General features: G+C 32.4%; 75 protein-coding genes and 1 tRNA gene. 36 read left to right on the forward strand and 40 right to left on the reverse strand.

Annotated elements, in window-relative coordinates; all coding sequences use genetic code 11:
* The 3 genes from ACW9XA_RS07840 to ACW9XA_RS07850 all read left to right on the forward strand — a co-directional run.
* A partial coding sequence (locus tag ACW9XA_RS07840; RefSeq protein WP_457763800.1) for a thrombospondin type 3 repeat-containing protein occupies positions 1 to 1,230 on the forward strand: 1,230 nt, incomplete at its 5' end.
* A gap of 128 nt (positions 1,231 to 1,358) precedes the next feature.
* Entirely contained in the window at positions 1,359 to 2,726 is a 1,368-nt protein-coding gene (locus ACW9XA_RS07845) for a thrombospondin type 3 repeat-containing protein (protein ID WP_457763801.1), read from the forward strand.
* 142 nt (positions 2,727 to 2,868) lie between these two features.
* On the forward strand, positions 2,869 to 3,039 hold the full coding sequence (locus ACW9XA_RS07850; protein ID WP_300323331.1) for a hypothetical protein: 171 nt from the start codon (positions 2,869 to 2,871) through the stop codon (positions 3,037 to 3,039).
* On the opposite strand, the gene ACW9XA_RS07855 is transcribed toward ACW9XA_RS07850, so the two are convergent.
* Together ACW9XA_RS07855 and ACW9XA_RS07860 are read right to left on the reverse strand one after the other, a co-directional pair.
* Positions 3,036 to 3,854, reverse strand: a complete 819-nt coding sequence (locus ACW9XA_RS07855; RefSeq protein ID WP_457763802.1) for a SirB1 family protein — start codon at positions 3,852 to 3,854, stop codon at positions 3,036 to 3,038. The two genes, ACW9XA_RS07850 and ACW9XA_RS07855, sit on opposite strands and share 4 nt — an antisense overlap.
* Positions 3,855 to 3,857: 3 nt before the next feature.
* On the reverse strand, positions 3,858 to 5,054 hold the full coding sequence (locus tag ACW9XA_RS07860; RefSeq protein WP_457763803.1) for a hypothetical protein: 1,197 nt from the start codon (positions 5,052 to 5,054) through the stop codon (positions 3,858 to 3,860).
* Positions 5,055 to 5,150: 96 nt separating this feature from the next.
* Here ACW9XA_RS07860 and ACW9XA_RS07865 point away from each other — a divergent pair, with 96 nt between their 5' ends.
* Positions 5,151 to 6,023: a methyltransferase domain-containing protein gene (locus ACW9XA_RS07865; RefSeq protein ID WP_457763804.1), complete on the forward strand. Its 873-nt coding sequence runs from the start codon at positions 5,151 to 5,153 to the stop codon at positions 6,021 to 6,023.
* A gap of 7 nt (positions 6,024 to 6,030) precedes the next feature.
* Here the strand turns inward: ACW9XA_RS07865 and ACW9XA_RS07870 are convergent, their stop codons facing one another.
* Positions 6,031 to 6,507 (reverse strand): hypothetical protein, encoded by a 477-nt coding sequence (locus tag ACW9XA_RS07870; RefSeq protein WP_457763805.1) that lies wholly within the window; start codon positions 6,505 to 6,507, stop codon positions 6,031 to 6,033.
* A gap of 166 nt (positions 6,508 to 6,673) precedes the next feature.
* Here ACW9XA_RS07870 and ACW9XA_RS07875 point away from each other — a divergent pair, with 166 nt between their 5' ends.
* The gene (locus ACW9XA_RS07875; protein ID WP_457763806.1) at positions 6,674 to 6,973 is read left to right on the forward strand and encodes a hypothetical protein; all 300 of its coding nucleotides are present in this window, start codon (positions 6,674 to 6,676) and stop codon (positions 6,971 to 6,973) included.
* A 15-nt stretch (positions 6,974 to 6,988) separates the two neighbouring features.
* On the opposite strand, the gene ACW9XA_RS07880 is transcribed toward ACW9XA_RS07875, so the two are convergent.
* Positions 6,989 to 7,852 (reverse strand): prohibitin family protein, encoded by an 864-nt coding sequence (locus ACW9XA_RS07880; protein ID WP_457763878.1) that lies wholly within the window; start codon positions 7,850 to 7,852, stop codon positions 6,989 to 6,991.
* Between the two features lie 103 nt (positions 7,853 to 7,955).
* Between ACW9XA_RS07880 and ACW9XA_RS07885 the strand changes: the two genes are divergently transcribed.
* Both ACW9XA_RS07885 and ACW9XA_RS07890 read left to right on the forward strand, forming a co-directional pair.
* Positions 7,956 to 8,375: a hypothetical protein gene (locus tag ACW9XA_RS07885; RefSeq protein WP_457763807.1), complete on the forward strand. Its 420-nt coding sequence runs from the start codon at positions 7,956 to 7,958 to the stop codon at positions 8,373 to 8,375.
* A gap of 81 nt (positions 8,376 to 8,456) precedes the next feature.
* Entirely contained in the window at positions 8,457 to 10,067 is a 1,611-nt protein-coding gene (locus ACW9XA_RS07890) for a cation:proton antiporter domain-containing protein (RefSeq protein WP_457763808.1), read from the forward strand.
* A gap of 127 nt (positions 10,068 to 10,194) precedes the next feature.
* Here ACW9XA_RS07890 and ACW9XA_RS07895 read toward each other — a convergent pair whose 3' ends face one another.
* Positions 10,195 to 10,371: a hypothetical protein gene (locus tag ACW9XA_RS07895; protein WP_457763809.1), complete on the reverse strand. Its 177-nt coding sequence runs from the start codon at positions 10,369 to 10,371 to the stop codon at positions 10,195 to 10,197.
* Positions 10,346 to 10,519 (reverse strand): hypothetical protein, encoded by a 174-nt coding sequence (locus ACW9XA_RS07900; protein ID WP_457763810.1) that lies wholly within the window; start codon positions 10,517 to 10,519, stop codon positions 10,346 to 10,348. Before ACW9XA_RS07900 ends, ACW9XA_RS07895 begins: the two co-directional genes overlap by 26 nt.
* Positions 10,520 to 10,559: 40 nt before the next feature.
* Between ACW9XA_RS07900 and ACW9XA_RS07905 the strand changes: the two genes are divergently transcribed.
* A complete protein-coding gene (locus ACW9XA_RS07905) occupies positions 10,560 to 11,969 on the forward strand; it encodes a winged helix-turn-helix domain-containing protein (protein ID WP_457763811.1) in 1,410 nt (469 codons plus the stop codon).
* A 57-nt stretch (positions 11,970 to 12,026) separates the two neighbouring features.
* Complete coding sequence (locus tag ACW9XA_RS07910; protein ID WP_457763812.1) at positions 12,027 to 13,340, forward strand: hypothetical protein; 1,314 nt, start codon at positions 12,027 to 12,029, stop codon at positions 13,338 to 13,340.
* A gap of 96 nt (positions 13,341 to 13,436) precedes the next feature.
* Here ACW9XA_RS07910 and ACW9XA_RS07915 read toward each other — a convergent pair whose 3' ends face one another.
* The 5 genes from ACW9XA_RS07915 to ACW9XA_RS07935 all read right to left on the reverse strand — a co-directional run bounded on the left by ACW9XA_RS07915 (position 13,437) and on the right by ACW9XA_RS07935 (position 18,682).
* Positions 13,437 to 13,829, reverse strand: a complete 393-nt coding sequence (locus ACW9XA_RS07915) for a DUF6659 family protein (RefSeq protein ID WP_457763813.1) — start codon at positions 13,827 to 13,829, stop codon at positions 13,437 to 13,439.
* Between the two features lie 46 nt (positions 13,830 to 13,875).
* Positions 13,876 to 15,846, reverse strand: a complete 1,971-nt coding sequence (locus ACW9XA_RS07920; RefSeq protein ID WP_457763814.1) for an ATP-binding protein — start codon at positions 15,844 to 15,846, stop codon at positions 13,876 to 13,878.
* A gap of 125 nt (positions 15,847 to 15,971) precedes the next feature.
* Positions 15,972 to 17,087: a matrixin family metalloprotease gene (locus tag ACW9XA_RS07925; protein WP_457763815.1), complete on the reverse strand. Its 1,116-nt coding sequence runs from the start codon at positions 17,085 to 17,087 to the stop codon at positions 15,972 to 15,974.
* A gap of 1 nt (position 17,088) precedes the next feature.
* Positions 17,089 to 17,478: a response regulator gene (locus ACW9XA_RS07930; protein ID WP_457763816.1), complete on the reverse strand. Its 390-nt coding sequence runs from the start codon at positions 17,476 to 17,478 to the stop codon at positions 17,089 to 17,091.
* Between the two features lie 343 nt (positions 17,479 to 17,821).
* A complete protein-coding gene (locus ACW9XA_RS07935; protein WP_457763817.1) occupies positions 17,822 to 18,682 on the reverse strand; it encodes a PEFG-CTERM sorting domain-containing protein in 861 nt (286 codons plus the stop codon).
* Positions 18,683 to 18,842: 160 nt separating this feature from the next.
* Between ACW9XA_RS07935 and ACW9XA_RS07940 the strand changes: the two genes are divergently transcribed.
* On the forward strand, positions 18,843 to 19,301 hold the full coding sequence (locus tag ACW9XA_RS07940; RefSeq protein WP_300323411.1) for an Hsp20/alpha crystallin family protein: 459 nt from the start codon (positions 18,843 to 18,845) through the stop codon (positions 19,299 to 19,301).
* On the opposite strand, the gene ACW9XA_RS07945 is transcribed toward ACW9XA_RS07940, so the two are convergent.
* The 7 genes from ACW9XA_RS07945 to ACW9XA_RS07975 all read right to left on the reverse strand — a co-directional run bounded on the left by ACW9XA_RS07945 (position 19,302) and on the right by ACW9XA_RS07975 (position 24,621).
* Positions 19,302 to 20,420, reverse strand: coding sequence for a DNA topoisomerase IV subunit A (locus tag ACW9XA_RS07945; RefSeq protein ID WP_457763818.1), 1,119 nt, complete (start codon positions 20,418 to 20,420; stop codon positions 19,302 to 19,304).
* A complete protein-coding gene (locus tag ACW9XA_RS07950) occupies positions 20,407 to 22,275 on the reverse strand; it encodes a DNA topoisomerase VI subunit B (RefSeq protein ID WP_457763819.1) in 1,869 nt (622 codons plus the stop codon). Before ACW9XA_RS07950 ends, ACW9XA_RS07945 begins: the two co-directional genes overlap by 14 nt.
* Positions 22,262 to 22,834, reverse strand: coding sequence for a KH domain-containing protein (locus ACW9XA_RS07955; RefSeq protein WP_300323420.1), 573 nt, complete (start codon positions 22,832 to 22,834; stop codon positions 22,262 to 22,264). The genes ACW9XA_RS07950 and ACW9XA_RS07955 overlap by 14 nt, the downstream gene beginning before the upstream one ends.
* Entirely contained in the window at positions 22,831 to 23,610 is a 780-nt protein-coding gene (locus tag ACW9XA_RS07960; RefSeq protein ID WP_457763820.1) for a serine protein kinase RIO, read from the reverse strand. Before ACW9XA_RS07960 ends, ACW9XA_RS07955 begins: the two co-directional genes overlap by 4 nt.
* A gap of 76 nt (positions 23,611 to 23,686) precedes the next feature.
* Positions 23,687 to 23,983: a DUF424 domain-containing protein gene (locus ACW9XA_RS07965; protein ID WP_300323426.1), complete on the reverse strand. Its 297-nt coding sequence runs from the start codon at positions 23,981 to 23,983 to the stop codon at positions 23,687 to 23,689.
* A complete protein-coding gene (locus ACW9XA_RS07970) occupies positions 23,983 to 24,405 on the reverse strand; it encodes a translation initiation factor IF-2 subunit beta (RefSeq protein WP_016940216.1) in 423 nt (140 codons plus the stop codon). The genes ACW9XA_RS07965 and ACW9XA_RS07970 overlap by 1 nt, the downstream gene beginning before the upstream one ends.
* A gap of 69 nt (positions 24,406 to 24,474) precedes the next feature.
* Entirely contained in the window at positions 24,475 to 24,621 is a 147-nt protein-coding gene (locus ACW9XA_RS07975; protein ID WP_300323430.1) for a DUF5679 domain-containing protein, read from the reverse strand.
* Positions 24,622 to 24,871: 250 nt separating this feature from the next.
* On the opposite strand from ACW9XA_RS07975, the gene ACW9XA_RS07980 reads away from it, so the two are divergent.
* The 4 genes from ACW9XA_RS07980 (at position 24,872) to ACW9XA_RS07995 (ending at position 27,879) form a co-directional block, all read left to right on the forward strand.
* The gene (locus ACW9XA_RS07980) at positions 24,872 to 25,372 is read left to right on the forward strand and encodes a hypothetical protein (RefSeq protein WP_300323433.1); all 501 of its coding nucleotides are present in this window, start codon (positions 24,872 to 24,874) and stop codon (positions 25,370 to 25,372) included.
* A gap of 71 nt (positions 25,373 to 25,443) precedes the next feature.
* A complete protein-coding gene (locus ACW9XA_RS07985) occupies positions 25,444 to 26,589 on the forward strand; it encodes a DUF373 family protein (protein ID WP_300323436.1) in 1,146 nt (381 codons plus the stop codon).
* A 172-nt stretch (positions 26,590 to 26,761) separates the two neighbouring features.
* Complete coding sequence (uppS, locus tag ACW9XA_RS07990) at positions 26,762 to 27,463, forward strand: polyprenyl diphosphate synthase (protein WP_457763879.1); 702 nt, start codon at positions 26,762 to 26,764, stop codon at positions 27,461 to 27,463.
* A complete protein-coding gene (locus tag ACW9XA_RS07995; RefSeq protein WP_300323439.1) occupies positions 27,460 to 27,879 on the forward strand; it encodes a bis(5'-nucleosyl)-tetraphosphatase in 420 nt (139 codons plus the stop codon). Before uppS ends, ACW9XA_RS07995 begins: the two co-directional genes overlap by 4 nt.
* Here ACW9XA_RS07995 and ACW9XA_RS08000 read toward each other — a convergent pair.
* The 3 genes from ACW9XA_RS08000 to ACW9XA_RS08010 are packed head-to-tail and all read right to left on the reverse strand — an operon-like array spanning position 27,859 to position 30,311.
* A complete protein-coding gene (locus ACW9XA_RS08000; protein ID WP_457763821.1) occupies positions 27,859 to 28,599 on the reverse strand; it encodes an orotidine 5'-phosphate decarboxylase in 741 nt (246 codons plus the stop codon). The two genes, ACW9XA_RS07995 and ACW9XA_RS08000, sit on opposite strands and share 21 nt — an antisense overlap.
* Complete coding sequence (locus tag ACW9XA_RS08005; protein WP_457763822.1) at positions 28,580 to 29,260, reverse strand: hypothetical protein; 681 nt, start codon at positions 29,258 to 29,260, stop codon at positions 28,580 to 28,582. Before ACW9XA_RS08005 ends, ACW9XA_RS08000 begins: the two co-directional genes overlap by 20 nt.
* A 49-nt stretch (positions 29,261 to 29,309) precedes the next feature.
* Entirely contained in the window at positions 29,310 to 30,311 is a 1,002-nt protein-coding gene (locus ACW9XA_RS08010) for an adenylosuccinate synthetase (protein ID WP_457763823.1), read from the reverse strand.
* A gap of 80 nt (positions 30,312 to 30,391) precedes the next feature.
* Between ACW9XA_RS08010 and ACW9XA_RS08015 the strand changes: the two genes are divergently transcribed.
* Positions 30,392 to 30,853 carry a hypothetical protein gene (locus ACW9XA_RS08015; protein WP_457763824.1) on the forward strand — a complete coding sequence of 154 codons (462 nt, stop codon included), beginning with the start codon at positions 30,392 to 30,394 and terminating at the stop codon, positions 30,851 to 30,853.
* Here ACW9XA_RS08015 and ACW9XA_RS08020 read toward each other — a convergent pair.
* Complete coding sequence (locus ACW9XA_RS08020; RefSeq protein WP_457763825.1) at positions 30,850 to 31,131, reverse strand: Fe(2+)-trafficking protein; 282 nt, start codon at positions 31,129 to 31,131, stop codon at positions 30,850 to 30,852. The two genes, ACW9XA_RS08015 and ACW9XA_RS08020, sit on opposite strands and share 4 nt — an antisense overlap.
* 107 nt (positions 31,132 to 31,238) lie before the next feature.
* Between ACW9XA_RS08020 and ACW9XA_RS08025 the strand changes: the two genes are divergently transcribed.
* The gene (locus ACW9XA_RS08025) at positions 31,239 to 31,844 is read left to right on the forward strand and encodes a hypothetical protein (RefSeq protein WP_457763826.1); all 606 of its coding nucleotides are present in this window, start codon (positions 31,239 to 31,241) and stop codon (positions 31,842 to 31,844) included.
* Here the strand turns inward: ACW9XA_RS08025 and ACW9XA_RS08030 are convergent.
* Together ACW9XA_RS08030 and ACW9XA_RS08035 are read right to left on the reverse strand one after the other, a co-directional pair.
* On the reverse strand, positions 31,812 to 32,042 hold the full coding sequence (locus tag ACW9XA_RS08030) for a hypothetical protein (protein WP_457763827.1): 231 nt from the start codon (positions 32,040 to 32,042) through the stop codon (positions 31,812 to 31,814). The genes ACW9XA_RS08025 and ACW9XA_RS08030 overlap by 33 nt on opposite strands.
* A 6-nt stretch (positions 32,043 to 32,048) precedes the next feature.
* Positions 32,049 to 32,186 (reverse strand): hypothetical protein, encoded by a 138-nt coding sequence (locus ACW9XA_RS08035; protein WP_457763828.1) that lies wholly within the window; start codon positions 32,184 to 32,186, stop codon positions 32,049 to 32,051.
* A gap of 150 nt (positions 32,187 to 32,336) precedes the next feature.
* Between ACW9XA_RS08035 and ACW9XA_RS08040 the strand changes: the two genes are divergently transcribed.
* From ACW9XA_RS08040 to ACW9XA_RS08050, 3 genes are all read left to right on the forward strand, one after another.
* Complete coding sequence (locus ACW9XA_RS08040; protein WP_457763829.1) at positions 32,337 to 32,699, forward strand: hypothetical protein; 363 nt, start codon at positions 32,337 to 32,339, stop codon at positions 32,697 to 32,699.
* Positions 32,696 to 33,148, forward strand: coding sequence for a hypothetical protein (locus tag ACW9XA_RS08045; RefSeq protein ID WP_457763830.1), 453 nt, complete (start codon positions 32,696 to 32,698; stop codon positions 33,146 to 33,148). The genes ACW9XA_RS08040 and ACW9XA_RS08045 overlap by 4 nt, the downstream gene beginning before the upstream one ends.
* Positions 33,149 to 33,258: 110 nt before the next feature.
* A complete protein-coding gene (locus tag ACW9XA_RS08050) occupies positions 33,259 to 33,513 on the forward strand; it encodes a hypothetical protein (RefSeq protein WP_457763831.1) in 255 nt (84 codons plus the stop codon).
* Here the strand turns inward: ACW9XA_RS08050 and ACW9XA_RS08055 are convergent.
* Complete coding sequence (locus tag ACW9XA_RS08055; RefSeq protein ID WP_457763832.1) at positions 33,498 to 34,460, reverse strand: DUF523 and DUF1722 domain-containing protein; 963 nt, start codon at positions 34,458 to 34,460, stop codon at positions 33,498 to 33,500. The two genes, ACW9XA_RS08050 and ACW9XA_RS08055, sit on opposite strands and share 16 nt — an antisense overlap.
* Before the next feature lie 123 nt (positions 34,461 to 34,583).
* Between ACW9XA_RS08055 and wrbA the strand changes: the two genes are divergently transcribed.
* On the forward strand, positions 34,584 to 35,204 hold the full coding sequence (gene wrbA / locus ACW9XA_RS08060; protein ID WP_457763833.1) for an NAD(P)H:quinone oxidoreductase: 621 nt from the start codon (positions 34,584 to 34,586) through the stop codon (positions 35,202 to 35,204).
* 1 nt (position 35,205) lies between these two features.
* Positions 35,206 to 36,075, forward strand: a complete 870-nt coding sequence (gene uvsE / locus ACW9XA_RS08065) for a UV DNA damage repair endonuclease UvsE (RefSeq protein ID WP_457763834.1) — start codon at positions 35,206 to 35,208, stop codon at positions 36,073 to 36,075.
* A 140-nt stretch (positions 36,076 to 36,215) separates the two neighbouring features.
* Here the strand turns inward: uvsE and ACW9XA_RS08070 are convergent, their stop codons facing one another.
* Both ACW9XA_RS08070 and ACW9XA_RS08075 read right to left on the reverse strand, forming a co-directional pair.
* On the reverse strand, positions 36,216 to 36,800 hold the full coding sequence (locus ACW9XA_RS08070; RefSeq protein ID WP_457763835.1) for an HAD family hydrolase: 585 nt from the start codon (positions 36,798 to 36,800) through the stop codon (positions 36,216 to 36,218).
* A gap of 275 nt (positions 36,801 to 37,075) precedes the next feature.
* A complete protein-coding gene (locus ACW9XA_RS08075; RefSeq protein WP_457763836.1) occupies positions 37,076 to 37,354 on the reverse strand; it encodes a hypothetical protein in 279 nt (92 codons plus the stop codon).
* A gap of 72 nt (positions 37,355 to 37,426) precedes the next feature.
* Between ACW9XA_RS08075 and ACW9XA_RS08080 the strand changes: the two genes are divergently transcribed.
* On the forward strand, positions 37,427 to 38,029 hold the full coding sequence (locus ACW9XA_RS08080; protein WP_457763837.1) for a DNA-3-methyladenine glycosylase family protein: 603 nt from the start codon (positions 37,427 to 37,429) through the stop codon (positions 38,027 to 38,029).
* Here ACW9XA_RS08080 and ACW9XA_RS08085 read toward each other — a convergent pair.
* On the reverse strand, positions 38,007 to 38,342 hold the full coding sequence (locus tag ACW9XA_RS08085) for a hypothetical protein (protein ID WP_457763838.1): 336 nt from the start codon (positions 38,340 to 38,342) through the stop codon (positions 38,007 to 38,009). The two genes, ACW9XA_RS08080 and ACW9XA_RS08085, sit on opposite strands and share 23 nt — an antisense overlap.
* A gap of 372 nt (positions 38,343 to 38,714) precedes the next feature.
* Between ACW9XA_RS08085 and ACW9XA_RS08090 the strand changes: the two genes are divergently transcribed.
* The 5 genes from ACW9XA_RS08090 (at position 38,715) to ACW9XA_RS08110 (ending at position 41,316) form a co-directional block, all read left to right on the forward strand.
* Complete coding sequence (locus ACW9XA_RS08090; RefSeq protein WP_457763839.1) at positions 38,715 to 38,924, forward strand: hypothetical protein; 210 nt, start codon at positions 38,715 to 38,717, stop codon at positions 38,922 to 38,924.
* A 60-nt stretch (positions 38,925 to 38,984) separates the two neighbouring features.
* The gene (locus tag ACW9XA_RS08095) at positions 38,985 to 39,632 is read left to right on the forward strand and encodes a hypothetical protein (RefSeq protein ID WP_457763840.1); all 648 of its coding nucleotides are present in this window, start codon (positions 38,985 to 38,987) and stop codon (positions 39,630 to 39,632) included.
* 112 nt (positions 39,633 to 39,744) lie between these two features.
* Positions 39,745 to 40,032, forward strand: coding sequence for a winged helix-turn-helix domain-containing protein (locus ACW9XA_RS08100; RefSeq protein WP_457763841.1), 288 nt, complete (start codon positions 39,745 to 39,747; stop codon positions 40,030 to 40,032).
* 169 nt (positions 40,033 to 40,201) lie between these two features.
* Positions 40,202 to 40,798: an L-threonylcarbamoyladenylate synthase gene (locus tag ACW9XA_RS08105; protein ID WP_457763842.1), complete on the forward strand. Its 597-nt coding sequence runs from the start codon at positions 40,202 to 40,204 to the stop codon at positions 40,796 to 40,798.
* Positions 40,795 to 41,316, forward strand: a complete 522-nt coding sequence (locus ACW9XA_RS08110) for a THUMP domain-containing protein (protein WP_457763843.1) — start codon at positions 40,795 to 40,797, stop codon at positions 41,314 to 41,316. The genes ACW9XA_RS08105 and ACW9XA_RS08110 overlap by 4 nt, the downstream gene beginning before the upstream one ends.
* Here ACW9XA_RS08110 and cgi121 read toward each other — a convergent pair.
* Genes cgi121 through ACW9XA_RS08125 form a run of 3 tightly spaced genes read right to left on the reverse strand, consistent with a single transcriptional unit; the run spans position 41,308 to position 43,325 of the window.
* Entirely contained in the window at positions 41,308 to 42,081 is a 774-nt protein-coding gene (cgi121, locus tag ACW9XA_RS08115) for a KEOPS complex subunit Cgi121 (protein ID WP_457763844.1), read from the reverse strand. The genes ACW9XA_RS08110 and cgi121 overlap by 9 nt on opposite strands.
* 39 nt (positions 42,082 to 42,120) lie before the next feature.
* Complete coding sequence (locus ACW9XA_RS08120) at positions 42,121 to 42,474, reverse strand: hypothetical protein (RefSeq protein WP_457763845.1); 354 nt, start codon at positions 42,472 to 42,474, stop codon at positions 42,121 to 42,123.
* Positions 42,475 to 42,506: 32 nt separating this feature from the next.
* Positions 42,507 to 43,325 carry a TatD family hydrolase gene (locus ACW9XA_RS08125; protein ID WP_457763846.1) on the reverse strand — a complete coding sequence of 273 codons (819 nt, stop codon included), beginning with the start codon at positions 43,323 to 43,325 and terminating at the stop codon, positions 42,507 to 42,509.
* Positions 43,326 to 43,358: 33 nt separating this feature from the next.
* On the opposite strand from ACW9XA_RS08125, the gene ACW9XA_RS08130 reads away from it, so the two are divergent.
* Positions 43,359 to 43,580 (forward strand): histone family protein, encoded by a 222-nt coding sequence (locus tag ACW9XA_RS08130; RefSeq protein WP_457763847.1) that lies wholly within the window; start codon positions 43,359 to 43,361, stop codon positions 43,578 to 43,580.
* A gap of 110 nt (positions 43,581 to 43,690) precedes the next feature.
* Here ACW9XA_RS08130 and ACW9XA_RS08135 read toward each other — a convergent pair whose 3' ends face one another.
* Positions 43,691 to 44,041, reverse strand: coding sequence for a cupredoxin domain-containing protein (locus tag ACW9XA_RS08135; RefSeq protein ID WP_457763880.1), 351 nt, complete (start codon positions 44,039 to 44,041; stop codon positions 43,691 to 43,693).
* Between the two features lie 135 nt (positions 44,042 to 44,176).
* Here ACW9XA_RS08135 and ACW9XA_RS08140 point away from each other — a divergent pair, with 135 nt between their 5' ends.
* Entirely contained in the window at positions 44,177 to 45,928 is a 1,752-nt protein-coding gene (locus ACW9XA_RS08140; RefSeq protein ID WP_457763848.1) for an AIPR family protein, read from the forward strand.
* 163 nt (positions 45,929 to 46,091) lie between these two features.
* Complete coding sequence (locus ACW9XA_RS08145) at positions 46,092 to 46,259, forward strand: hypothetical protein (protein WP_457763849.1); 168 nt, start codon at positions 46,092 to 46,094, stop codon at positions 46,257 to 46,259.
* Between the two features lie 2 nt (positions 46,260 to 46,261).
* Here the strand turns inward: ACW9XA_RS08145 and ACW9XA_RS08150 are convergent, their stop codons facing one another.
* Positions 46,262 to 46,846, reverse strand: coding sequence for a hypothetical protein (locus tag ACW9XA_RS08150; protein WP_457763850.1), 585 nt, complete (start codon positions 46,844 to 46,846; stop codon positions 46,262 to 46,264).
* Between the two features lie 105 nt (positions 46,847 to 46,951).
* Between ACW9XA_RS08150 and ACW9XA_RS08155 the strand changes: the two genes are divergently transcribed.
* Complete coding sequence (locus tag ACW9XA_RS08155) at positions 46,952 to 47,212, forward strand: winged helix-turn-helix domain-containing protein (RefSeq protein ID WP_014965737.1); 261 nt, start codon at positions 46,952 to 46,954, stop codon at positions 47,210 to 47,212.
* Between the two features lie 2 nt (positions 47,213 to 47,214).
* Here ACW9XA_RS08155 and ACW9XA_RS08160 read toward each other — a convergent pair whose 3' ends face one another.
* Positions 47,215 to 47,427, reverse strand: coding sequence for a hypothetical protein (locus tag ACW9XA_RS08160; protein WP_457763851.1), 213 nt, complete (start codon positions 47,425 to 47,427; stop codon positions 47,215 to 47,217).
* Between the two features lie 61 nt (positions 47,428 to 47,488).
* On the opposite strand from ACW9XA_RS08160, the gene ACW9XA_RS08165 reads away from it, so the two are divergent.
* A complete protein-coding gene (locus tag ACW9XA_RS08165; RefSeq protein WP_457763852.1) occupies positions 47,489 to 47,674 on the forward strand; it encodes a hypothetical protein in 186 nt (61 codons plus the stop codon).
* Positions 47,675 to 47,870: 196 nt separating this feature from the next.
* Here ACW9XA_RS08165 and ACW9XA_RS08170 read toward each other — a convergent pair.
* Positions 47,871 to 47,944: transfer RNA gene (locus tag ACW9XA_RS08170), tRNA-Thr, on the reverse strand.
* A 53-nt stretch (positions 47,945 to 47,997) separates the two neighbouring features.
* Here ACW9XA_RS08170 and ACW9XA_RS08175 point away from each other — a divergent pair.
* Together ACW9XA_RS08175 and thiL are read left to right on the forward strand one after the other, a co-directional pair.
* Complete coding sequence (locus ACW9XA_RS08175) at positions 47,998 to 49,296, forward strand: phosphomannomutase (protein ID WP_457763853.1); 1,299 nt, start codon at positions 47,998 to 48,000, stop codon at positions 49,294 to 49,296.
* Entirely contained in the window at positions 49,280 to 50,227 is a 948-nt protein-coding gene (gene thiL, locus ACW9XA_RS08180; RefSeq protein WP_457763854.1) for a thiamine-phosphate kinase, read from the forward strand. Before ACW9XA_RS08175 ends, thiL begins: the two co-directional genes overlap by 17 nt.
* A 3-nt stretch (positions 50,228 to 50,230) precedes the next feature.
* Here thiL and ACW9XA_RS08185 read toward each other — a convergent pair whose 3' ends face one another.
* Positions 50,231 to 50,551: a hypothetical protein gene (locus ACW9XA_RS08185; RefSeq protein ID WP_457763855.1), complete on the reverse strand. Its 321-nt coding sequence runs from the start codon at positions 50,549 to 50,551 to the stop codon at positions 50,231 to 50,233.
* Positions 50,552 to 50,670: 119 nt separating this feature from the next.
* Here ACW9XA_RS08185 and ACW9XA_RS08190 point away from each other — a divergent pair, with 119 nt between their 5' ends.
* Positions 50,671 to 51,168, forward strand: coding sequence for a 30S ribosomal protein S11 (locus ACW9XA_RS08190; RefSeq protein ID WP_457763856.1), 498 nt, complete (start codon positions 50,671 to 50,673; stop codon positions 51,166 to 51,168).
* Here the strand turns inward: ACW9XA_RS08190 and ACW9XA_RS08195 are convergent.
* The 3 genes from ACW9XA_RS08195 to ACW9XA_RS08205 are packed head-to-tail and all read right to left on the reverse strand — an operon-like array spanning position 51,165 to position 53,337.
* Positions 51,165 to 51,476: a hypothetical protein gene (locus ACW9XA_RS08195; RefSeq protein WP_457763857.1), complete on the reverse strand. Its 312-nt coding sequence runs from the start codon at positions 51,474 to 51,476 to the stop codon at positions 51,165 to 51,167. The genes ACW9XA_RS08190 and ACW9XA_RS08195 overlap by 4 nt on opposite strands.
* Entirely contained in the window at positions 51,476 to 51,892 is a 417-nt protein-coding gene (locus ACW9XA_RS08200; RefSeq protein ID WP_457763858.1) for a DNA-binding protein, read from the reverse strand. The genes ACW9XA_RS08195 and ACW9XA_RS08200 overlap by 1 nt, the downstream gene beginning before the upstream one ends.
* A complete protein-coding gene (locus ACW9XA_RS08205) occupies positions 51,889 to 53,337 on the reverse strand; it encodes an RtcB family protein (RefSeq protein WP_457763859.1) in 1,449 nt (482 codons plus the stop codon). The genes ACW9XA_RS08200 and ACW9XA_RS08205 overlap by 4 nt, the downstream gene beginning before the upstream one ends.
* Positions 53,338 to 53,479: 142 nt before the next feature.
* On the opposite strand from ACW9XA_RS08205, the gene ACW9XA_RS08210 reads away from it, so the two are divergent.
* The gene (locus ACW9XA_RS08210) at positions 53,480 to 53,680 is read left to right on the forward strand and encodes a hypothetical protein (RefSeq protein ID WP_300323533.1); all 201 of its coding nucleotides are present in this window, start codon (positions 53,480 to 53,482) and stop codon (positions 53,678 to 53,680) included.
* A gap of 51 nt (positions 53,681 to 53,731) precedes the next feature.
* Here ACW9XA_RS08210 and ACW9XA_RS08215 read toward each other — a convergent pair whose 3' ends face one another.
* Positions 53,732 to 54,355, reverse strand: coding sequence for a hypothetical protein (locus ACW9XA_RS08215; protein ID WP_457763860.1), 624 nt, complete (start codon positions 54,353 to 54,355; stop codon positions 53,732 to 53,734).
* Positions 54,356 to 54,509 lie beyond the last annotated feature (154 nt).

Genomic DNA, 54,509 nt, shown 5'->3' on the forward strand with positions numbered 1-54,509 from the left:
TTTGATACTAATTTTGATGATTGGGCAGATTTTGATTTTGATGGAATAGGATCTGTTAAAGATTCTGATGATGACAATGATGGTATACTGGATATTGATGATACTGATCCTATTTTACCATCTGAGAGGCTCACAACAAAATATCTCCAAAACATACAAGATTGTGCTGTAATGGATGATGGTTCATCGCGTCTACTATGTTATTCTAATTTCTTTGGGGTTCTAGCACAAAATGAAGAAAATAATTCTGATGCTTTAGAGTTATCTATTGCATTATCTAAACTAGGTGCAATAGATGACTGTCATTTTGTATCCCATGAAGTAGGACATGTTGCATTTAATGAAAAACCTAATGTTATTGAAAATCTGATTGGTATGGATGGAACTATGTGTAGAGGTGGATATTTTCATGGTGTATTAGCTGCATATTTCCATGATGTGCAAGAAAAAAACAAATCACTTCCATCGGATTATAAAGTAATTTGTAATGAATTGATAGGATCATCAAACTATCAAGACTGTGTTCACGGATTGGGACATGGATTGGTACATTATTTTGATGAAGATTTGGATTCCTCATTAGAAAAATGTCATGACATGTCATTTTACCAAAACAGGCTATGTGTGAAAGGTGTTATGATGCAACATACGGATAATGTACTAACAAGAGAGGGACTTTCAAAAGATGTCATGTCTAATCTTTGTGTCCAATCAGAACTAGATGAGATTGATTTTCAAGAATGTAACATGTCTATTGGTACAACATTAGCATTTTTTACCAATCATGATTTTGATGAAGGGATAAAATCATGTGAATTAATTGATGATGTTGATGCTCAAAAGTTTTGTTCAGATGGATTGAAATTAGAAATACAGGACTCAGATAATTATGAAATAAATCCTTTAACTCAAGACATACGGGAGAAATATCAGCCACAATTTATTGAAGGCACATCTAAAATAATTGACATCCTCAGTCCAGCAATAATCTCTGACTTTGGGTTTATTCCACAAACTGGAATGATTTCGTTCTCTATTGATCGACCTCAATATGTTATAATGTATATTCCAAATGAGTTTGTCACATCACAAATGTTAGTAACCATAAACGGTCAAATTCCAAACAAATTGGATGGGGAAGATAATGTTTTGGGAAAAGAAATTGCCATGATTAGATTTTCTCCAAATGACTTAGGATTGGTAATGATTAATCCTTTACCCGAGCAATGAAGTAATAAAATCTACAATAGATTCAATGATATTTTTCATGTTGTACATTACAAAATTTGTATTTAATCTTGATTCAAATTCAATCTTGTATCATAAAGAAAGTATATCAAAAACTCAGGGAAATTTAGTTGGTTAACAAATTTGTCATTAGTGTCATTTTTGTAGCAACTATTTTTTTAATCTCTATTCCTATGGTGAATTTTGGATATCTTTCTAATGATAAACTAGTCCTCTTTGATGATGATCAAGACAATGATGGGATTATGGATGTAATAGATGCATTTGATACTGATTCAGAAGAATGGGCAGACTTTGACTTTGATGGGATTGGTACAAACCAAGATCTTGATGATGATAATGATGGAATTTTAGATTCAAATGATTCAGTTCCACTACTAGTTACAGAAAAATTAACAATTAACCATATGCAAGAAATTGGAAATTGTGCAACGATGGATGCGGGCACTCCAAAATTACTATGTTATTCCAAATTTTTCAAAGAAACTGTTAACCAAAATGATAACAATTCTGATGTCCTTGAACTTGCATTAGTTTTGACAAAACTAGGTGCAATAGATGACTGTCATTTTGTATCCCATGAAATTGGAAGTGCGTCATTTAGTGAAAACATGGATGTTTTTGAAACATTAAATGGAATTGACGGTTCTATGTGTAGAGGTGGATTTTATCATGGAGCAATGGCAGCATTCTTTCATGAATTACGAGAAAACAATGAAGACATTTCTTCATACAAAACAGTTTGTAATGCATTCATAGGAAGTCCCGATTATACAAAATGTGTACATGGATTAGGTCACGGTTTGACTCACTATTTTGAATATGATTTGGAATCTACAATTAATGCATGTGATCAAATGTCATTTTATCAGGGAACTATCTGTGTTGGGGGGGTAATGATGGAATATGCCAATAGAGAATTAACTACATCGCCATCCATTGAGAAAGATATTTCAAATATTTGTTCAAAATCTGAATTACGTATATTTGATTATCAGACATGCAGTGATAATCTTGGTCTAAGTATTGCATTTCATACTGATCATGATTTAGAGAAAGGAACCAAACTATGTAACTTGATACAAGATAATGAGGGTAAAGAATTTTGTTTTCGAGGACTTGAAAGAGAAATTAATGACGCCAAAGAATACAAAACATATGATCCAACAAACGGAGTTAGAGAACTAGTTCAGCCAATATGGATTAAAGAAAATGATTCAAACAAATGGATAGTGGACTTTCGCAGTCCTGCCAAAATTTCAGATTTTGAATATGATGAAGAATCCAAAATGATGCGATTTTCTTTTGATAAACCATATCAAATAATCATTTACATTTCAACTGACTTGCTTCCAGATAATTTTACTGTTACAGTTAATGGTCAAATACAAAATGTAGAGATAAGACATGGATTGTATGATAATCATTCAATGATCAAAATTCTACCTACTAAGTCGGGCATAATTCTGATAAATTGAGTCTCTAATTATTCCTAAAATAGTCAGTGATTAAAAGAAAAAGTCAATATTTCCTATGTTAAATTATAGTTCAAAAAACTAACCTGTCCATCAAGATTTTCACCCATAACTTTTTAAGACAAATTTTTGCTGATAGATAATTATGAGTTCAGAAGCTGAAACCATCTATGAAAGAGTAGCCAAACTAGAAGATGAGATTGCATTACTCAGAAGTGAGGTTGATATTCTTAAAGGCGCACTAAGAAATAAAATTGCCCGTCATGAAATATCAATGATCAAAAAAGGTCAGGACATAGAGTCTATTATTGATTAATTTTTTGTCTTTATACTTCTAATTAATTCCAAAATAAAATCTACATCTTCCGCATTTGGATTAATTTCTAAATATTTATTCAGATATTTCAAAGCGATTTCTGAATTTTGTAATCTGTCTTCTATGATTCCTTTGTCTCTGATGTCTTCGGCTGATTCTGGCTCTATTGCCAAAACCATATTGACACATCGTAACGCTTTATCATAAACAAATGATTGAACATAGGAGTTTTTCAAGTTACGTGTTAACCTGACAAGTATCTGTTCTGGTTTTACCTCGTCAAGAAATTCTGGCTGAAATTCTAACTGGCCACCATAATTTGCATCAAGAATGTCCTGCAAGTCATCTATGTCCAGCAATCGCCCATCATAAAATGGATCCAAGATCATCTCTTCATTGTATTTTACCAATATGTGACTCGGGAATCCTACAATTTTTAGATCTAACCCAATGAACTTTGCAATTTCAGCATAGAGAATTGAAATAGTTATTGGTAGTCCTGTTTTTTTGTCTATTACTTCATTTAGAAAATTATTTTTTGGGTTATAGTAATCATCATCATCTCCACTAAAACCCAAATTCTCAAAGAGATGTTCGTTTAGCATTGAAATCAAATATGTTGGATTTTTTACATCACTGATTGACTCCTTTAGGGATTTTCCAATTATGTTTATTTTTTCAATATATTCATCAACATTGAGATCTGGATATTCTAAAATCTGTGCAAATTTTAGACACTTTTCAACAAGATTAAAGTTTGGATTGTTTACAAATGACATCCATTCTGCAACTAATGGATCAAATTTTTCTTCCAATTATCACAAACTCAATTTTTTAAGATACAGTAAAGGGTCTTTGAGCTCTCTTGTATTTGGAGGTATTTGGATCATTTTTTTGAAAGTTTCTCTGCCTAGTTTTTCATATACTGTTTTTGTGAAATCCTTGCCCATGCTTTTTCTGACTTGGTATGATGAAAAATCTGTACCCATAAACGTGGTTAGATAATTTTGAAAATCTTGATCATCTTTTAAGATCTCTTCAATGGCAAAAGCTGCCATTCCTTCCATAGTAGTAAATGCTGCGTGATGTTGCTGTATTGGTACTAGCCATTTTTTGTAAATTTCTAAGAGTTCTGGAATTGACTCTCCTATTTTTGGGTCTATCTCCACATGGGTAAATGTCATTACATCTGGTCCAATTTGTTCAATTAGGAAATGATCCGGATTCAAAAAGAAGAATAAATTAGCTTTTTTTGCAAATGGGAAATCATCTGGCACTGCTTGTAATTGACAATATTCTGACAATTTGTTAACTGTCTCTGTGTCTAATGATAGGATGATTCTTGCTAGTTCTTCATTTATTTTGTTTACCTCCATTGCAGCACTTTTGTTTACTTGTTGAAGATTTCCTTGTGCTGAATGAATTAACTCTTCAAGTACTGTCATCTTCACTGCACCCAAATATCCAGAGTTTACATTTTCAAATCTTGCCTCATATGGTTCTCCTTGTTTGTGCAGAATTATTTGTGGATATCTTGACAAGATGAATTTGTTTAGATATATGACAGAGTCAAGATAATCTCCATATGTTGTTGTAATTTTTGAAATGTATTGAATTGCATATGTAGAATATACTAAATATTTTGCAGTATCTTGTTGCATTAATTCTGCAATCTTTTTTAGATCCTCTTTTGCAACAGCATTAAACAATTCTGTAACAAATTCTTTTGATTCCTTATCTGCAAACACTTTATCACCTTTGATTCTCTTTAATTCTCCTAATTCTGGAAATTTTAGTACAATATTGTCTGGAACATTAACGCCAAGAAATTCTTCAACTTTATTTTTAAAATCTGTTAATAATGAATTTGCTATTTCATCTAATTCTTTAAACTGCACCTTGTTGTTGATGTCTTCTTTGGCTCTTACTGCCAATTCTATTATCTCTTTTTCTTCGTTTAACTCCACTGATAATTGACCAAACAATGCCTCTGCAAATTCTTGAAATTCTCCCATTTTGCATAAAATCCAAAAATACTCCATTTAAGATTATCTTGATTCTATCTGTGAAAGAAATTATTAATTCAAAATTTACTGATTTATTATACGATAATGTTAGAATCCAGTCTTGAATTTTTAAGATGTGTTAGATGTAGCTCAAAATTAGAATTGGTCATATTCAAACTGAATAAAGAAATTGAAGAAGGCATTTTAGAATGCAGAAAATGTGATCTGAAATTCCCCATCGTTGAGAAAATTCCTATCATGTGGGACGACTTTGATAGGTATATTTCATCACACAAAAAATTGGGTGGTAAATTATACCGACTAGTAGAAAATCAACACCTAAAAAAATTCTTAAAATCATCTTTATCAAAAATTAATTCTGCAAACGAGGATAGAACAGAATTAGAAGACAGATGGTCTAAAATATATGAAAATAGTAAAAATTCAAAATTCTATTCTCTTGTAAAAAACAATCTTGTTTCCTTGCCAAAATCCGAATTTGTGCTGGAACATGGCTGCTCTATTGGAATAATGACTTCGTATTTAGCTGATTCTAACAAGATGGTTTTTGGAATTGATAGATCATTTAGTGCACTACAACACGCAAAAAGATCACACAAAAACAATCTTGATTATTTCATCGCCGATTCATTGTCTCCTGTATTTGGAAAGTTGCAATTTAATTTGATTTTGGCACTAAATGTACTGGAATTGATTGAGCCTTTGGAGTTGTTAAAGCACATGTCAAAACAAATTTCATCTGGGTATCTGGTTATCTCTGAACCGTATGATTTTGATAGGGGAACAAAGTCTGTTAGAAAACCATTAGATGAATACACATTACGCACAACTGTAAACGATCTTGGCTTTAAAATTACAACAAAAACAAAAAACCCTTCTTATTTGCCTTGGAATTTGAAACTCAATTCACGTGCAACTCTAAGATATAAAGTTGATTTGATAATCGGAAAAAAATAGTTCTTTTCTAAATCAGATCTTTCCAAATACCTGTAAATTCATCACTTGCAACTACTGTGACAATTTTTATTTTACCTAGTGGCATTAGATTTTCCCTCTTGTCATAGTATACAAATTCGCCTTCTTTATCTGGATATATTGTGATTGTATCTTGTTGTCCTGGCTCTAATAGGTCTGTTTGAACATTAAATCCGTCTATGTATAGTCTGTGAACTGTTGTACCGTTATTTATCACAGTCAAAATGTATGCAAATGATGTTCGTGACAATAATGTTGGATTTGCATCTCCTTTGACCCCTTTGATTCCTCTCACTTGAGTTTCTCCATTGATGTCCTCAAAAACTATTGTTTGTTCAACTGTTTCTGCCCAAAAAATTTGAACATGTCTGACATTGCCTTGTCCTACAAATCCTATGGTTGCAGCCAAACCTGCCATCCCTGCTACCATTGCAAGAATAATCCATTTCTTATCATTTGATTTCAATTCTATGTAATAATTGACGTTTCTCCTTAAAGAAACTAGGGGTAATTCTCAATTTTTTCTCTGATTCTGTAATTTTATCTGTTTGATTGCAACTGTTTTTTCTAGAATCAAACCCGATAAATGCTAAAGAACAACAAAGAAATACAGAAAAGATGTCATCTATACTATGGCATCAATTATAATAATTCCAATAATTATTGTCACTCTAGTTGGGCTATCTGGATATCTTGTTTACCGATTTTTGATCTATGATCTGTATTGTAAAAGAATTGTTAATCAATCCCTTCAAAAATACAATATCAAGAAAACTCCTTCCCAAATCATCAAGGAGTATTACGAAAACAAGGGGGAAAAAATTTCACACAAAGAAATTCAAAACCTTGAAAAAAATTATAGACAAAACGAACCTGAACAGTTTCTTGTAATGTATGATGCAATTAGAGAGCATCTTAAAGATAAAGAATAAAGTTTTCTAAATTGCTTAAGGCTTTACTGGGATTTGAATAAATGGGGTTCCGCCCTCTCCTACCACCAGTGGTAGTTTACCGTCCCAAGCTTGTGTTTTTAGCCAATCAAGATAATTTGGATTTTCGGCAAGTGCTTTGTTAATTATGGCAATTGCTTCTGCTTCACCTTTGGCTTCTGCAATATTTGCATTTGCCAAACCTACTGCATTGGCTTCTGTTTGTCTTGCTTCAACTTCAATTCTTCTTAAATCATTCTCTGCTCTAAGAGCATTTTGTTCTGCTTCGACTTTAGATTCGATTGCTTGAGCAAATAATGGTGAAAATTCAAAATCTGTGATTGAAATCACTTCAGTTACAACTTCGAATTGATTTAACCTTTCAGTGATTGCAACTTCAATGTCTTGTTTGACTAGGGGTCTTTTTGTAATTAATTCTTCAGCATTATATTTTGCAGTTACTTGTTTTACTGTTTCCTCAATTGCTGGCTGAATTACTCTATTCTCATAATCAAGCCCTAAATTCTTGTATAGTCTGTGAACTGCTTCTTTTTCTGGATGATAGTTGACAGTCACTGTAGTTTCAACTGTTTGCAAGTCTCTTGATGCACTACGTGCATCACTTGCATATTTCAAAGTACGAACTTCAATGTTGACTACTTCGTCTTGGAATGGAACCACAAAATGTAATCCTTCTTCAAGTGGGGGCTGTGTAAGATCAACTGCACTCCAATGTAATAAAACTCCTCTATGGCCTGAATCAACAATCTTTACAGAGGCTGTTGCCACAACTCCGATAATTATGAGAATAACAATTGCAACTGCAATACCTTTTGCTGCACTCATATTCACATTAACTGAAGGAGATTGATACTTTGACAATGTACATAGTGGCATATCTTCTACTATTATACCAATCTAATGCATTGTCTTGAAAAACTGAATCTTCTCAACAAATTTATGCTATCTATGTGAAAAAAAACTAATGGCTGATCCTAACTTTTCATGGATTTACATCATAATTTTCTTGGCAATCCCTTTAGCAAGAATCATTCCTCGTATTTTAGCAAAAAAAGGAATAGGGAAAAATTTCTCTAAACCTTTACCTCAAAGTGAATTTCAATCAGGTTTTGACGAAAATAGACTTAATATGCAAGAAAGGGCTAACATGGAATCTTCAAAACCTCAATCAAAAAATGATCTTGTTTTAGATGTATTAAATCGAGGCTCAAAAACATTTGAAAATATTCAAAAAAACACTGGCTTAGATAGTTCAGAACTTGACTCTGTATTGGAAGATTTAGAAAAAAATGGATTACTCAAAGTAGTTCACAAGCAAGGACTGCTTGGCCCCAAAACTGAACTTTATCCTACTGATAAAGGATTCAAGGAATATTCTTCATAATCTGATTTTGTTTTTTTTTCTGTAGATTTTACATGATTCTCATTTAGTTTATCTAATGGAAAAATGGTGATCTGATCAAGTTTGTCTTTTGAATCTATTTTATTCATTGCTGTATTGGTTATTGCTTCAAAACTTGGAGGTGAACTCCTTCATAGAATTGGACAGCCTTCTATTCTTGGAAATGTAATTGCGGGGATAATAGTAGGACCTGCATTTTTAGCTTTAGTGCATCCTATTGAAGCAATAGAGCTCTTTGTTTCAATCGGTATATTCTTTTTGTTTTTCTTAATAGGTCTTGAAGAAATTGATGTTGCTGGTTTGTTTAAAGTAATGAAAGGTAGAATTTTTGCAGGTTCTGCAATTGCATTCTTGATGCCTTTTCTGATTGCAGGTGTTTTTGGACTAGCGATAGATATGGATTTCATTCAATCTTTTGCTATTGCAAGTGTAATAGCTGCATCAAGTTTAGGTGTTACTGCCAAGGTTCTAAGTGATCTTGGAAAATTAAAATCAACAATTGGTCTTCAAATTTTTACTGTAACTGCAATTGTTGAGTTTATTGCAATTATTTTTGTAAGTGTGTTTATCCAGATAGATACAAACTCTGAATCTCCAGATATTTCAGAAATGTTGTGGTTGTTTGCCAAGATGGTGATATTCTTTGCAGTTGCTGGACTTCTTTCTGTATATGGATTACCTCAATTCTTCAGATTGATGAAGCATCATCTTCGTGTAAAAGAAGCATATTTTGCAATAGTAATTGGCATGATTTTGCTTGTTGCATATTTTGCAGAAATCAGTGGAGTGCATGGTGCAATCGGGGCACTTCTTTTAGGAATTGCAGTCTCTAGGATGACTAGAGATGAATATCATGAAATTTCAAAAAACATTCGTGCAATTGGATATGGAATTTTTATTCCAATATTCTTTGCTGGAATAGGTCTTCATTTCAGTCTTGCATTCTTGGAGTTAGAATGGTGGATAATTACAGTTTTCATAATAATTATGACTGGCGTCAAATTTTTGGGTTCGTACATTGCTGTTCGTATCGCAAAAATGCGTCCTGCAACAACTGTGGCATATGGCGTCATGTCAAAAGGTGCAGTTGATTTGGCTTTGATGCTCTCTTTATTACAAGCAAAAATAATGGATGACAAACTGTTTTCACTTTTGGTTCTTGGCACTCTAATCACTATGATTATTTCAAGTGTTGAACTTCAACGCAAATTAAAGAAAATTACTCACTTTAAGGTTGGAGCTGCTGAACTTGGCCTAGTTCCTCTTTATTTCAGAAGGGTTGTATCTGATACTCTTGCCATTGCCGTAACTAATACTGAATTTTCTAAAACAAAGCCTGATGTTACAATCAAGGAATTTATTAAAAACAATGAACTCACCAAGAAACCATTCCTTGTTTTTGATAATAATGATGTACTTGTAGGATTAGTATCAAAGAGAGAGATAAATAATTCGCATAAAAAAACAAGAGATCTTATCACAATTGGTGATGTAATGTATAGAAAATTTCATACAACATTACCTGATGATTATCTATTTGCTGTAATTCAAAAAATGAATTCACATCCATTTGATATGATACCTGTAGTTGATCCAAACAATGATGGAAAGGTTATCGGAATAATTACAGATGAAGCAATTATGAATCTTTTAACTGAAAGTAAAAAAACATGATATGATAATTTACCAAATCTAATATTTTAATAAATTACATAAAACATTGTAATTCAAAAATTTTATGATTGTTAATTTAAAATTGAATTGTTTCATCAAACAGTTTCTTTCTTTTTTTACCCAATCATCACACCCACTTGGATGCATCTATTTGTAATTTGATTTTTAATGATTTAGAGTCATATGGGATGTTAATCATTTCATAATCTCCAACAATTCCTGCTTGATCCTGATTTGATTTTTTCTCTTTTTGACAAGATTTTGAATGAAATCTTTGATCAATTATAATCTCCCTCAAATCCAAGAGATAACCCTCTAAAATCTTCCCAAGTAAAATCTTGATCTAATTCAGTTCTTTTGTTTGAACAAGTCTTCACTTCTAATGTATTTTTAATCTGAACTCCGGGTATTTTTGATTGCAAATTCATCATTTTGTAGAAAGTGGCAGTCATGAAACATCTTGATTCATTTTGCTATTAAGAGAAAACATTTTTGATTAGAATCAAATTTAATCAAACTAGTTATTTTTATGGAAAATTCGGTCATGCAGTTGTCTTCATAAGCATAAATAATCAACTTGTTTTTCGCTACTATGTGGGTCTATCATTTTCAAATCTATCTGGATTGAGAGTATTTCCACCCATATCTATTAAAAATAAAACTTTGGAATTTTTTGAATTTTTAAAATATGAAACTAAATTTTTTAGAAATGAAACAATTGTATCAAAAGAAGAACTGCTTGATGCCATTACTCTAAGTTCAAAAATTAAACAAGTGTCAAAAATTAAAAAATCGGAACTTGTAAAACAATTTGAAGATTTTTTAAAAGAATTGGATAGATCACTTTTTGTAAAAAATTCTAAAACTGAAATATCTGATATTAAATGGAAACAAATTGACATTTTTTGCAATTTGCTAAGATTGATTGAGAGAAGTGATGAAAGAAAAGTACGATGGGCATTATATTATTTATTTGCTGCAAACAATCTAAAAATTCCAACAATTACACTGACCAAACTTTTAAAAGATTTCAAAATTAAAAATCTTGAAAAAATCATTACAAAAATTATCAAAACAGAAACTCTTTCTGGACTAGATGCAAGATATGATGGAACATATTTTGTAATTAATCATGATAAGAATGACAAACTAGTACCTCATTATTTATCTGATGCAATAGATGAACCTTCAAGACGTTCTCCAGGAGACTTGGAAGAAGAAATTTTAAAATTAATTGATGAAGGATCTTACTCTAATCAAGAAATCTCTCAAGCATTACAAATTGATGAAGGTCTTGTTTCAAGAACTATTGCTAAATTACGTGAAGAAGATAAAATCATTTTGTCAAGCTTTGGACAACGAGGCTCTAGATATTTTACAACAAATTGTGAAAATTGTCCATTTGGAACTACCCAAGCATCCTGTAGAAAAGAAGCAATTTCATATATTGCAGAAGCGTTTATGCATGATTTTGATTTAGATCTTTCTGCAAATGATTTTGATCCTGTTGAGACAAATCAAGCTATTCTGAAAATTAAGAGAATCGTAATGATGTCTCGAAAAGAAAAGAACACCAAACTTGAAATAAATTTAAGTGAAAATCTTGAAAAATTACTCTCAAAAGTTGTGGATAAATTCACTGAGATTGAAACTCCTGATAAAAAAATCACCCTCTCTGAAATCAAAATGAATGTGCCTGCTGATATGTCAAAATTACCTCTTTTGTATCAATTAGGACTTAAAAAAGGAGCACAAGGAGGAATTCATCTAATGGATGAGATGCTTCAGTTAGCATCTAAATCTATTAAAAAAGATGATAGGCTCAAAATCAAAAAACATGCTTTAACAGAGTCAAACAAATTCCTAAAAAACATTGGATTAGATAAAAAAAGTTCCAGCTGATTTGGAATTTAATTCACTATTATCAATGCTTTTTAACGATATGAAACGTACAATATCATGAAGTCCATTCATCTATTTGCTGTTTTACTTGGAATTATTTTGATTTCAGGAACATTACCTTCTCAAGCATTTGCTGATGTAATTAGTCCAAGACAACAAATGAAATTAAATTTTACAAATGATCAAATTATCTGTGCTGAAGGGTTAGTAAAAATCATCAAAAGTTCTTCAGAAAAAGTTTCATGTGTAAAACCTTCAACTGCTGAAAAATTAGCTGAATACGGTTGGGCAAAAAAACTATCTGAGCAAAAAATTGAAGAAATCCAATCAAAGAAACTAGTTAGAGGTGAAATTGCTGGAACGATAACAAAAATTACCACTTTGAAACAACTTTCAACAAGTTCTACTGCTGCAAAATCTAGTGTTTCGGGGTATGCATATGTGTTTGATGCTTGCGGTACTACAAAATTAGTTAGGGCTCCTGAAATTTTTGTTACTTCTGATAGTGAGACAAAAAGTGTAAAGTTGGGAAGCTCATTGCAACCTGGACTATGCTACACTAGTTCTGTAATAATCAAAGCTTCTGATCCTAATTCTATTACTGCTACTCTTCTAAACAAAGGGGGAATCTCAGAAAAAATTTCTGTACTCGAAAATCAAATCACTGATCTAAAAAACAAGATCTCTACTGCTAAACAAAAAATTCCAAGATCTGATGATCAATTACCTCCATCAGAAAGTCTAAACGATATTTTATCTATGAAGAAAGAACTGAAAGAACTTCAGGATGAACTTAGAAGATATATGATGGCATTGTATGTGCCTGCAAATACAAAAGCATCAAAAATCGATTTACCAAAATCAATTACAGGAAAACCCCTAGATGGCATGAGCACAAATCTCATTTCAGTATCTGAAAGTGTATCTCCCACTGGTTCAAACAATCCTGATGTCAAAAGATTCAATGTGGTCTTTGAAGCATGTGCTGGAAAACAAAACATTAGGTTGCCTATAATTACAGTTACTTCTGACTCTGAATCTGTCGATGTAAAGTTCATAGATAGAATTATTCCCAACTCTTGTCAAGTTGGTATTGCAAGAATCAACGCAATAGATTCTGAATCTATAATTCCAACAATAAGTGGCAATTCTGCAGTTTCATCACAAATCAAGTCTCTAGAAACTCAGATATCTGAAATGGAAGATTCTCTAGCTAATATGAGAAATGATTTACATGATTTAGTTTCAAAAAAACTTGATTCATCTACTGAACCAATTGCTTTGAAATTGACTCAAGATATCGACAAATTACGTAATGATATTTTAGAAAATAGAGTTAAACTCAATTCTCTGTTGCTTAAAACTACATGATTTATTGATTTTTGAAAATCATACATCTCAGAATAATACATTGTTACATAGCATGAATTTTTACTCTTACTTGTTCTTATGAAATAATTTTTAAAATTAAACTGTAGATATTTTTATATCATCAAATAATTCTTCAGCTTTTTTAATTATTTTTTTGTCATCTGCATCAGGTTCTGCAGAAATCACCACTAACTTATTTCCAATTGGCACATTGATGATTAGTTGCTTTGTTCTTCTTGATGCAATATAATCAATTGGACCAAGAAATTCATCTAATTCTTGCCTCATTTTAAAATCTAATTGCATTTGCATGTATGTCATGGCAATTTTGCTATTGTCTAAAAGAGGGGCTGTGCCTTCTTTGAAACCTCCTGCAATTAATCTGCCTAGATTGTTTATTACCCCCACATGCCTGATTTTATCTTCATTGCATAATTCTTTACAAGCACTGTCGTATTTTTTGATATCCTCAACCGTGGTGGCTGTCATGGTTTTTAGAAATCCCTCCTGAGTTTAAACATATTGAATTTGATCCCTACTGTTCTTGTGTATTGTCGCCACTTTCGTCTTTCTTTTCAATGCTTTTTAGAGGTACAGAAAAAAAGAATGTACTGCCTTTACCTGCATCACTCTCAACCCAAATTTTACCACCTAAATCTTCAACAATTCCCTTGCATATTGCCAACCCTAATCCTGTTCCACCATGCTTTCGAGTAGCAGAGGAATCTACCTGATAAAACGGTGTGAATAGTTCATGCTGATTTTCTTTAGACATTCCAACTCCGTTATCTTTTACACTAAAAGTAATATGTCCTGATTTCGAGCGAATATTCACAGTTATTTTTCCATCCTTATTAGGTACAAAATCAACTGCATTTCTAATAATATTGCCAATAACCTGCATTAATCTTTGTTCATCGCTTTCTATTATTTGATCTTCTACTGGCAAGACATAAAATTCAATTTGCTTTTCTTTCATTAGATGAGCATGCTCTTTTGCTATACGAGTTGCAAATTTAGCAAGTGAGAATTTTTCTATGTTATATCGTAATTTTTTCATATTTATTCTGTTGACATCCAACAGGCCTTCTGTTATTCTTCCTAATCTTTCTGCATTTGAAGTGATCTCATCAAGTGCTTCAAAATGTAAAATGTTAAAATTCTTTGAAAGTTCAGGTTCTCTTAATAGATCACAATACCCAATAATTGGAAATATTGGAGATTTTAATTCGTGGGAAATCATTGATATGAATTCGTCTTTTTGGCGATCTCTTTTCTTTAACTCTTGAAATTGTGATTCAATCGTATCTTTTTGCGCATATAATTCAGTGACATCTGTTCTGACTGCAATGTACTGCGCTGTTCCATCTTTTCCAATAAATGGAGTAATGGCAGTTCTGACCCAGTAAAACGTCCCGTCTTTTGCCTTGTTTTTGATATCTCCTTGCCAGATCTTTCCTGAAGATATGGTCTTCCAAATGTTTTGATAAAATTCGGCATTATGAAATCCAGACTTTAGTATGCAATGGTTTTGTCCAATTAACTCTTCTTTGGAATATTTTGAAATATCGCAGAACTTTTTGTTGGCATAAGTTATGGTGCCGTCTTTGTCTGTGATGGCTACAATAGATGAGTTATCTAGGGAACTTTTTAGATTTTCAATCTGTAATAGTTGTTGTTTAAGAGTGATCTGTGATTCTTTGATATATGTTGTCATTTGATTAAATGCATCAATAACTTTATGATGTTCTTCAGACCCCTCCTTTTTAATAACAAATTCAAGATCTCCCTTTTTTACATGATCAATTCCGAGGATTATATTTTTCATTGGGTCTGAAAATGATTTTGATATAAAAAAACCCAGTACAAGGAATGCCCCTAAAATGATCGGAATGAAAAATAAAATTATAACACGATTGAAATTAATCATATCAGTTACTTTGTAAATTATTTCATCTATAGAATCGGTGGATGATTTCTGTGTGTCATCTAAAACCATGTTTTCATGAACTACATAGTCTTCAATGCCTTTCTGGTAGATTTTCTTTTTTTCCCAATATTCAGAACTTTCGAGTATTTGGATTGCTACCTCGCTTTGTCCATTATTTACAAGTTCAAGTGAATCGTACTCCATTTTCACAAGTGCAATGTGTGCCATGTTGATATCATCAAAAATTCTCTTCTCTTCCTCGTCTCCGTGATTAATTGTATCTGTAATCAATTCATCTAGAATTGGCTTTATTTTTTGGTATCTTTCCTCCCATTTTTTATCTTGCGTAAATGCATAATTTCTTGCTGATTGAGTCAATACTTCATCATAATAGCGAATAAGTTGGGCTTGAATATCCGATTTGGTTTTTAGAGACAACTCATCGATTTTTTGGGGAAAAGTTTTGGTTATTGGATTTGCCATCTGTTCTAGTTTTTCTAATGAGATGATTCCTCCTGTGACAAAAACCAGCGATATCACGATAAAAATTATGCTAATCTTTGTAAAAATTTTCATTGCTATCTAACTTCTTGTTTCTGATCGGGTTTGAATGTATTAACTGCTAATAATCCTGTGACTAAGACAACAACCGTAAATGAAATTATGATCAGTTTACGATTCATTGATTCACAAACACCTGATCATTTTTGACATACTACTTCGCTTGTTTTGTGCCCATCATATAGTGAAATTATTGCGTCAACATCACATTCTGAAATATATGGATAATTTGTCTCTATTGTGGGATGCATCAGATCTTCAGGAGCTGTAGAGTGTGCCAATCCCAACGCGTGGCCAAACTCGTGTCTTAGTATGGTTTCAAATTGTGCTTTTGACAATTTATCTACTTCATATATCGTGATGGTGGATTTTAGTATCTGATTTTGACTCTCATCCGCTATGGACTTTGTAAATCCTGAATACCCGTCACCGCTCTTATCTTTTGTGAGATAAATTGTAATGTCTCCTGCACCTGTTGCAGAGTCAACAATTTGAAAGTTTTTTGGAATGTAAAATTTAGTGTCCTGATAATTCGTTTCCAACGCTCCAAGCCAGCCAACATAATAAGTTGATGTTGACCCAACAGGTCCTTTGTGAAGTAAAGAGTCATCTATATCAATAGCCTCTTTTGAGAGAATAACCTCCTCTATTATTGGGATCTTGTCTGGAAATTGTTCTTTGTTGATAATATTTACATTTAGTTCATTGCCTTCCACTAATCTCCATGATAGCCATGTGGCTATAGTATCTCCCCTTAAATTATAGACAACATATCCTGATGTAATAGAATCTGGTTCTACCCCATATTCAAGTCCAGATAATGTATTCATATAATATGAATATGGCACAACAATCCCAATAACAATTACTGCAAACACTATTGACAATACATATTTGCGGTTATACTTGACTGCTCTTTTATTTTCCAAGTCAGCAATGCTTTCTAAAATTTTTTCACTCTGTTCGGATTCTTTAAGTAGCACATCTTTTTCTGCTATGTTTTTTTGTAATTTTTTGGAATTATTTTCTAATTCTGTTGTTTTTTGATACAGAATATCTTCTTCTTCAGTTAAAAAACTATTTTCCTGTTTTAATTCTGCCAAACTATGATTCTGAGAAGAGATTTTCTCTTTCAGATCGGTGTTATCTTTTTCTAATTCTTTTACTTTTTTCTCAACATTATCCACAATTTCTTTTAATATTATTTTTTCTTGTTTTTCTTCCCTATACTCAAAATCAGGGCTTTTCTCATCCAATTTAGACTCCGATTAATTTTAAAAGTTCGTTAACACGTATTGGTTTTTTGACACATCCCATTATGCCACGTTTTAACAAGTTTTCTTCTTCTGATTTTTCAATATTTGTTGCAGTGAATACGAAAATATTTTCATCTTTGAGTTTTCCCTCTTTTTCTAAGGAATCAATAACATCATAACCGCTAAAACTAGGCATGTTAAGATCTAACAAGACTACATCGAAATTACCTTGTTTAATAAGACTCAAACCATTTTGACCCGTACTTGCAATTGTATGTTTGACATCTGTCATGTTTAAAAAACGCGACAGTAATTTGGTTATGCTTTGGTTATCGTCGATTATCAAGATATTTTTTATCTCTTGTATTGATCTGTTGAATTTGATACTCATACTTTTACACTAGATTACGGGTCTGTATTTAGTATATAACTATTATCAGAATAGATAAATCAAAAATTCATGTAATTTAGATAAGATTAATTCTCTTTAGGAACTTTATTGAGAGAATAGGACATATAATGTATCAAAATCAATAAAAATAGGATAAATGTAGAAATAGATTATATTTTTCTGGAAAGTAATCTTTCTTGTAGCTTCTGCTCTAATTGATGAATAGAACATCTCTAAAGGAGAATTATCATTCTAGTACAGATCTCTTAAGATCATCTCCTTAATTGTTTCTTAATACAATCTACAGGGAAGGGAATTTTATTAAATAAAAAAAGAAATAGTTCTAAAATCTTGGAACGATTCTAGTTTTTGCTGTAATGGCTATTATGCTAACTATAGATACTGCAAGTATCATCATTGCAATGGTTCCAAATTCTGGCACCACTTGTTTTTTTGCAATTTCACCAAATACTTCTCTGTATTGCTCATCATGTCCAAACCCAACTGCGTTAACAGTAATTGTTACAGGTGAATCATCAGATGCGTCAATTGTCAAAGCACTTGTTGTATGAGTATTAGTTGCAGTACCTTTATGCATATGTCCTTCTTCATTTAACAATACCATTGTTCCATGTATTGCCTGTATGTTATAGGTAATGTGCTCTGCAGGATTACCATCCAAGTCGGTAATGGTGACATCTATAGTCATCACTTCATTTGCAGTTCCTTCACTAGATACAATGTTTGCAATTAGATTGTCTACTTCTGGATTTGGTTCAATAGTTGAGCCTATTGTAATTGTACCCAAATCTTTTTCATTATCTCCACCTACAGTTACAAATACTTGGCCTACCATCCAGGGATGAACTACACAAAAGTAGTCATATTTTCCAAGTGTGTCAAATGTGTGTGAAAATGTTGTACCTGCCATGAATATACCGCTGTCAAAGAGTCCATCGGCATTAGGTGCATTCCCACTTGTTACAGTGTGTGCTGCAGAGTCATCATTGCTCCATACCACCTCATCACCGGGATTAATAGTTACCATATATGGAAGAAAACATTCGTTTGTTTCTTCGCATCCAGTAATAGAAGATCCTTGGGGCAAGCTAACTGAAACTTGTTCAGCAAATGCAAATGGTGTCATAGTTATAATGAATCCAGTAAGAATCATTGTAGTCAACATTAGTTTTTGATTTATCATTAGATTAAGGATTAAAAATTGCAATAAAAAACTTGTGGAGTTTTAGGCATTAGTGAAGATTTACAATATTTGTTAAACATCTTACAACGGCTAATACTTGAGAAGATATTGTCGCAATACCAAAGATACTTTATATTTGGCAGACAATAATTTTTACTGTTTGGCAAGTTATAAGGGAACATATTCAAATGAACAATCTTTGAATTTTGTAATTCCCATCATCATTATTCTGTTTTTAGGCATAATCTATATCATGACACAAAGAGCAGATTCAGGTTTTGTGAGTTTCATTCTAATCGGTGCAGCAGCCCTTACAATGTTTTACTGGGCCAGAGTTCTGAAAAGAATGGCAAAAGATCAAAAACCAATTTACACACAAGCTAGAGAACAAGAATCAAAGAATTGGGTTTATGATTTGATAAAAGGAGAAAACGAGTTTGTTTTCGTTGCAGAGGTTCCAGGTCCAGAAGATAAAATTGCAGTCAGACTAGTAGATGGCATATTATACATTAGAGGAACTGCAGGATTTTCAAAAGAAGTTCCTATAGAAGGAGTAAACGATATGCAAATTTTTGATTTCAAATACAGAAATGGTGTATTGACACTAAGAATAAAATAACTATAGACTTTTTGCCAATTCTAATTTTTGTGGAAGATATTTGTCGGTAATATTTGTAAGACCATATTTTGAGAAAGCCTCTAATTCTGCTTTACGTTTTAATCTTAGAAATACATCTAATTCTTTTTTCCAAATTCCATCTTGGTATCTAGGATCTTTTTGAAGATCATAGCATCTCTTAATATCAGATTCAGTCATAGGAATAGTTGGCAGTTTGTATTTTTCAATATCAGTAGCCCAAACACCTACCCATTTTGCATCAGGCACTGTAAGTTCTCTAAGATGAGCTGCATTTGCTGAACCGGATTTTATAACCATTGCAATATGTTCTCCATACACATCTCCGTCAGTGAGAACGATTACAGGCAATCCCATTTCATCATGCAGTCTCTTTAACAGAGTTCGAGTTGAACGTGGTGCTTGTCCACCAGTGTTAATGATGATTGATTTGAATTTTTTATCAATTTGTTCTTCAACAAATCTGGTGAAAAGGCCACCTTTTTCGATTGCAATGACAATTTCTGCACTTGTATCAACTAATTCGGCAGTAGTCAAACTAGGACCTATAGAATAGCCATCAGGATGATTTGATAAGTTCATGGTTTTTCCCTCATAGCCAGGAATAGTATACTCTATGTTCAAATCACCAAAAATAGAGCTTCTCTCCTCAGGGAAGATATGAAAATCTTCTCGAGGTTTAGATGTCACAGCTTCTAAATCTACGATGATATTATCTGACTCTGATTGATCTTCAAATTCAATAGCGAAAGCCTGAGAAGAATAATAGACATCTCTTAATGTAGATGACTTTTTTTCATGAGTTAATCTATTTGCAAAAAATGCCAACCACATTAATTGTGTAAATGATCTTAATTGTGCAGAATTTCTTGAGCTTCTCACAGCAGCATTATTTCCCAAAATATATTGTCGGAGTTTTTTATCATAAACTATGTTACTGACAGATCTGCTCGGGATTGAGAATTTAGGGAATTGTCCATTATCCAAATCATCATAAATTTTGGCACCGTGACTTTTGAGCATCTCTAGGATGTTTTTCTGTTTTTCATCAGCTTTCTTGCTTCGCGCATTTATTTTGCTTTGTTCTTTAGTTGTTTTCAATTTCTTTTTCCTCCTCTACTTGTTTAGATTCAACTGCATTATCATCTAATATTTTCTTGTAATTAGGTGCTTTTTTCTTACCAGCAAGTTCTGTACAAAATTCTGCAATTAATGGAATATATTTTGCATAAAGATTTGCCCTCTTTTTTGCCATATCAGCTTGTCCCCTTTTAGACATGTATGCTGCTAATTTTCTTGATAAGAATTGTAATGCCAATCTTAATTCCCTCTCAATTTCCTGTCTGTCAGCAACATTTTCTTTTCCTGCTGTTTTGTATGGTATCCTAGTTGAACAAATATGAGATACTATGATGAATGGAGGATCACCTTTTACCTTGTATCTCCCCCAATCAGTATCATTGACTACTTTTAGAACTACATCACTTCCTTCATCATATAGTAATGGAATTCGATTAGCATAACGATACACATGTGGCCCTCCAGACTTGATATCCCCACCATATGCAATTCCCATCTCAATAATGAATGGAAAACCAGAATATGCAGAAGGCGGACGTTGGACAACTGCGGTAAAATCAGGGTTAAAGAACTTCTTGATTCCCTTTTCTAATGGATCTTCTCCCAAAGGAGCCAAGCATGTAGAATCAGGAGCCATAAAGTCTTCAAATTTTTGAAGTGAATCACTAAGCTGAACTAATTCTTCATTAGACAAAGTACCCATTCGTTTTTCTGGTTTAAATCCTGCAAATTCTGCAAATTTCACAGCAGTTGTAGGACCAATTCTTTGAAATCGTTTTGTAAGAAATGTTGTAAGAGGTTCACCCTGAACAGTATTAGTTAATTGTTTGTAGTATGGACTTTCAGGATCCATATCAATGGAATTTGATTGAGACTCACCAAAATCCCAATAAAATAATTTATTATTTGGCATATCAATATCTTCAATTCGTATTTTGCTTAATTTATCAAAATCCATTTTTAAAAATGACATCAAAGCAATTACAACTCTTACTTGACGTGGAAGTGTTTTCCATTTCTTCTTTGCTTTCTCCATAATTCCTGTAAAACTAAGACTTTTTGCAGATAATCCCAAATCTTTTCTTACTTTTTCAATCATCGCATCGTCAATAGTTGGAATTTCAAATTGAGATTCTACTATCATTCTTCTAATTCTTTCTACGTCAATTCCATGTGGGTGAGGACGAATGATTGTTGGTGGTGGTGGAATTTCTTTTACAAATCTAGGATGACTGAATTTTTGCCCTTTTGGATCATCAAAAGTAATAGATGCGTATGGTGTGATCAAAGAAGTTTCATAGACATAGTCTCGTATTTTGTTTCCAGCTTTAGAATAATCACCTTCCAAGCAAATACTTACAGTAAGTCCTTTTTTTGAAACTTCTTTCGTTGTATGTTGCACAATTACAGGTTTATTCTTTTGAATGTCAAGTAGTAATTCAAAAATATGTTGAGTTGCGCCATCTACAGAGCTTTTCACAGTTACTGGTTTGTTAGTTGTGATTTGTCCATAAAGAATAGCCATAGTTGCTCCGAGTCCAAACATCCCTCTTGCCTGTTTTAGTCCAAATTTAGAACCATATAGAACAGTTCCAAATGCAAGTGGAATATGCTCTGCGTCTATTCCAGGTCCATTATCTTTTACGGTCAAAATATAGGGTTTAGGATCAGGTTTTTCAGGATCAACTGCCTTGATTGTCAAATGGACATCAGGTAAAATCCCCTTTTGATCACATGCATCCAACGCATTTTCAACAAACTCTCGAACAGCTGTGTATAATGATCTTGTAGGATTACTGAATCCAGCTAAATCACGATTACTGTAAAAGAACTCACTAGGAGAAATCTGATTAAATTTTTCTTTAATAGAAGACATCTTGATCTTCCCACAATTTCATTTTCTCTTGTTTTTCTTTTCTATTTGCAGCTTCTAATTTTGTATAAACAGCACCATGCATACTTCCACTAGATATAGAGGAAATTGCATCAACTGCTAAACGTAGTTTACTTGAATCGCCAATAATTGAAACAGTTTTTCCATAAACTGAGATATGAGTACCACTAAGATTTTCCATGTTTCGTCTTGCTCTACCACCTTCTCCAATAATCCTCCCTTTTATCCTTTCAACATTTGCGTTAGATTTTCCTGCGAATTCTCTAAGATCTATTACATGTAATGCATTTTCACCTTTTAGTAAAGTCATTGCATTTTCAGGAGAAAAGCCTCGACCGATAGCAGTAACAATCTCCATAGCTTTGAAGGGTTGTATTTTTTCTACATCACCTTCAGACTTGATAAAAACTTCACCAGTATCACCGTCAATATCAAGAGAAACATAACAAGCAGTTTCAATTTTTGATTTTACGCTACCAGATTTACCAATTAAAACAGCAATACGGTCATTTGGAATGCGAATTAATTTTTCAAAGCTCATTTTACAATCTCCTCAAATAGTTCATCTGGATCTTCAATAGAAATTCCTCTTTTATTGAAGAATCTTCCAATGTTATTAATATCTCGTTTAAGAAATTCTTGAGCATTTGGATGTCTAAGATCAACGCCAGATCCTAAATCAAAAACTACTAACCCATTCTCAGTTTTAAAAATATTATATTCTGAAAAATCACCATGAACTAATTTTGCTTTCTTGTACAGATCTTTGAGTATGGATATAGCTTGAAAATAGTCAGTTTCATCTACTTCTGAATACAGTAAAGTTTTGGCAGGTTTCCCGCCATCACCTACAAATTCCATAGCTAAAACGTTGTTAGTCACATATAGAGGTCTAGGGACTGGAATTCCAGCCTCATAACACTGAGTCAGATTTTTAAATTCTTTTTTTGCCCAGAGATAAACTAAATTTTTTGTACCTTTTTTTACATGAGAAAATCTTGGATCTCCAAGAATATACGGTTCACGTTTTTTAAAATTTGAAGTACTTACCAAATAAATTTTCAGAGCAACATTAACATCGTTTTCATCAACACCCCAGAAAAGGACAGATTCTTTTCCAGCACTTACAGAACCGTTGACGTATGCAATGATATGATCAGTAATCATTTTGTATAATGTCATAACAGTTGGTTTATCTAAAACTTCATTGACAACTTTTCCTTTTTTAAAACCATCATCCAAATGTTTTCGATGTCGTTTTGCAAATATTTTATCATCTAGTTTAGATTCTAATTTTTTACTAAGTATGTCAGTCAATAAATTAAATTCCCCTCACCAGATATAAGAGATCTCTATTATAAACAAAAAAAGTTTGCAAAGTCAAATCAATCTATTACATATTAAAAATTATTAAGAAAGGAACATCTGAAACTGTTTTAACTGCAAGTTCTGAACCAATTCCAAGTTTAAGAGATAAAGATACAGTTTCTTTTCCAGCCATGTTAATTATTGATGAAGTTTTCAATAGAGATTCAGCTTCATCTTTCTCAACAAATCTTTCTCCGTAATAGCTTTCACTTATGTGCATAGTTAGTTCACCTTCAATGATTTTTTTTCCCAAAAGATCAACATCACAAATATTTAACATAGATTGGTTTTGGTAGTTAGTAGTTCGTACTGAGAATTGCATTACGCATATTTACCTTTCAAAGTAGATTTTGCTCCGCATGCCTCACAAATTAAAAATGATATTCTATTTTCTTTGAGGATTTTTGTATCAGGACTTTTACATGTTGGACATTCAAGATAATCCTTAACGTAGATTTGAAATAATCTTGTAAAATCATCAGGAGCTCTTCTACCTACAAACATAGCCTTATCCCCTAATCTTTCTGCTGGAACGGCAAATTCTTTTGAAAGGTATTGTAGAACTTTGTCTGGATCTCTTCGTAAAACCTTTGGGAATTCTGAGAAATTTCGTAAGAAAGTCTTTTGGCCTTCCCACATCACATCTACCACAGGAAGCTCAAATCGGGTTTGGGATTCTTTATCGGTATCACCCAGCTTGTCCTGAATACGTTTGAGTAGATTCTCGTAATCTGTTTTAGTCACTAAAAAATAATGTATGGTAGACCCTATATGGGTTTTGAAAAAGAGAATCGTGTGGACCTTGTTTGATGTCTAATCCATCTTTCCTATACGGAAGACGTTTGTACCACATGTTGGACACGTACCTTTTACAGCAGGACGTCCGTTCTTTAGAGTAGTTTCTTTGGGATCTTTAATGTCCCTTTTTGCTCTGCATTTTACGCAATATGCTTGAACCATTATGAAATTTGTCAAACTTGGTGGTATTTAGGCAGAGGCTGTGAAAATTATTTCACTATAGACTAGATGTGCGTAAATTTTTTTAGGCATCAAAAAATCAATTTTGTGTGTAATTTCAAATATCGGGATGGTTTTTTAGAAAAATATCAATAAGAAGCAGAAAAATGATGTTTTTTCAAAAATTTGTTTAGAAAACTAAGAACTTATCGATTATTATCAATTATAAACTCCTTATTAATGAAAAAACAAAATGGCGTCAAAAAAAGGAATAGTAGTAACAGTGATTATTTTAGCAGCAATAACGGGTGCGAGTTTTTTGCTATATGCTATTCCTCAGAATGATCCTACAACATTCATAGTAACTGACTATGAGAATTATTTGGACGGGGTAAAAAAAATCCATGAGGTTTTACAAGAATCAATCGAACTTGAATATCAAAACATGCAAAGTGGGAAAATATCCCCTCAAGAATATATTGCAATGACTGAAGTGACATCGTCTCAAGTAACTGCACAGATTAGTGAGTTTGTGACATCAAAACCATCAGAAGAATGGCAAACAAGTTATATCAATTACATGGATGCTTTAAAATCATTCAACTCGTACATTGTAGAAACCAAAGTTTTAGCCAGCATGATTGAAAATGAGAGTAATGAAGAGGAAATGAATAAAATTTTAGAAAAGATAGAATCTCTAAAAAAAGAGTCAGTAGAATTTGTCAAAATGTCTGACCAAACAAGGCCAGATTAGCCTCAATACCGAATTTTACTATTCATATTGGTTGGAAATCGTTAAAAAGCAATTATGTAACTAGAATTAGAATGTCTCATCAAAAAGGTAGAGTTGAAAAAGAGGTTAATGCATCTACCGCAAACAGATTACTAGTAATTTGTATTGATAGAGATAATGATGTAGGAGAAAAAACAGGAATTCTCACACCAGTAATTGGGAGAGATGCATGTATTGAAGCAGCTCAAAGATTAGCTTTGGAAGATCCAGAAGATGCAGATTCAAATTCCATTTTTGCGGCAATTAAAACATATGAAGATTTAGTCAGTAAAGGTTACCAAGTAGAAGTTGTAACTATTGCAGGAGTTAAGGATAGAGGAGTTCAGGCAGATGAAAAGATTCTTGTTGAAACAAGAAAAGTTTTAGAAAATTTTTCTGCAAACGGTGCAGTAATTGTATCAGATGGAGAAGATGATGAAAGTGTTATTCCTGTAATTCAAAATGTACTTCCAGTAGTTTCAGTACAACGAGTTGTAATGAAAGTAAGTAGAAGTGTAGAGTATTCTTATGCAGTATTTGGAAAATATCTTAAAATGCTTGTGTATGATTCAAAATATTCAAAATTCTTTTTAGGAGTTCCAGGAATTCTTTTGTTGATCGGAGGAGCAGCTACAGTGTTTGGATATACTGCAGAAATATTTGCAGTGCTTGTTAGTATTCTAGGTGGTGCATTTTTGATTAGAGCATTTGACATAGACAGAATATGGTCAAGATGGGCAAAACCAACACCCATGGGTTTTATCAGAATTTTTACTATGATAGCAGGAGTTTTACTTATTCTTTCGTCAGTTCCAGCTGGAGTTAGTACTGTAGATACAGAATTGATTGAAGCAGATACAGAATTGATTGCAAAAGTTACAAACAAAGTGATTGTTGGACAATTTGTATCAGGGGCATTACCAATTTTATGGATTGGTATGGGCGCAATCTTTGCTGGAACATTACTAAGTAATTGGATGGGAGGAATTCCAAGACAAATTAGTGACATTTTAAGAATTGTTGTTCTAGGTGCCCTTTATCCAACAATATTTCAATTCACAAATATCATGATAAACGATGAACCTTCACTTACTCTAATTCCCCCACTATTGGGAGGCTTGGCAGTAACATTGATTTCAGCCACAATTCTATTCAAAAAATATAGAAAACATAAAGATCAAGAGATGATTTCAGACTAATTTATTCTATGAATAATTATGTTAATATCTGAAAAACACTGATATCTTCAATCATGTATGAATTATCAAGTGGTGGTATGATATTAGCAAGATTAAAGATTTAGTTTTTCAATTATCGGGACTCTATAAGATCTATGGAAAAAGATTAGAAAGTGAAATTCAGAATGGAGATATTCCAAACCATGTCGCTTTAATTTTAGATGGCAATAGAAGATGGGCAAAAAGACATCTATCAATGCCAAAAAGTGGACATTGGAAAGGAGCTGATGCCGTAGAAAACCTTCTTGATTGGTGTGAAGAATTCGATATCAAAATTGTCACCTTATACGCACTTTCAGCAGAAAATCTCAACAGAGATGACGAGGAATTGAAATACCTCTATGAATTAATCCGTTTGCGATTAGAGAAATTACTCAATGATCCTCGAATCCATAAGAGTCAGATGAGAGTAAAAGGAATTGGAAGAATTGAATTACTTCCAGAATCCATCAAGAAAGTTCTAAAACAATTAGATGATGCAACAAAAGAATATGACAATCATTTTCTAAACATTGCACTTGCATATGGTGGACAAAACGAACTAGTTGATGCTGTAAAGAAAATTGGAGAGAAAATCAAAGAAGGATCATTGGATGTAAAAGACATTAACAAACAAGAAATTGAATCAAATCTATACACATCACATTTACCACAATCATCTCCAGACATGATATTAAGAACGTCAGGAGAAAAAAGATTAAGTGGATTTCTCATGTGGCAAAGTGCATATAGCGAATTAGTTTTCATGGATATTTTTTGGCCTGAATTTAGAAAAATAGATTTAATGCGGGCAATTAGGACTTATCAAGAGAGGAAAAGAAGACTAGGGAAATGATTGAAGAAACATCTGCAGGAATTGTATTATTTCGAAAAGAAGGTACAGGGAATTTATTTTTGCTTTTACATTATCCTTCAGGTCATTGGGACTTTGTAAAGGGGAAAATGGAAAAAGGCGAATCAATTAAAGAAACAGCAATTAGAGAAACACAAGAAGAGACCGGAATCACAGATATTGTTTTCTTAGAAAACTTTGAAGAATGGATTGAGTATAATTTTCAGTATCAGGGAGAATTAGTTCATAAAAAAGTTGTATTTTTCTTAGCTGAAACAAAAGAAACAGATGTCAAGATTTCACATGAACATCTTGATTATACATGGATGGATTACAATACTGCAATGGAAAAAACTACATTTGATAATGCAAAGACAGTTTTAACAAAAGCACAGATGTTACTTTCCAAAACTCTGTAGTTGTAATTCTTTTGCAACATCTACAGGGTTTTTAGCATTCAAAATTGTTCTTCCAACAATCAAGTAATTAGTCCCAGAGGAAATTACTTCATTTGCGTTTCCACCTTGGGTTCCTACACCAGGGGAGAAAATACTCAAATTTTTTCCTGCTTTTTTAGAACAAAATTGAATAATTTTTGGAAAAGTAGCTCCTACAACAATCCCATCAACCTTTGAAATAAGTGCCCAATCTAAAAACAATTGGTACAATTGTTGCTTTTTACCCATTTTGATTTCCATATCGTATGATAATTTGGCCTCAGGCGCACTCATGTGACATAATGTAATTACTCCTTTTCCATTTTTGTGAGCAGATTTTACAAGATTCTTTAGACTGTCAAGACCCATTATTGGATTTGCAATTACTGCGTCAAATCCCAAAGCCCATAAATTCTCAGATGTTACTCTATTGGTATTTCCAATATCATTAAGTTTGATATCTGCAATTGTTTGTAATCCATACTTGTGAGCTGTTTTGTTTATGTTTAGAATTTCTTTTCCACTCAAAGGTAAAAGTAAGTGGAAATTTAGTTTGATCCCGCAAAGAAATGGATGCAGTTGTTTGATATTTTGAATAGTTTTTGATTCTAAATTTTTTACAGAGGGATCATAATCATTGGCAAGAATGACTTTGCCATTAGTTTTTGAAATCTGTGAAAGTCTAGTTTTGAAGGTGGCCATAATCTACTAGTGGATGAGTGTCTTTTAATTTTATAATTTTGATATAAGAAAAACCGTGTTCAGAAGGATTTTCTACGAAAGTAGGTTGAGAGCTGTTTGAAGTTGTAAATTTCAAAAAGGGTTTTTGTGGATCAGAATCCAAGACAACATGACAAAAATAAGAGGTTCCTTCATCATTGAAATTCATAAAGACACCAATTAGCCATTTGTCATTATGCGGGAATAAGAACAATGGGAACGGAATTTCTTCAAAGCCCCAAGTGAGCTTTGCAAGACTAGACATATCTTCAAGTTGGATTGGTTGATATCTATCTAAAGTACCATTTCCAGGTTGGAGTGTTTTAGGGAGAGACTTTATTCTAACAATTGGAGAATACAGCTTGCTGGCATCAGAAGTTGTATCTACAATTTCAGATTCTTCTTTTCCTCCTTTTAGACCATAGCAAAGATAATGACCATTATTTTCTAGATGAGTGTAATAGACAATTGGTTTTTCTTTTAAAACATCCATTTGTACAGATAGAATTTTTTTTCCATCATAATCGTGTAAAAATGAAACGCGTGGAGCACGTTCTAATGCACAGACGAGCCTAGTAAATTCTAAAGTTGAATGAACTTGAATGTAGCGTGGTAATTTATCAGTAGTTTGTAACTTGTCCACAGGGATTACAAGTAGATTAACAAATTAAACTTATCCAAAAAAAAGGAGCCTAGATTCTTCTATCAACAACATCGTTGACAGCTGGACCAGTTCCAATAATTGTAACAGGCGTGTTTAATTCTTTTTCAATATTTGTGATGAATGCTTTTGCATCATCAGATAGTTCATCGTAAGAAGTTTTTCCCGCACAATCTGTAAAGAGTACATCTAGTTTGGTGATTGAAATTTGTGTTGCACTATTAAGCATGATTGCACGCCTAGCTAAATCAAAATCAAAATCTGCAGCTCTTCTTTGACGACCAGTGACAGTGCCAAATTCAGACCAGCCTTTTTTTTCTGCATCCTCAAGAGAAAGTTCTTTGTCAAGAGGTCCAGTTCCAACACGTGTAACATAAGATTTGAAAACAACAATTACTTCATCCACTTTAGTAGGACCAAGACCAATATCAGCACAAATTCCAGACGCAGTTACGTCTTTTGAGGTTACAAATGGATATGTTCCATGCCACAATGAAAGAAATGTACCTTGGGTTCCTTCTACTAAGACATTTTCATTTGCGTCAAGTGCAGAATTTACCTCTAATGAGACATCAGTGATTAATGGAGATAAAGAATCAAAATCTTTTGCAAGTTTTAAAACTCTCATTGCACGATCAGCATTTGCAGGACCTGTGCCTGAGCCCGTGCTTCCAATTTTTTCTTTTAATTCACCTTTTGAATCTCTGTTTAGATGAGTTTCTTCAATAATTCCACAATGTTTATCAATAAATGCACGACCCGTAACATCAAAATCTTGAATTTCCTTGTTGAGGACATCAGGGTTGATCACAACACCAGGTCCAATCATTACTTTAGCATTTTTATTTAAAAATCCACTAGGAAGCATTCTTACTTTGTACACTTTATCTCCATCTCTAATTGTATGTCCAGCATTCGGACCAGCTCCACCACGCACAATAATTTTTGGATTATCTTTGATTGCCAAATACGATATTATCTTTCCTTTGCCCTCATCGCCAAAAAATCCGCCAACAACAACAGTGGATGTCATGTTGTTCAACGTCTATTTCGTTTATTTAAGCTAAAGTATTTTCACATGATTTTATATTCAACAGTGATTCGTTTAGATCGATGGTTGGAGAAAACTTTGCAGGAAATATAATTATCAATTTGGCTAATTTGCCGGATTTTCTAAGAAATCCAATTTTAAAAAAGAGGATGATAGAATTCTTTTCATTATCAGAACCTGAAAAAATGGAAGTTATTAACAACGCATTAGAAGCAGGACCTACAATTCCTTTTCCTAACTTTTCAAAACTTTTCAAAACATGGCTTAAAATTTTAACATCATTAACAGAAGAACAAAGAGAAGGACTTTTTTCAGCTTATATCACCGAAGTTGCACGATCACCACAAAAACTAATCACTTTCAACATTGATGGAATATTAGAGATATTTTTGACATTGGAAGAAAACGAGAGAGACATACTTTCCAACACCATTAAAAAAATAATCAGTGATTTGGATGAAAATTCCAAAAAACGAATTATGTTAGTTATTCCAGAAAATGCTAAAAAGCATTTGAAATTTTAGGCATTTTTAGGTTCATCAGGCTTACGATTATCTTCATTTGTATAGTCAATCACTTCCCCTTCTGGAGACAGAACACCTACAAAGATTTTCTCATGTTTTTTTAATAATTTCCTATGATCTAGCATAGACATGTCTAATTTCATCTCATTCATGACCATAATTTGATATTCTTTCCATTCAGCCCAGCATTTGTTACATGTTGGGTACTTTGCAGCGACAACTCCTAATTCTTCGCTATCAGGAATAGAATTTTTGCATTTGGTACAAGTACGACTCATGAAAATTATGAATACTAAACTCCTTTTATCTTTTTTTGAATGTAAAATCTAGAATTCTTTACACTTTACCGTTTCTTATTACCACTATACTCAGAACATGGTAATACATGTCATACATAGAGAATAGAAGGAGTATTGAAGATTACCTAGATAGTATCAAGGAGAGAAGTAAAAAAAATCACATTGGTTCAATTCTAAATCAATTTAACATATTTTGCAAACAAAATTTCAACAAAACCCATCAAGAGGTTATAGATGATATCAAAGAAGAGATCACTAAAACAAATTCAAACGATAAAATCTATGTTTTATTCAACAAATACAAGGACTGGTTAGGTCAAGATCATCCAGAAATAACATACTATACAGGAAAATATTCCAAACATCAGAATACAATCAAGAAAAGACATCCAAACTCAATAAAGCAGTATATTTCTAAGATGAGAAACATCTTTGAAGAAGTAGGCAATATCGAAATAAACAATAGAGTTTTCAACAAAAGAGTAATGGTTGAATCGTATTGCGTTGGAAGTGCAAATGCGTCTTTTACTACAAACAATTCAAATCCTTTAAAGGAAATTCCCCCGAGAATCAATAAAAGAAAAACAGATGAAATTATAATTGATTTTTTGATATGTCCCAAAACTATTTTGTTAGAAAGTTTTTACTCTAGTGGTAATTTACTCAACATGAACCTGTTTTTTGAAACTTAACAAAATAAAAATAATTCCTAAAACAATTACTCCAATTGAAATTTTTTCAGCAGTAATTTCTGAAGATGTGTAGAAATGATAAACAAAATCAGGTCCCCACACAATCAAATTCTGAATTGGAACAATTGATGCTGAAATTAAAAAAATTACTCCAAAAGCAGTTAGAACATTTGGCTTGTAGGATTTTAAAGAAAACATGGTCTTTTAGGATACCTTGACTACTGTTGCAAGCGTTTGTTGTAGCATTATATCTTTGGAGAATTTTTTTGAAATCTTTTTCATCAATTCTTGTTTTGATTCTACAATCTCTGCATATGTTGGTTCAAGGTATGCTTGTTCCATACCTTATATTCAACTCCATCCTATTTTAATGTCATAAATTTGGTCAATCTAGTGCTAATTTGAGTATATTTTATGAGTTTCAATTATAATTTTAGCACTATGCATTAATTTGAATTTTTTTTATATGCTATAATCTCTCATGTTGAATTAATGCCTCATATTGTATTTAATCAAAGAATTAATCTAAATGAATTTCAAAATGACTTCAATCCTATTTTTCAAAAAGAACCCATACTGATTAAAGTTCAAACTATTTTTGTTGATAAAGATAATTTGACTGCATTATTGCCCTCTATTGTAATCTCAGAATTACATCAGGAATTTTTAATTGAAATTTCTACTAGACAAGAAAAAACTACTATTCGATTGTATCCTGGAACTGATCCTGAAAAAACAGATGGTGTAAAAACTGCAATGGCATTGTTAGCTAAACAAATCATGAAACTGCATCCAGATTATGAAGTTACAAAAACTAATCTCTCTGACTATCTAACCTTGGTGATGGAAAATTGAGTAATTTTAGCATGCAAAGATGTTCAGTATTACCGCAAGAGAAAATTTTTGATATTAGTATAGATGTTGAAAATTTTCATGAAATAATGCCTAATCATTTTAAATCTTTAGACATCATTGAAGAAAATAAATATGGAATGATTGTAAATGAAAAAATAAATTTCCTAGGAATGAATTTGAACGTAAAAACCAAACATGTAATAATTTACCCAAACATTCACGAAGTTCACATTCTTAGCGGACCTACAAAGGGAACATCTTTCATAGAATCTTATGTTTCATCTGGAAATGGAACTGTAATTACAATTAACGTGAATCTAAAATTTAATGGAATTCTTAAATATTTTCCATTTTTACATGGAATTCTTGCACAAAAAATGAGTAAAACTATGGATATATTCATCAGATCAGCAGAAGCAAGTTCAATAAAGGTAACTCCTCAAAAATAGTCTCTCTTATTTCTAAAAAATTATTGTTTAATTATTTGATTTTTAAAAACTCTATTTCCAATTTTGGAACTAATCAAAATTGTTATTAATAAATGTGAAAAATTTTTCACGTGTTTTCTGAAGAAACATTCTCTAGACTATATGACTTTATCATAAACGGGAATTTCGAAAAATCCTTTGAAATTTTCACAGATTATGCAATTGTATCAGAAAATCATGATTTTGAGGATGTTCTAGATCGAATTATTATCAATATTAACGAGAATTATCAAAATGAAAAAATCAATGATGCAACTTTACATGTTTCTCAAATAATTTGTCAGACCCTTAAAAAAATGATTTCTGAAAATCAAACTTTCTTGTAATCAATTAAAGAGTAGGTCCTACTCTCCGAACTAATTGGAACTAATCCTTTTGGATATGGTTCAAAGATGGTCTGAGAAATAATTGATTTTACCTCAAATCTCAAGGCCCAGGAATACAAGAGAGCACTTACTTGGGATGGAAGTACTAATCCCTGCGCAAAGTCTCTAATCATCTCTCCAAAATACTCTTTTTCAGGTAAGGTGAGTTTGTCTTCTAGAAGGGAATAGATGTAGACATAGGTACTATTTAGAGCATCAGCTGATGGGATTCTGTTGAGAATATCATATACAGATGCAATGAATTTTTCCTCAAAACCATCTTGGGAGAATAATGAAAGCATCTCCTGTAATCTTTTTGGACCTGATTCATCATAACACATGAAGAGCATCTCATTGTCATTACAATATTGCATAAGGGAATCTTTTGATTGAAGTGATTCACGAAGTCGTGTCATTGTATAAACACGGGTAAGAAATGAATCTCTTAATACAGGATTTCTCAGTCTTGCTTCATCTTCTACAATTATGTATGGGAATTTTTTAAGAACCATCTCAGTGAATATGCCCGTTGTTTGATCATAGCCTACTGCCTTTCCGATTTTATCATAGAGTTTTACGTTCCTTACACCGCAAGTTGGAGAAGAATGTTTTAGAATAAATCCATCCAGTTCTTCAAGACTATCTAGGAACTCTTTTGAAAACTCATTCATTTTTTTGGTAAGGTTTTCACCGCTGGATGGTTGATACAAATTTTTTTCACCGCCAATCTTCACTAATCTAATTGGAGGTCGGGGATTTCCCAAACCAATTCCCATCTCAGGACATACTGGAACAAAATCAACATGATATTTTAGTTTTCTAACAAAATCATTTCCGATCATCTTGCCATCATACCTGCAATTCTCAAACTCTAAACATTTACTGACTCCTAGAATTGGTTTGGTCATTGTATTCAAACTATTATGTTGTTTTATTATTTAACTCGTGGTAAAATTAGTTTATAGTGCTAATTTTAGCACTAGCAGAAAATCATCTGGACCTTTTTAACTATTGTTTGGCTTTTTCCTTTTATGAAAAATAATCCAGACATTCTGATAGTATTTTACACAAGAAGAGGCAATACTGCAAAGATGGCAGAAGCCATTGCTGCAGGAGCAAAAGAAAGTGGCGCAAACATCAAATTTCTCAGAATTGCAGATGACATTCCAATGGAAATTGTAGAAAAAGATGAAAATTGGCTTCAAATTCATAATGATTTAGAGAAAAAGTATCCAACATCTGATGAGTTTTCTATTGTAAAGGAGATGCCAAATGCTGATGCAATTGTATTTGGTTCGCCTACAAGATTTGGAAATATGGCACATGAGATGAAAAAGATGTGGGATCTTAGTACTGAATTGTGGTTTACAGGAAAATTAATTGGAAAAGTTGGAGGAGTATTTACTGGAGCATCTAGTGTTCATGGCGGACAAGAAGTAACTGCCCTTTCTATGATGATGCCAATGCTTCATCAAGGAATGGTTATTGTGGGGCCCTCATATGACACAAAGGAGTTACACGAAAGCGGAAGCCCATATGGACCAAGTACTATTGTTGGACCAAACAGTGACCAAATCAAAGAAGTTGATTTAGTTGTAGCAAGGGCATTTGGTTCAAAGATTGCAAAGATTGCAGCAAAATTAGCCGATTAAAATGAAAGTTGGTTATGCATGTCAAAATAGATTATTATCTGCAAATACAAATAATACTTTTAGAATAGCATCCTACTCTGAATCTAAAATAAAGAGTACTATTGAAAAAAATTTCAATGATCTCTTTGAGATTCTTGAATATAACATACAAAACAAAATTCTGTTTTTTAGAATTGGTTCTAGTTTTATTCCCTTTGCCTCCCATCCTATTTGTAAGTTTGATTGGAAAAAGCATTATGCAAATGATTTTGCCAAAGCTGGAAAGATAATCAAAAAAAATAAGATAAGAGTCTCCATGCATCCAGGACAGTTTGTTGTATTGAACTCTAAAAGAAAAGAGGTCATAGATTCTAGTATAAGGGAACTAGAATATCATGCAAGATTACTTGATTTAATGAATCTAGATTATACTGCCAAGATTCAAATCCATATTGGTTTTCCTCAGGGTCACAAGGAAAAGGCAAAAACAGATTTTGTAATGAATTTTGACAAACTATCCGATTCTGTCAAAAAAAGACTTGTAATTGAGAATGATGAGCATTATTTCGGAGTAGATGATTGCATAGAGATTTCACAAAAACTAGAAATTCCAATCGTCTTTGACACATTTCATTATTCGATTCTGAATAATGGCAAACCTCTTGCAGAGATTTTTGATAGTATTTCTAAAACTTGGATGCATAAAGATGGGCTCCCAATGCTAGATTATAGCTCTCAAGACCCTGAAGGTAGGTTGGGAAAACACTGCCCAGAAATTGATGTAAAAGATTTTCTAGATACCATGTCCAATCTTTCAGGAAAAGAGTTTGACTTGATGTTAGAGATAAAAAACAAGGAAAAAAGTGCAATTAAGGTTCTAGAATTAATCTAATTACTTTCGACTCGTATACCCGCAATTATAACACTCGTACCTGACATCTCCCATTTTTAGGTCTGGTTTTCTTTTTAGAACCGTGACATTCTGATGACATTTTTTACAAACACCATTTGGAAAGTTACTATCATCCATTTCTATGATGCAACCAAGATTTGCTTTGCGAGTTCTTCACTAAGTGACTGGTATTCTTCAAATAAGATTGATTTAATTCCGTATCTTTTAGCAGCATCTACATTTTCCTGTTTGTCATCAATGAATACTATCTGATGTTCTGATAGTTTTTCCTTAATATATGAGAAAATTTTAGGATCAGGTTTTGCAAGTTTAATCTGGTCAGAAAAAAATACATGGTCAAACTCATCAATCCATTGTTTTGGCAGAATTCTCCTTGTTTCTGGTGTTATGTTTGATAGTATCCCAATATCAAACCCCTGTTTTTTTATAGATCGTGCAAGATTTAGTACCTTGGTATCTAGAATAGATCTTTTTAGAAAAGTTTGAGATATAATCTCATGATTAATTTTTACCCCATCACTTATCTTATTCCAAAATTGCTCCTCTGAAATTTTTCCTATGAACAATTCAGAAATATTTGCATTAAACTTGTCTTTGATTTCTTCAAATGGAATATCTAATTCATGAGATATCTCATCAAAGAGCCACTCATCTTTCCATTGGAGCAATACTCCGCCTACATCAAATAGTATAACATTCTTCATCAAGGGATTTTCCCACTCATATCAAATAAGCAATATCCCGTAATGTTGAGATTACCACTAGGAACACGACTCAACATCTTGATGCTAAATATTTTCTAAGGTTTGGCTTTCCATCAAAACACGTATGACATATTCCATCAATTCTGCTTACATTTGTGGTGTATCTTCTACAAAAACAGCACTCGAATTCGGCCATGTATGTAATTGGTTTTTTTGATATTTATTAAAATAAATTAAAATTTGCTAGTGGTAACTAGTTGAATTGATTGAAAAAATCAAGCATCTGGTAGGTACTTGGTACCTGTTACTTTTTCGTATTCATCCATCAGTCCCATTAGTTCTCTTTCACAGTTTTCAGTAGGATTAAAATTTTCATCAGTGATTTGCATGTATCCCTCTGTTGCCATTATTCCAAAGCATTGTTGTACCTTTGATTCAATAATTGCTCTTAATCCGGATTCAGTTGGAGTATAAAATGCACCAACTAGTACAAATGACACAATAATTGCAAAAATAATGATTGCAACTATAATTACTCCAACAAATACCTTCATAGATTTTCTATGTAACTAATCCCATCTTAAGCTTATTGGAGTTTATTAGAAAAGAGGAACTACAAAGGATTAATGTACTCAAAAGCAATCAGAGTTTTAAAAAAAGATCCAAAGATGAAAAAGATTGTAGATGCAGTAGGTCCCTGCACAATAAGGACTATTCCAAATCCCTTTGAGGCAATAATTGATGCAATTATTACTCAACAAATCTCTGATAGTGCAGGAAAAGCAATTTCTAAGAGATTTAGGGAATTATTTGGAAAAGAATTTCCAACACCATTTCAAGTAGTAAAGTTTTCCAATGCTAGACTAAAGTCAGCAGGTTTATCAAAGATGAAGGCAGATTACATTTTAGATATTTCAAAAAAGGTAATCAAAGGTGAGTTAGATTTTGATTCTTTTGAAGATATGGCTGATGAGGATGTAATAGAGGAACTCGTCAAAATTCGAGGAATTGGCAGGTGGACTGCAGAGATGTATCTTATTTTTGGGCTTGGAAGAATGGATGTTTTTCCTCTGGGGGACCTTGGACTGATAAATGGAATAAAGAAATTGTATAATCTGGATGATCCCCCAATAGAAAAAATTGAGATTATAGGAAAAAAATGGAGTCCATACAGAACTATTGGAACCTGGTACATCTGGAGAGGCGTCAAAAACTTTCAATATGTCTAGTTGGCATTAGTGTTAGTGGCTTTACTGTTTTTGATCTAGTGTTTGCAAAGAAAGGATCTTCAGGTTTTGGTTCTACTCCAAAATGTTTTGTCCATTTCTCCCGATATACTTCAATTGCCCGGAAACACTCTGGAGTGATAAAGGCATAGTAATTCCATTTTTTGATTCCTCCAAAAAATCCCGATTTCTCTTTGGCTAACTTTTCTTCAAATTCTTTTTTTACTCTGTCAATATCTTCAATATTCTCAACTTCATTAGGTAATTTGTCTAGGAGATTACTTTCACTATCTGCAATTCCATGAATTATTGCCATATTTTTGATACGTAATTTATCAAAAAAGGATTTCCCAATACGCTTAACTTCATAACATGGCTAGTATTCTCCTGGAACAAACTGAACTAGACCAAATACAACTAAAAATTGAAGACCTGATATTCAGATGGACTCGAGCTGGGCTCCAATCATTCCATCAATGAAAGATAGTATAGAGAGAGTGACTAAAGACCCTGAATTACGAGAGTATTTTTGGGAAAAACTACGGCCTAAATTTTATCCGTAAACAAATGCTAAATTACCAACTTAGACCATGTTTGGAGACAGTCTATTCTCTAAATCTGAAAACAGCTAATGTTAGTCAACCTTTTGAATGTAAAACAATAATAATTATCATAAATCTATGTTGGCATGAAGATAAAATGCCCAAAATGTAAAGAGGATGCAGAATTGGCAATGGACTATTCAGTTGTAAAATGTGGATCTTGTGATTTGGATATGAGTTATGGAGAATATGTAAAATTTGTGGCCCATAACGAATCAAAATATTCAGACATATTAGGAGACTATGCAAGCAGTACAGAAGGTCATACTTCAGGGTCATTAGATGAATGGGATTAACAAAATAGTGTAATCATTCATCAGATTAAAATAATTAGTTGAACAGATTTCTATTCATCATTGGAATTTTTGTTAGAAAATATTCTTAATTTGGTAGGATTTTTGGTTGGACTTGCTATAGGAATAATGTCATATATTGGATTTAGGAATACAGGAAGTCCAACATTATTTCGATTAACGATTGCATTTTTTTCAATTAGTTTAGGATTTTTTGTTATTTGGACGGGATACATGGTAGAAGATTTTGTAACAAAATCGGGAAATATTGAAAGATGGATTCAGACTTTAGGAATTGCAATACAAACTGTAGGATATTTTTTCATTGCATTTTCACACAGCATAAAATCATTTTTTCCAAAATCTAGTTATTTTAGATCAGTGGGTATATTTCCTTTATTCTTAGTATCTTCTGTTCAGTTAGAACATATTTTCAGATCCGTTTCATTTATCTTGTTAGCATATGGTGCCATTGAAACAATGTTATCATATTTGGAAAATAGGAATAAAGGAGCAATTTCAGTTTCTGTAGGATTGGGACTTTTAGCATTGGGTGAATTTTTGGGATGGTACTCATTTGTATTTCCAGAATCAATTCTATATCCTGCATCAATGATAATCAAAATTGGTGGATTGGTAGCACTATTCATTCCAGTAAGCAAAGTACCTTTGACCAAAATAAAATTTGATGAAGATTTTGGCGAAAATTAAATAGGCTCAAAATTTGGAGAATTTGAGAATTTGTCAAATTCTTTTATCTTTTTAGTATATTGGAAAATATCAACCCTCTCTCATAGAAATTAAAATAATTATTCATAGAAAGATGGCAGAATACAGAACACATATGAAAATTATTGGAGATATTTTAGCAACAACTAGAGATGATTTACAAGATGAGGATGGAGCATCAGTTACTTATCTAATTAGAAAAGCAAACATTTCACATTCCAGAATTTCATCAATATTGAAAACCTTGGTATCACAAGGTCTTTTAGAAAAAGTAGATAATCAAGGATCAAATAAATACAAAATAAGTGAAAATGGAAGAGAATTCTTACAAGCATATTATGCATTTACAAACTTTGCAGATAATTTTGGATTAAGTATCTAATCAGATTCTTCATCAGATTCATCAGATTCTTCAAAATCATCATCAAAATCATCTTCAAAATCAGTATCTTCATAATCAGTAGAGGACATATCTCTCAAGTAAAATCACAAACTGTTAAAAACGTATTCAAAAGTAAATGATAATTAAAGAAAAAAAATCACAGAACATATTGAAAGTTAATTGTGATAAAGAAGGAATCAAAGTAGCTTCTGAGATAATCAATAATGGAGGAATTGTAGTATTTCCTACAGATACAGTTTATGGGATAGGTTGTGATCCATACAATAAGACAGCTGTAGAAAAAATATACAAAATAAAATCTCGAAATATTTCAAAATCTCTTCCAGTTTTAACATATTCAAAAGAAACAGCCAAGAAAATTGTTCAATTTAATGAATTTGCAGAAAAAATTGTCGACAAATTTTGGCCAGGGCCACTAACGATAATTTTGAAAATTAGAGATGAAAAAATTAAAGAGTCATTAAACTTGAAAGATAAAATTGCAATTAGAGTTCCCAATAATAAATGCACATTGGAATTATTGGAAAAATGTAATTTTCTTGTTGGAACTAGTGCAAATGTTTCAGGAAATTCATCATATACAAATCCAGAAGAGTGTTTGCAGAATTTAGAAGGATATGACGTGTTTGTAGATGGAGGAGTAATTTCAGGAAAAGGAGAATCAACAATTATTGAAATTGAAAATAATGAAATCAAAATTATCCGGGAAGGTTCTTTAAGCAAAGATGAAATTTTACATGTATGAATCTGATTATTACATGCCCTAGGCATCTTGAACCAGAAACAGAGGAAGAATTAAGAGAAATTTTAGAAGAATTTGGGGATTCAGATGTAAAGATTTCAATCACAAACATGTCAGGAATCTTGACAGCAGAGACACAACTTGATCCCATAGAAGTTGTAAGAAAAATCAAAGACATGCTTCTTGATGAGCCATGGAGTATCAGATACTGCAAAAGAATCATACCAATACAGAAAGTGATTGAATCAAAAATCGACCAAATAGAAAATAGCATATCAGAATTATCTAATCAAATTTTAGAAAATGAAACATATAGAATATCAATTGAAAAAAGAAATTCGGATTTATCAAGTAAGGAGATAATCACAAAAATTGCAGATAAAATAAAAAACAAAGTATCTCTTGAATTTCCTGACAAGGTGATACTAATAGAAATTTTAGGCAATAAAGCAGGTATTTCCATACTAAAAAAATCAGATATTCTAAGTACAGAAAAAACTAAACGAAGTATGTCAGAGTAATACTGCTGCTTTCTCTACTAAAATATCAGGTAGGGGGTTTTTTGAATAAATTGAATCGATGTGTTTTTTTGTTATTTTGAAATGTTTTTTGAGATAAGAATCATAATTTTTTGAGAATAAATTTACAGAAACAGGGAGCAGTTCACGATATAATGAATCCAGTGTTTTTTTATTTCCAATAGCAATTAAAATAAAATTAGAATTAGGTTTAATTCCAACATTTTTTATTGCATCAGAAATTTGTGTAGTTAAAGCAAATCGCATGAGAATATCAGTTTCAATTTTATTTGAAAGTAAAATATTATTTTTTTCAGATTCAATAGACAATGAAATTATTTTCTTGAAATGGTATGAATTTAAAATGTAATTGCTAGATACAGCTTGAAGTGAAATCTTAGGATATTTCTCCCTGAGTGAATCAATGAATTTTACATCAATTGATTTCTGTCCTTTGATTTCCATGGCCTGTATTTGTTTTTTAGAGAATTCAAAAGTAAATTTTTTTGATGCTCCACCATGGATAATTGGAATTATGCTAACGACATCATCATCTTTAATTTTTGTTAATTTTCCATCCATTGCAGAAGAATCAGCACCATTAATTGCTATTAACACGTTATCAGTATCAAGTTTAGGAGCACCTTCTGGTTTTAGTTCAGGTAGTAAATTGATTAATTCTTGAATAGTGATATCAGATTTATCAATTTTTAGATGTTCTGTAGAAAAAGATTTTTTTGCACCACCTACAAATTTTACAGTAAACATATCTATCTAATTTAAAATGTAGAAATAATATTTAATTTATTATTCAGTTGTTTCTTCATCAGTCTCAGAAGAAATTTCCTCAACAGTTGATTCGACATTCTCAGATGCTTCTACTGTTTCTTCAATTTCAGCATCTTCAGAGATTTCTATTTCAGAAGGTTCTTCAACTTGTTGTTCGATTTTTGAAGCTGCAATACGTGCTTGTTTAGCTTTTTCTTCACGAATCTCTTTTTTAATATATTTTGTAATATAACCTGCAATTTCATTTTTCAAGCCTTTTGAGCGGACTATAGAGATTTGATCTAATGCTTTTTTGTTTCCGGCAAAATCTTCACCAAATCTAGATTTGTGTCCATTTAGAACTTCATATGAAAGTCGTTTTATTCTATCCACTAAGCGTCAAAATACAGGGGGGTATTTTATACCTATATTCCAAGAAATGAATTTGAATTTTTTTCAAGTAATGAGGCCATTTCGTTAAATGATTTACCTAGAACTTTTGAAGCACAGAAAATTACACTTGGAATAAAGCTAATTTGTCCAGATTTCATTTCAAAACATCTTGAAAACCTCACAGGGCCATCAGTTTCAACAAGGATTTGAGATTCGTCAGTTTTTGATAACAATGTTTGTTTGTCATTCGCATAAATCATCACAGGTCCATAAGATACAAAAAAACCCATATCCATAGCTCTTTGAAGTTGTTTTTTGCTGCCATCAAACCAATGTAGCAATGCATGTTTTGTGTCATATGAGGTCATCACTTGAAAAACATCATCTAGACTTTTTCTAGAATGAATTGAAACAGGTTTGTTGAATTTTTCAGCATAAGACAGTAACGTTTCAAATATTTGATTTTGTTTTTTGGCATCATCATTTTGATTTACGTATGTTGGGTCTAACCCAATTTCACCTATCCCCGATATACAATCATGCTTGTTTTCAATTAGATTTGAAATATTTTCAATTCCTTCATTTGCACATTCTGGATGAATTCCAATAAAAGGCAATACTAGATTACTTTTTTCTGCAAGCTCCAAAGTTTGTAATGAATTCTTGTAATCCATAGATACACAACAAGCTTTGATTTTCAAATATTCCATTTGTTTTAAGGTAAATTCCATATCAGAAACATAAGCTGGATCAGATAAATGAATATGAGAATCAAAATACCAAGTCATTTCTTTATCAATTCTTGAAATAGTCTGTATAAATCGATTCCTTAGTGATATTTTTTCACTCATTATCTTTTTTCGGAAAAAACCAAAACAAAATTCATGAAATCATCAGAATTAGGATTATCTGCAATGTATAGAATTCTCAAGAAAGCAGGAGCGGAAAGAGTCAGTGATGAATCAGCAGATGAGTTAAGAAGAGTCATAGAAGAAATAGCAGACAGTATTGCTAAAAGTGCAGTTGATATGGCCTCGCATGCTAGTAGAAAGACTGTAAAAGGTGAGGATGTAAAATTGGCTTCAAAGCCATTTAGTAAATTCTAATCTAAAGAGTTTAATTATTCATTTTGTGTTTTTTAAAACGGTACTCTGGCAGAACGGTTATGCGTGAGCCTGCAAAGCTTATACAAGGGGGTTCGACTCCCTCGGGTACCTTATTCTACTATAACTTGACCTTTCATCCAAGGATGGAGAGTGCAAAAATAATCAAATGTGCCAACATCATCAAATGTCAGAGTGTATGATTCAAAAGGATCCATATGACCGCTATCAAATAATTCTGTAGGATCACCATAAAAGCCCGAAGTCACACTGTGAAATGCTGAATCTTGATTTACCCATGTAACTTGTTTTCCTGAATCAATTACAATTACAGAAGGAATGTAACATCTATCAGTTTCTTCACATCCTGGACGGGACACTTTTGTAGGCATTATAACATCACCTTTGACAACCAATTCTTGTTCGCTAGAATTTGTTTCAAATGTAGTATTAGAGAGAATCAATCCAATTATTACAAGAATAATTACGACAATGGTCCCAATTATTGACAATATTTTTAGCAAATCACATTACATCCTTAACGTAGTTATTACATAATTACCAAATTCTCTAAATATATAGGATATTAGAAGACACAAATGTCTCAAAACAGAAACGGACTACTGGAATACATACCAGGTTCACATACGTTACTAGTTCAGAAAAATTCTAGTCAGCCTTTAGAAGGATTTACAGAAAATATTCGAGAGAGTATACAAGAGTATGCTGAAAATTCTAAGAGTGAAGTAGAGAAAGGAAATAATTTTCTTCAATGGATCTTAACAAGAGTTTTCGAGGCTACAGAGGATGATGCTGCAGACGCAATTGTGGATGGAGCAAATGACCTTGGGATTGACGCGTATCTTCCAGTGGATTTTTCAGATAATACAATTAGATTATTTCAATCAAAATATGGCACATCACATTCGTTGGAAGCAATAGCAAAATTCAAAGAAGATGCTAAAAGATTACTTGCAAAAGATGTAGTTAAAATGAGACCAGAGCTTGCTCAGTTGGTTACAAAAATAAAAGAAAAAAAGCTCAAAATAAAATGCTGCTATGTAACAGATCAGGAAGTAGATTATCAAGATGAAATAGTAGAAATTATTGATCAAAAAGTAATAATTCAAAAATTATGGGACAGGATAAAAAAACCCGCAGAAGGTAAAAAATCATCAATAAAATTAGAGAGAATGTTAAGGCATGAGAATACAATTTTAGGAATTTTAAAGCTGCGTGAACTTACTGAATTTGTAAGCAAAAATAGAGATTATGTTTTTGAATCAAACATCAGGCAATGGATGCAATTTAAGACTACAGTAAACAAAGGATTGAGAGAAACACTACAAAGTAATCCAGGTAAATTTTTCTTTTACAATAACGGAATTACTATTGTAGTAAGTGATTTTTCAGAATTGGGGGAAAACATAATCGAGCTTCATGCACCACAAATTGTAAATGGTGCACAGACATCAAATTCCATTCTTGATCATTCTAAGAGAACAAAGAATATGGATGGTTCAATGACAGTAACAATAATCAAAGCTGATGATGAACAAGAGCAAAACAATATTACAAAATATAGAAATTCACAAAATTCGGTTAGAGGAAAAGATTTAGTTTCATTAATGGATTTTCATAAATCGATAAAATCTCAATTAAAAAATTGTGGTTATTTTTATGAGATTCAAGCAGGTTCTTTTGATACAAAAACTAAATCAAAACAATCTGAATATGAAGGAGATTCAATATACAACAATTATCTTCCAGATAATCACAAGAAAGTAATCGTTGCCAAGGATGCAATACAATCACTAGTTGCAGGAATTGAACAAAGACCAACTGAAGCATATAGTTCTCCAGCTCAGTTTCTTCCAAGAGGAAGTAAATATGATGATGTTTTCAATGACAATCTAAAAGATGATTACAGAATTTTGTTATACCCATATCTTGTAAAAGAATTTGCAAAAAAATCACTAAAATATGGAAAACAGGGAGGCCATAAAACAAAAAGATATGCAACATTGTTTTTTGTTGCAGTTTATTTCAGAATTCTTCATAAAAAAATTCTTGAATCAAAGGGAGATTTTAAAGGAGACGTGAGGAAGCTGGAGCCGATATTTCGCAGTTTTAAACTTAATTCCAGAATTTTGAAGATAGCAGATGTAGTGGTGACTAAATTTCTTGAAGATACAGTTGTTGATGACGAAATAGAATTAGCAAACACCAAGCATAATTTCTTCTCTCAGCATGTTTGGAATGATTCAATGCTCAGAGTAATTGATAAGAAAATCAGACAAGAAGAGGATGAAATTTTAGCATTGAAAAAACTTGCAAACAATTTATTTTAATTTCAAAGGTAGTAGTCCAACCAAGTAAAAATCTTGCAGGAGGTTTACATTGGCCAGACTGCCTACCTAAATTCAGTATAAACCAGTAATATTTAACATAATTTTTCTGGAGACTGTTTGTTCTAGAATGTTTTTTATATTGATTAAAAAGAGCTAAAGCACTTTGGGTAAAAAAGAAAAATGTGTAATTTGTAGTGAAATTGTAGGATTTCGTTTTAAGGGAATGGATGAATGGGGAATAGATGGCACATTATGTGGTAAATGTTATTCAAAAAAAGTAGATGAGCATTATCCCGGAGATCATATCAGAGTAAACAAGCATTTAGACTGATTTTATTTTGTTTTTGAAAATTTATTTGTATTAATACAATTCCAAACAAGAGGATCACTTTTTAGATCTTTTTCTTCCAGAAATTTAATGTCAGTTATTGTTTTTTTCTTTTTTAGTAAATTAACCTGAAAACTAGAGAACTTTTTGCAAGAACATTTGTTAAAAAGACAAACATCGTCATCCCCTTCATCGTGATCTTGAGCTTCATGACTACATTGACATACTGCATCTTTCTTTACATCTTCAAGAGATTTTTTTGCATATACTCCTAATCTAAGATATGCTTCTCCACCGTGACCTTTTTTGAATCGTTCATAGTTTTCAGACTTTGGCAATTCTTTGAAAAAGGCCAAGTTCGTATCGGGTTTTTGAGAGTCTGCACCCATGATGAACCAATAGTTCTCATCGATCTCTAAAAAGCGAATTTTAATTGATGGATCTACCCATGAATGAATAGTGTCGTGCCAAAGGGAAGCTGCCTCTTTTCTTTCAGTAAACAGTGGAACCACATTCATCCTTAGATCATAATACCGATAAGCAACACCTACAAAATCATCAAACCAAGGAATAGATGATTGTGAAGACATTGGACAAAAATTAGGCCAGAGTCTATTTATCTGATCTGAATTAATGGTAATACCCTTATATCAGAGTTTGAGAATTAGTTACGTATGACTTCCTATAGAACCAGTATGCAAATTGTCGCAGATTTACTAACTGCCACTCAACAGTCTGGTCAAGAAGGCATCAAAACAACCTCACTTCTTACAAAGGCAAATTTATCACATTCAAGATTATCAAAATTCTTGGAAAATTTGACAGGTGCAGGTCTCATCAACAAAATAGAATTTGATGGCAAGAATACCTTTGTTATCACTTCAAAAGGCAGACAATACTTGGATTCTTACGTAAACTTTTCAAGTATTGCTGAATCATTTGGTTTGGAACTTTAAGATTATTTTCTAGATCTTCGTTTTGCATTAGCTGCTTGCCTTTCTTTTCTTTCTTTGTAAGAGCTGTAAAGAACAATTACAATTATTCCTACAATTGCAGCCCACATTAAAGGAAACAAAGGAGGATCCCGAAGTTCGCCAGTAGATGGTTCAAAAAATGCTATTGGAATTGTTACAACCATAAAAATCAAAATTACTAGCAGGTATTTGTCCATGAAACAATTGTTTTACAAAACCATATATCTTTTTGATTTATGAAGATAAGCAGATAGAAAAATGGCCAAATTGTTGGAGATATTAGGAATAGTTCTTGTAGCAATTATGTCATTAGGATTCATGGGATTACTCCAACCAACTATTAATGCTGGATTGTCACCATTATTCTGGGGCTGTGCAGGTGCAACATTGATGATAATCATTTACAGAAAAATGAAAAACAAACAAGAGGAAAAGGAAAATTAGAATTTGTTAGTGTTTGATCAATTATCAATCAACCGACAGATCTATAAAGGACAATTTCAGGTAAACTATGAGGGGAACATATGACAGATCAAATAAAACAATGGTGGGAAGGTTTAGGAAAAGATCTAGAGACAGATATTGAAACCTTCAATGAATCAAACTAACAATTATCTAGCAATTTTTAAAAATTTTACAGAGCCTTGAACGGGGTACGAACCCGCGACCTAACGCTTACGAGGCGTTCGCTCTACCAGGCTGAGCTACCAAGGCACGTTTGGATAAATCCATCAGAGTTAATAAAAAGCCTTTCCGAAATGGACTAAATGAAAAAAACAATTTCTGGAATTAGGGGAATTTTTGGAGATGATCTTAACCTAAAAAATGTACTAGAATTTTGCAATAATTTTTCATCATTAATTGAATCTAAGAAATGTGTCATTGGAAAAGATACAAGGCCATCAGGTCAAATGATAAAAGAAACTGCAAGTGCAGTGCTATTAAAAAACGGAATAGATGTTTTTGATTTACAGACAGCGCCAACACCAGTAATTTTTCGAGAATCAAGAAATTATGGTGCAGGAATAGTAGTCTCTTCATCACACAATCCGTTGGAATGGAATGGGATGAAATTCATCATCGATGGAAGGGGAATTAATGAGCAAGAACTTCCTAAAATAATCGAGCATCAAGATATTGTAAAAAGAAAGATAGGAATCGAGAGTGAAATATCAACATCCTATATCGAAGACGCAAAAAAAATCATAGGGAATATAGAAAATAATCCAGAAATAGTTGTTGATATTGGGGGCGGAGCAGCCAAGGGATTCGCTCCAGAATTGCTAAAAGAAATAGGCTGTAGTGTTGAAATACTTAACGAAGACCTTTCTGGATGTACCAGAGGTCCTGATCCAACATCAGATAATTTATCAGACTTGATTTCCTCAAGTAACAAAAAAGATATTGGATTTGCATTTGATTTGGATGGAGATCGATTAGTTGTTGTAAGAAATGGTGAAAAACAAACACCAGATGTTACACTTGGTTTAGGTGTAGCAAAATCACTAGAGTTAGGTTACAAAAAGTTTGTTCTAAGTATTGATACAAGTGTATCGGTTGAAAAATTCATCAAAGAAAAAGGAGGAACCGTTCAAAGATCAAAAGTCGGAGAGGCAAATGTAATAGATCTGATGTTGAAAAATAATGCACAAGCTGGAGGGGAAGGAAGTAGTGGAGGTTTTATTTTACCAGAATTCAATTATTGTAGAGAAGGAATTCTAACTAGCGGTTTGATTGCATCAATGTTAGGAACTACAGAATTTAATGAAGTTTTGAATTACATGGAAAGTTATCATCAAATAAGAGACAAGACGGAAATTAATTCAGATTTTCATGACAAGGTAATTAATGAAATAAAATCAAAATTTTCTAAAGAATATTCAGAAATAATTTCATTAGATGGAATCAAAGGAATTATTGATGAAGATAGTTGGGTGTTAATCAGAAAATCAAATACAGAAGACATCATTAGAGTTTCAGCAGAATCAAATAATGTAGAAAAATGTAAAAAAATTGTCAAGGATACAATGGAATTAGTGAATCAAAGTTATGAAAAAATTAGATGAATCTGAAATAATCAAAATTTTTCAGAAAGGATTTGGCAAGAAAGACAGTGAATCAGAAGATGTAGAGATTTTTCATCTAGGCAGGAACAAAATTGTTGCAAAAACAGATACTCTAGTAGAAAGCACAGACATCCCATCTAAAATGAAATTATCAGATGCTTCAAGGAAAAGTGTTGTAGCATGTGTAAGTGATTTTGCTGCAAAGGGAGTCAAACCCAGATATGGAATGATTTCAATTAATCTGCCAAAGACAATTTCACGCTCAAAAATTAATGCAATTGTTTCAGGTTTTAAAAAAGCATGTGGAGAATTTGATATCTCTATTATTGGTGGAGATACAAATGGAGGAAAAGAAATTGTGTTAAACGTATGTCTTTTTGGAACAACAGATAAAATTGTCACTAGAGAAGGTTCAAAAAAAGGAGATCTGATATTTGTAACAGGGCCGTTTGGATATACATCTGCAGGGTTGGCCATGTTGCTTGGTAAGAAAAAAGGAAAAAGAGTTTTTATCAAAAAAGCTATTGAATCAGTAATAAAGCCAAATCCAAAACTCAATTTTGGAATAAAAAATAAAAAATATTTTTCATCATCAATGGATTCAAGTGATGGATTATCTACAACATTAAATGAAATGTCAAATCAGAGCAAAAATAAATTCATCATAAATAAAATTCCATCCTCAAAAGATTTGGAAGATCATGCAAAATCTTACAAATTGAGTTTGCATAACATGGTGTTCAACGGAGGAGAGGAATACGAATTTGTATTCACTGCATCCCCTAAATATAAAAAAATCATTGAAAGAAATGCCGTAATCTCAAAAACAAAAATTATAGAAATTGGTTATGTTACTTCAGGAAGAGGAGTTCATATTGAAAAAAATAACAAACTGACTCGCCTAAAAGATGCAGGTTGGAAGCATTTTTGAAAACTATTCACCAGAAGAAAAATCTCTTTCAACATTATTTACAATGCTAAAGATTGATTCTGCAGATAATTTGTCAACACATTGCGTAATCCATAATTCGTCTAGATACATCAAGCGTTTAAAATCATCAACAGGTAGTTCATCAGGATTTGAATCAGGATACATTGAATGAATTCTATATCCTTCATTGGCAATTTGTTGGCAGTCTTTTTCTAAAGGAGAAAGGCCAGAATCGGCGATCGGTGTCAAAAATTCAATTGCGACTGAGCCCACTAGAGCAGTTGCAATTGCAATACCAATTGCCAAGAATAGAATTGAAGCCATTTAATGCAAAAAGAGGAGGTGCTGTATATGAATAGTCATTATTTTACAGCCAAGTGGCCCAAAATAAGGCAAGTTTTGAAAATCAATGTATTTTAAACCCTTTAAGGCGTGAATATTCATTGTCAGAAATCGAAGCTGAGGTAGAAGAAGTTGAAGAAACTGAAGCAGTAGTTGAAGAAGAATCACAAACTATTGAAGAATCAAAGCCTCAACCAGAAACAAAAAAAGAAGGACCTGAAAAATGGGGAATTGCCCATATTTACAGCAGTTATAATAATACAATTATCCACATGACCGACCTTACAGGTGGTGAAACAGTTTCCATCAGTTCTGGTGGAATTCACGTTAATGCAGATAGATACGAATCATCACCATTTGCTGCAATGAAAGCTGCAAATGCAGTAATCGAATCTGCAAAAACTAAAGGATTTACAGGATTCCATATCAGAGTTCGTGCTGTTGGTGGCGTCGGTTCCAGAGTACCTGGTCCAGGTGCACAAGCTGCAATTAGAGCATTAGCAAGAGGCGGATTTAAAATTGGAAGAATTGATGATGTAACACCTATTCCTCATGATACCACCAGAAAGAAAGGTGGAAAAAGAGGAAGAAGAGTCTAGTCAGATATTTTTATTTTAACTTCACAGCCTTTAGAAATAAAATAATCTGCAATAAATTTTGCAAATTTTTCTGCTTGATCATTTGCTTGATATTTTATTATCATGTCAGAGAATTTTTCTTCTATACCATTTCGTAAATTTGGTTTAAAGGCCATTTTAAAAAATGTCCATCCAAACTTTGATGAAGGTTCACTCAGAGCATATCCGTTGTAACCACCTACAAGAGTTTCCATATGAGACATTGCTTTTTTAATTAAAAACAAATCATTGTCATAATTTTTTGTTCCTATTTCTAAAACAAGATCCATTACTCATCACCATCATTAGATGATTGATTGCTAAGTTTATCACTTAAAGATACAAACTTTCCATCCTGTTCGATATTGATTTTTGTTGCCATCCTTACATTCAGTCCAACTGATCTAAACAATGTCAGTAGTTTTCCTCCATCAATACTTTCATTAATTTCACCAGTTTTTATCAATTCAGATAATTTTTCTACAATCATTTTAGTTTCATTTGGAAATTGAGATTCGGCATTTTCTAAAACTTCTAAACCTCTAAACCCAAGTATTTTGATTAAAGAATCTCGAGGACTTTCAGAAACTGTTTTTTTCTGTGGTTCTGAATTAGATGAAACTTCTTTTTTTGTAGAAATGTTTTTCTGCATTTCAGCAAGTCGTTTTGCCTTTAATCTTTCAAGTTCAGAATCTTCTTCGCTCAACCTTTTATCACACCAATAGGCACTAATTTTGCAACTTTTGTGGCAATACCCAGATTATGAGATACATTGACTACAGCATCAACATCTTTGTAAGCTTGAGGAGTTTCTTCCACAACTCCATCTCGGGTTAATGCTTTGATAAATATGCCCTTCTCATTGAGGGATTTTTTTACATCATTCTCAGAATAATTCTTTCTAGCTTTAGATCTGGACATGGTTCTGCCTGCACCGTGAGCAGTAGAACCAAAACTCAAGTTCATGGAATTTGGCTGTCCAAGTAGAATCCAGCTTGCTGTCCCCATAGAACCTGGAACCAATACAGGCTGGCCTAAATCTCGATATTTTGATGGGATTTCATTACGATTTGCAGGAAATGCTCGTGTTGCTCCCTTTCTGTGAACAACTAGATTACGATCTTTTCCATCAACTTTGTGTTTTTCTACTTTGGCAATATTATGTGCAACATCATAAACTAATTTCATATCAAGATCAGATTCAGATTGATTAAACACACGTTGAAATGAATTTCTAGTCCAATGAGTCAGCATTTGTCTATTACTCCATGCAAAATTTAATGCTGAAAACATTGCTTTTCTATAAGATTCTCCTTCTTCAGAATTATTTGGAACACATGCAAGTTCTCGATCTGGTAAAGTAATATTGTATTTTTCCATTGCTTGTTCAGATACTCTAAGATAATCACTACATACTTGATGACCAAATCCTCTAGAACCACAATGAATTAAAGTTGTAATGGTTCCTACTTCAATCCCCATTCTCTTTGCTGCTTCCTCGTCATGTATCTCTGTAACTTTTTGTACTTCAAGAAAATGATTTCCAGAACCTAAACTGCCAAGTTGTGGAGCTCCTCTTTTTCTTGCTTTATCAGAAACTTTGTTTGGATCAGCGTTTTGAATCTGTCCATTTTCTTCACAAACATCAGCATCATGAGATGAGCCATAACCATGATCAATTGCCCAATTGACTCCTTTTACTAAAACTTCATCTAGTTCTGAATGAGTTAATTTTACGGCACCTTTAGATCCAACACCAGATGGAATAGAGCTAAAAAGATCAGTGACGAGTTCTTTTAGTTTTGAACGGACTAGATCTTCTGTTAAATTTGAACGAAGTAATCTAACTCCACAGTTAATATCATATCCTACACCGCCAGGACTAATCATTCCTTCTTCTGCATCCATAGCTGCCACTCCACCAACAGGAAAACCATAACCTTCGTGTCCATCAGGTAAAACAACACTATGACCGACTATACCAGGAATAGAAGCCACATTTCGTGCCTGCATGATTGTTCTATCAGACAACATTTTTTGCATCAATGCTTCATCAGCATAAATCCTCACAGGAACTTTCATTCCAAGGTTTGAATCAGCATCAATTTGATACTGATTTTCTCCAATTTTTCTTGGTTCAGCCGAAGACATGAGTATCGGTAAAAATTCCTTTCAATCCAATTTAAATCATCAGAAGAATCATGAAATAAAACAAAAAGTTTTCATAAAAAAGATGTTACCAAATATGAAATTGATGATCTAATTTATCTATGATTAGACTGTTTCATTATTTGTGGTAAGAAAACAATTAACAGAAGAAGAAATTGAAAAACAAAAAGAAGAACAGAAAATAAGAGCAAAAGCTTCTCGTGCTGCTAGAAGAAGTGGAAAAAGCATGAAAACTGAAGGTAAAGTAAGTAAATCATCAGCAAAAACAAAAGAAGCCAGATCATCTAAAAAAATTGCAGCAGTTAAGAAACAAACTAGAAGTTAGATGCAATATTTTAGCAGATGAATTTTTAATTTATTTATTCATAATCAGATTCTAACGCATTAGAGTTCGTTTGTACATTTTTCTACTCATAAAAATAATGAATATGCCGATTCCAATTTCAACTAGTGTAATTAATAATGCTGCAGAGAAAACATCCAACATTCCAGTCATCAGTGCATTGGCTGAGCTATTTGTCAATTCATGAATTTCACTTCCGGTGTATTCGAATCCAAATGAATTCATTCCAATAATTGTGTAGATATACCACATTGTTGTTGTATCTATAGGTCCAAGATCTACAAGCATTGGAATTCCAGCACTTCCAATTCCACCTAGACTGCTCATGACACCGGTCATTAGTAAATAAGATACGGAAGAAACAAAAATTATTGCAAAGGCAATCAAAAAAATTCCAAAGAACAAAGGGAAAAGGTAAACTATTTTTGCTTTAGTTTGGTAAGATTTTTCTTTTTTAAATTTCAACGTTTTTGATTTGCTTTTTTTTGGTTTATCTTTAACACCAGTATTTTTAACATCTGTTGTTTCTTTGACATCTGTTGTTTCTTCTATAATCTCAGGAATCACATGTCTACTTTTTTTCCAATTGCATTGAGAACAATAGCTAAGATCATCTGAAAGAGAAGCCTTGCATCTTTGACATTGTGGAGTTTTCATAAAACCAATCTCAAAATTATCTTACATCAATGCCAGTATGTAATATTGTTTAATTACTGATAGTTGAGACTAAACATGAAAAATTGTTCTCAAAATTGGAGTATTCAAATTTTCTGTCTTTTGGACAGATAAAATTTCATTTCTAATTTAATCA

The organism is Candidatus Nitrosopumilus sp. bin_6a, from assembly GCF_054095695.1.

Bases quoted from the DNA above. Each gene is read 5' to 3' on its own strand.
- ACW9XA_RS07850 (WP_300323331.1), top strand. From the start codon at position 2,869: ATGAGTTCAGAAGCTGAAACCATCTATGAAAGAGTAGCCAAACTAGAA.
- ACW9XA_RS07860 (WP_457763803.1), bottom strand. From the start codon at position 5,054: ATGGGAGAATTTCAAGAATTTGCAGAGGCATTGTTTGGTCAATTATCA.
- ACW9XA_RS07865 (WP_457763804.1), top strand. From the start codon at position 5,151: ATGTTAGAATCCAGTCTTGAATTTTTAAGATGTGTTAGATGTAGCTCA.
- ACW9XA_RS07875 (WP_457763806.1), top strand. From the start codon at position 6,674: ATGGCATCAATTATAATAATTCCAATAATTATTGTCACTCTAGTTGGG.
- ACW9XA_RS07885 (WP_457763807.1), top strand. From the start codon at position 7,956: ATGGCTGATCCTAACTTTTCATGGATTTACATCATAATTTTCTTGGCA.
- ACW9XA_RS07900 (WP_457763810.1), bottom strand. From the start codon at position 10,519: ATGACTGCCACTTTCTACAAAATGATGAATTTGCAATCAAAAATACCC.
- ACW9XA_RS07910 (WP_457763812.1), top strand. From the start codon at position 12,027: ATGAAGTCCATTCATCTATTTGCTGTTTTACTTGGAATTATTTTGATT.
- ACW9XA_RS07915 (WP_457763813.1), bottom strand. From the start codon at position 13,829: ATGACAGCCACCACGGTTGAGGATATCAAAAAATACGACAGTGCTTGT.
- ACW9XA_RS07920 (WP_457763814.1), bottom strand. From the start codon at position 15,846: ATGAAAATTTTTACAAAGATTAGCATAATTTTTATCGTGATATCGCTG.
- ACW9XA_RS07930 (WP_457763816.1), bottom strand. From the start codon at position 17,478: ATGAGTATCAAATTCAACAGATCAATACAAGAGATAAAAAATATCTTG.
- ACW9XA_RS07935 (WP_457763817.1), bottom strand. From the start codon at position 18,682: ATGATAAATCAAAAACTAATGTTGACTACAATGATTCTTACTGGATTC.
- ACW9XA_RS07950 (WP_457763819.1), bottom strand. From the start codon at position 22,275: ATGTCTTCTATTAAAGAAAAATTTAATCAGATTTCTCCTAGTGAGTTC.
- ACW9XA_RS07955 (WP_300323420.1), bottom strand. From the start codon at position 22,834: ATGAGCTTTGAAAAATTAATTCGCATTCCAAATGACCGTATTGCTGTT.
- ACW9XA_RS07965 (WP_300323426.1), bottom strand. From the start codon at position 23,983: ATGCAATTCTCAGTACGAACTACTAACTACCAAAACCAATCTATGTTA.
- ACW9XA_RS07975 (WP_300323430.1), bottom strand. From the start codon at position 24,621: ATGGTTCAAGCATATTGCGTAAAATGCAGAGCAAAAAGGGACATTAAA.
- ACW9XA_RS07980 (WP_300323433.1), top strand. From the start codon at position 24,872: ATGGCGTCAAAAAAAGGAATAGTAGTAACAGTGATTATTTTAGCAGCA.
- ACW9XA_RS07985 (WP_300323436.1), top strand. From the start codon at position 25,444: ATGTCTCATCAAAAAGGTAGAGTTGAAAAAGAGGTTAATGCATCTACC.
- ACW9XA_RS07995 (WP_300323439.1), top strand. From the start codon at position 27,460: ATGATTGAAGAAACATCTGCAGGAATTGTATTATTTCGAAAAGAAGGT.
- ACW9XA_RS08000 (WP_457763821.1), bottom strand. From the start codon at position 28,599: ATGGCCACCTTCAAAACTAGACTTTCACAGATTTCAAAAACTAATGGC.
- ACW9XA_RS08010 (WP_457763823.1), bottom strand. From the start codon at position 30,311: ATGACATCCACTGTTGTTGTTGGCGGATTTTTTGGCGATGAGGGCAAA.
- ACW9XA_RS08015 (WP_457763824.1), top strand. From the start codon at position 30,392: ATGGTTGGAGAAAACTTTGCAGGAAATATAATTATCAATTTGGCTAAT.
- ACW9XA_RS08020 (WP_457763825.1), bottom strand. From the start codon at position 31,131: ATGAGTCGTACTTGTACCAAATGCAAAAATTCTATTCCTGATAGCGAA.
- ACW9XA_RS08025 (WP_457763826.1), top strand. From the start codon at position 31,239: ATGTCATACATAGAGAATAGAAGGAGTATTGAAGATTACCTAGATAGT.
- ACW9XA_RS08030 (WP_457763827.1), bottom strand. From the start codon at position 32,042: ATGTTTTCTTTAAAATCCTACAAGCCAAATGTTCTAACTGCTTTTGGA.
- ACW9XA_RS08035 (WP_457763828.1), bottom strand. From the start codon at position 32,186: ATGGAACAAGCATACCTTGAACCAACATATGCAGAGATTGTAGAATCA.
- ACW9XA_RS08040 (WP_457763829.1), top strand. From the start codon at position 32,337: ATGCCTCATATTGTATTTAATCAAAGAATTAATCTAAATGAATTTCAA.
- ACW9XA_RS08055 (WP_457763832.1), bottom strand. From the start codon at position 34,460: ATGACCAAACCAATTCTAGGAGTCAGTAAATGTTTAGAGTTTGAGAAT.
- wrbA (WP_457763833.1), top strand. From the start codon at position 34,584: ATGAAAAATAATCCAGACATTCTGATAGTATTTTACACAAGAAGAGGC.
- uvsE (WP_457763834.1), top strand. From the start codon at position 35,206: ATGAAAGTTGGTTATGCATGTCAAAATAGATTATTATCTGCAAATACA.
- ACW9XA_RS08070 (WP_457763835.1), bottom strand. From the start codon at position 36,800: ATGAAGAATGTTATACTATTTGATGTAGGCGGAGTATTGCTCCAATGG.
- ACW9XA_RS08075 (WP_457763836.1), bottom strand. From the start codon at position 37,354: ATGAAGGTATTTGTTGGAGTAATTATAGTTGCAATCATTATTTTTGCA.
- ACW9XA_RS08080 (WP_457763837.1), top strand. From the start codon at position 37,427: ATGTACTCAAAAGCAATCAGAGTTTTAAAAAAAGATCCAAAGATGAAA.
- ACW9XA_RS08085 (WP_457763838.1), bottom strand. From the start codon at position 38,342: ATGGCAATAATTCATGGAATTGCAGATAGTGAAAGTAATCTCCTAGAC.
- ACW9XA_RS08090 (WP_457763839.1), top strand. From the start codon at position 38,715: ATGAAGATAAAATGCCCAAAATGTAAAGAGGATGCAGAATTGGCAATG.
- ACW9XA_RS08100 (WP_457763841.1), top strand. From the start codon at position 39,745: ATGGCAGAATACAGAACACATATGAAAATTATTGGAGATATTTTAGCA.
- ACW9XA_RS08110 (WP_457763843.1), top strand. From the start codon at position 40,795: ATGAATCTGATTATTACATGCCCTAGGCATCTTGAACCAGAAACAGAG.
- cgi121 (WP_457763844.1), bottom strand. From the start codon at position 42,081: ATGTTTACTGTAAAATTTGTAGGTGGTGCAAAAAAATCTTTTTCTACA.
- ACW9XA_RS08125 (WP_457763846.1), bottom strand. From the start codon at position 43,325: ATGAGTGAAAAAATATCACTAAGGAATCGATTTATACAGACTATTTCA.
- ACW9XA_RS08130 (WP_457763847.1), top strand. From the start codon at position 43,359: ATGAAATCATCAGAATTAGGATTATCTGCAATGTATAGAATTCTCAAG.
- ACW9XA_RS08140 (WP_457763848.1), top strand. From the start codon at position 44,177: ATGTCTCAAAACAGAAACGGACTACTGGAATACATACCAGGTTCACAT.
- ACW9XA_RS08150 (WP_457763850.1), bottom strand. From the start codon at position 46,846: ATGTCTTCACAATCATCTATTCCTTGGTTTGATGATTTTGTAGGTGTT.
- ACW9XA_RS08155 (WP_014965737.1), top strand. From the start codon at position 46,952: ATGCAAATTGTCGCAGATTTACTAACTGCCACTCAACAGTCTGGTCAA.
- ACW9XA_RS08160 (WP_457763851.1), bottom strand. From the start codon at position 47,427: ATGGACAAATACCTGCTAGTAATTTTGATTTTTATGGTTGTAACAATT.
- ACW9XA_RS08165 (WP_457763852.1), top strand. From the start codon at position 47,489: ATGGCCAAATTGTTGGAGATATTAGGAATAGTTCTTGTAGCAATTATG.
- ACW9XA_RS08175 (WP_457763853.1), top strand. From the start codon at position 47,998: ATGAAAAAAACAATTTCTGGAATTAGGGGAATTTTTGGAGATGATCTT.
- thiL (WP_457763854.1), top strand. From the start codon at position 49,280: ATGAAAAAATTAGATGAATCTGAAATAATCAAAATTTTTCAGAAAGGA.
- ACW9XA_RS08185 (WP_457763855.1), bottom strand. From the start codon at position 50,551: ATGGCTTCAATTCTATTCTTGGCAATTGGTATTGCAATTGCAACTGCT.
- ACW9XA_RS08195 (WP_457763857.1), bottom strand. From the start codon at position 51,476: ATGGATCTTGTTTTAGAAATAGGAACAAAAAATTATGACAATGATTTG.
- ACW9XA_RS08205 (WP_457763859.1), bottom strand. From the start codon at position 53,337: ATGTCTTCGGCTGAACCAAGAAAAATTGGAGAAAATCAGTATCAAATT.
- ACW9XA_RS08215 (WP_457763860.1), bottom strand. From the start codon at position 54,355: ATGAAAACTCCACAATGTCAAAGATGCAAGGCTTCTCTTTCAGATGAT.